The sequence below is a fragment of the Pseudomonas sp. MF4836 genome (assembly GCF_002018875.1).
Taxonomy (GTDB): Bacteria; Pseudomonadota; Gammaproteobacteria; order Pseudomonadales; family Pseudomonadaceae; genus Aquipseudomonas.
The window spans coordinates 230,687-285,987 of the sequence record NZ_MVOL01000007.1 but is presented as its reverse complement, the minus strand read 5'-3'; the positions used below and the strand labels follow the sequence as shown (position 1 = coordinate 285,987).

General features: G+C 64.0%; 54 protein-coding genes (1 of these 54 cut by a window edge). 33 read left to right on the top strand and 21 right to left on the bottom strand.

What is annotated here, in order from left to right:
* Positions 1–43: 43 nt before the first annotated feature.
* On the bottom strand, positions 44–964 hold the full coding sequence (locus MF4836_RS18430) for a MurR/RpiR family transcriptional regulator (RefSeq protein WP_078471475.1): 921 nt from the start codon (positions 962–964) through the stop codon (positions 44–46).
* Between the two features lie 310 nt (positions 965–1,274).
* On the opposite strand from MF4836_RS18430, the gene MF4836_RS18425 reads away from it, so the two are divergent.
* On the top strand, positions 1,275–3,212 hold the full coding sequence (locus MF4836_RS18425) for a bifunctional 5-dehydro-2-deoxygluconokinase/5-dehydro-2-deoxyphosphogluconate aldolase (protein WP_078471474.1): 1,938 nt from the start codon (positions 1,275–1,277) through the stop codon (positions 3,210–3,212).
* Positions 3,213–3,302: 90 nt separating this feature from the next.
* On the opposite strand, the gene MF4836_RS35385 is transcribed toward MF4836_RS18425, so the two are convergent.
* Positions 3,303–3,458 (bottom strand): hypothetical protein, encoded by a 156-nt coding sequence (locus tag MF4836_RS35385; RefSeq protein WP_161955750.1) that lies wholly within the window; start codon positions 3,456–3,458, stop codon positions 3,303–3,305.
* Between MF4836_RS35385 and iolE the strand changes: the two genes are divergently transcribed.
* The 16 genes from iolE to MF4836_RS18345 all read left to right on the top strand — a co-directional run bounded on the left by iolE (position 3,436) and on the right by MF4836_RS18345 (position 21,510).
* The gene (iolE, locus tag MF4836_RS18420; RefSeq protein ID WP_078471473.1) at positions 3,436–4,344 is read left to right on the top strand and encodes a myo-inosose-2 dehydratase; all 909 of its coding nucleotides are present in this window, start codon (positions 3,436–3,438) and stop codon (positions 4,342–4,344) included. The two genes, MF4836_RS35385 and iolE, sit on opposite strands and share 23 nt — an antisense overlap.
* Entirely contained in the window at positions 4,341–5,150 is an 810-nt protein-coding gene (gene iolB / locus MF4836_RS18415; protein WP_078471472.1) for a 5-deoxy-glucuronate isomerase, read from the top strand. The genes iolE and iolB overlap by 4 nt, the downstream gene beginning before the upstream one ends.
* A 36-nt stretch (positions 5,151–5,186) precedes the next feature.
* Positions 5,187–6,686 (top strand): CoA-acylating methylmalonate-semialdehyde dehydrogenase, encoded by a 1,500-nt coding sequence (locus MF4836_RS18410; protein ID WP_078471471.1) that lies wholly within the window; start codon positions 5,187–5,189, stop codon positions 6,684–6,686.
* Between the two features lie 34 nt (positions 6,687–6,720).
* On the top strand, positions 6,721–7,542 hold the full coding sequence (locus MF4836_RS18405; RefSeq protein WP_078471470.1) for a TIM barrel protein: 822 nt from the start codon (positions 6,721–6,723) through the stop codon (positions 7,540–7,542).
* Positions 7,543–7,596: 54 nt separating this feature from the next.
* Positions 7,597–9,534, top strand: a complete 1,938-nt coding sequence (gene iolD, locus MF4836_RS18400; RefSeq protein WP_078471469.1) for a 3D-(3,5/4)-trihydroxycyclohexane-1,2-dione acylhydrolase (decyclizing) — start codon at positions 7,597–7,599, stop codon at positions 9,532–9,534.
* 34 nt (positions 9,535–9,568) lie between these two features.
* Positions 9,569–10,594: a Gfo/Idh/MocA family protein gene (locus tag MF4836_RS18395; RefSeq protein ID WP_078471468.1), complete on the top strand. Its 1,026-nt coding sequence runs from the start codon at positions 9,569–9,571 to the stop codon at positions 10,592–10,594.
* A 186-nt stretch (positions 10,595–10,780) separates the two neighbouring features.
* The gene (locus MF4836_RS18390) at positions 10,781–11,641 is read left to right on the top strand and encodes a sugar phosphate isomerase/epimerase family protein (protein WP_078471467.1); all 861 of its coding nucleotides are present in this window, start codon (positions 10,781–10,783) and stop codon (positions 11,639–11,641) included.
* 83 nt (positions 11,642–11,724) lie between these two features.
* A complete protein-coding gene (locus tag MF4836_RS18385; protein ID WP_078471466.1) occupies positions 11,725–12,771 on the top strand; it encodes a Gfo/Idh/MocA family protein in 1,047 nt (348 codons plus the stop codon).
* A 145-nt stretch (positions 12,772–12,916) separates the two neighbouring features.
* On the top strand, positions 12,917–13,117 hold the full coding sequence (locus MF4836_RS18380) for a hypothetical protein (protein ID WP_078471465.1): 201 nt from the start codon (positions 12,917–12,919) through the stop codon (positions 13,115–13,117).
* Positions 13,118–13,171: 54 nt separating this feature from the next.
* Positions 13,172–14,098 carry a sugar ABC transporter substrate-binding protein gene (locus MF4836_RS18375; RefSeq protein WP_078471464.1) on the top strand — a complete coding sequence of 309 codons (927 nt, stop codon included), beginning with the start codon at positions 13,172–13,174 and terminating at the stop codon, positions 14,096–14,098.
* Between the two features lie 119 nt (positions 14,099–14,217).
* Positions 14,218–15,783 (top strand): sugar ABC transporter ATP-binding protein, encoded by a 1,566-nt coding sequence (locus MF4836_RS18370; protein ID WP_078471556.1) that lies wholly within the window; start codon positions 14,218–14,220, stop codon positions 15,781–15,783.
* Between the two features lie 69 nt (positions 15,784–15,852).
* On the top strand, positions 15,853–16,875 hold the full coding sequence (locus MF4836_RS18365; protein WP_020300609.1) for an ABC transporter permease: 1,023 nt from the start codon (positions 15,853–15,855) through the stop codon (positions 16,873–16,875).
* Positions 16,876–17,091: 216 nt separating this feature from the next.
* Complete coding sequence (locus tag MF4836_RS18360; protein ID WP_078471463.1) at positions 17,092–18,441, top strand: carbohydrate porin; 1,350 nt, start codon at positions 17,092–17,094, stop codon at positions 18,439–18,441.
* Positions 18,442–18,771: 330 nt separating this feature from the next.
* Positions 18,772–19,176 carry a TraR/DksA family transcriptional regulator gene (locus tag MF4836_RS18355; RefSeq protein WP_020300610.1) on the top strand — a complete coding sequence of 135 codons (405 nt, stop codon included), beginning with the start codon at positions 18,772–18,774 and terminating at the stop codon, positions 19,174–19,176.
* Positions 19,177–19,677: 501 nt separating this feature from the next.
* Entirely contained in the window at positions 19,678–21,195 is a 1,518-nt protein-coding gene (locus MF4836_RS18350; RefSeq protein WP_443217355.1) for a methyl-accepting chemotaxis protein, read from the top strand.
* A 111-nt stretch (positions 21,196–21,306) separates the two neighbouring features.
* Positions 21,307–21,510 carry a hypothetical protein gene (locus MF4836_RS18345; protein WP_078471461.1) on the top strand — a complete coding sequence of 68 codons (204 nt, stop codon included), beginning with the start codon at positions 21,307–21,309 and terminating at the stop codon, positions 21,508–21,510.
* Positions 21,511–21,538: 28 nt separating this feature from the next.
* Here MF4836_RS18345 and MF4836_RS18340 read toward each other — a convergent pair whose 3' ends face one another.
* From MF4836_RS18340 to MF4836_RS18310, 7 genes are all read right to left on the bottom strand, one after another.
* Complete coding sequence (locus MF4836_RS18340) at positions 21,539–23,755, bottom strand: TOMM precursor leader peptide-binding protein (RefSeq protein ID WP_078471460.1); 2,217 nt, start codon at positions 23,753–23,755, stop codon at positions 21,539–21,541.
* 12 nt (positions 23,756–23,767) lie between these two features.
* A complete protein-coding gene (locus MF4836_RS18335; RefSeq protein WP_078471459.1) occupies positions 23,768–24,124 on the bottom strand; it encodes a BMA_0021/BMA_0022 family TOMM bacteriocin in 357 nt (118 codons plus the stop codon).
* Positions 24,125–24,136: 12 nt separating this feature from the next.
* On the bottom strand, positions 24,137–24,490 hold the full coding sequence (locus MF4836_RS18330; RefSeq protein WP_078471458.1) for a BMA_0021/BMA_0022 family TOMM bacteriocin: 354 nt from the start codon (positions 24,488–24,490) through the stop codon (positions 24,137–24,139).
* Positions 24,491–24,514: 24 nt separating this feature from the next.
* Positions 24,515–28,393 carry a TOMM system kinase/cyclase fusion protein gene (locus MF4836_RS18325; RefSeq protein WP_078471457.1) on the bottom strand — a complete coding sequence of 1,293 codons (3,879 nt, stop codon included), beginning with the start codon at positions 28,391–28,393 and terminating at the stop codon, positions 24,515–24,517.
* On the bottom strand, positions 28,368–29,375 hold the full coding sequence (locus tag MF4836_RS18320) for an FHA domain-containing protein (protein ID WP_078471456.1): 1,008 nt from the start codon (positions 29,373–29,375) through the stop codon (positions 28,368–28,370). Before MF4836_RS18320 ends, MF4836_RS18325 begins: the two co-directional genes overlap by 26 nt.
* A gap of 123 nt (positions 29,376–29,498) precedes the next feature.
* Entirely contained in the window at positions 29,499–30,206 is a 708-nt protein-coding gene (locus MF4836_RS18315) for a hypothetical protein (protein WP_078471455.1), read from the bottom strand.
* Between the two features lie 141 nt (positions 30,207–30,347).
* Complete coding sequence (locus MF4836_RS18310) at positions 30,348–31,025, bottom strand: hypothetical protein (protein ID WP_078471454.1); 678 nt, start codon at positions 31,023–31,025, stop codon at positions 30,348–30,350.
* 383 nt (positions 31,026–31,408) lie between these two features.
* On the opposite strand from MF4836_RS18310, the gene MF4836_RS18305 reads away from it, so the two are divergent.
* Together MF4836_RS18305 and MF4836_RS18300 are read left to right on the top strand one after the other, a co-directional pair.
* The gene (locus MF4836_RS18305) at positions 31,409–31,717 is read left to right on the top strand and encodes a hypothetical protein (RefSeq protein WP_078471453.1); all 309 of its coding nucleotides are present in this window, start codon (positions 31,409–31,411) and stop codon (positions 31,715–31,717) included.
* A 95-nt stretch (positions 31,718–31,812) separates the two neighbouring features.
* Positions 31,813–32,076: a hypothetical protein gene (locus MF4836_RS18300; protein WP_078471452.1), complete on the top strand. Its 264-nt coding sequence runs from the start codon at positions 31,813–31,815 to the stop codon at positions 32,074–32,076.
* A 56-nt stretch (positions 32,077–32,132) separates the two neighbouring features.
* On the opposite strand, the gene MF4836_RS18295 is transcribed toward MF4836_RS18300, so the two are convergent.
* The 3 genes from MF4836_RS18295 to MF4836_RS18285 form a co-directional block, all read right to left on the bottom strand.
* Positions 32,133–32,372 carry a DUF2789 domain-containing protein gene (locus MF4836_RS18295; RefSeq protein ID WP_078471451.1) on the bottom strand — a complete coding sequence of 80 codons (240 nt, stop codon included), beginning with the start codon at positions 32,370–32,372 and terminating at the stop codon, positions 32,133–32,135.
* 116 nt (positions 32,373–32,488) lie between these two features.
* Positions 32,489–32,890: a hypothetical protein gene (locus tag MF4836_RS18290; protein WP_178102965.1), complete on the bottom strand. Its 402-nt coding sequence runs from the start codon at positions 32,888–32,890 to the stop codon at positions 32,489–32,491.
* Between the two features lie 70 nt (positions 32,891–32,960).
* Positions 32,961–33,191: a hypothetical protein gene (locus MF4836_RS18285; protein WP_078471449.1), complete on the bottom strand. Its 231-nt coding sequence runs from the start codon at positions 33,189–33,191 to the stop codon at positions 32,961–32,963.
* Positions 33,192–33,820: 629 nt separating this feature from the next.
* Between MF4836_RS18285 and MF4836_RS18280 the strand changes: the two genes are divergently transcribed.
* From MF4836_RS18280 to MF4836_RS18270, 3 genes are all read left to right on the top strand, one after another.
* A complete protein-coding gene (locus MF4836_RS18280; RefSeq protein WP_371106562.1) occupies positions 33,821–34,291 on the top strand; it encodes a hypothetical protein in 471 nt (156 codons plus the stop codon).
* Entirely contained in the window at positions 34,288–34,494 is a 207-nt protein-coding gene (locus tag MF4836_RS18275) for a hypothetical protein (RefSeq protein ID WP_078471448.1), read from the top strand. The genes MF4836_RS18280 and MF4836_RS18275 overlap by 4 nt, the downstream gene beginning before the upstream one ends.
* Positions 34,495–34,613: 119 nt before the next feature.
* Positions 34,614–35,624 (top strand): ABC transporter substrate-binding protein, encoded by a 1,011-nt coding sequence (locus MF4836_RS18270; RefSeq protein ID WP_078471447.1) that lies wholly within the window; start codon positions 34,614–34,616, stop codon positions 35,622–35,624.
* 34 nt (positions 35,625–35,658) lie between these two features.
* On the opposite strand, the gene MF4836_RS18265 is transcribed toward MF4836_RS18270, so the two are convergent.
* Positions 35,659–37,791, bottom strand: a complete 2,133-nt coding sequence (locus MF4836_RS18265) for a TonB-dependent receptor (protein WP_078471446.1) — start codon at positions 37,789–37,791, stop codon at positions 35,659–35,661.
* 86 nt (positions 37,792–37,877) lie between these two features.
* Complete coding sequence (locus MF4836_RS18260; protein WP_078471445.1) at positions 37,878–38,264, bottom strand: DUF2946 domain-containing protein; 387 nt, start codon at positions 38,262–38,264, stop codon at positions 37,878–37,880.
* Between the two features lie 96 nt (positions 38,265–38,360).
* On the opposite strand from MF4836_RS18260, the gene MF4836_RS18255 reads away from it, so the two are divergent.
* Entirely contained in the window at positions 38,361–38,798 is a 438-nt protein-coding gene (locus tag MF4836_RS18255) for a DUF3995 domain-containing protein (RefSeq protein WP_078471444.1), read from the top strand.
* Positions 38,799–38,832: 34 nt separating this feature from the next.
* Here MF4836_RS18255 and MF4836_RS18250 read toward each other — a convergent pair whose 3' ends face one another.
* The 6 genes from MF4836_RS18250 to MF4836_RS18225 are packed head-to-tail and all read right to left on the bottom strand — an operon-like array spanning position 38,833 to position 44,899.
* On the bottom strand, positions 38,833–39,201 hold the full coding sequence (locus tag MF4836_RS18250; RefSeq protein ID WP_020300631.1) for a Na+/H+ antiporter subunit G: 369 nt from the start codon (positions 39,199–39,201) through the stop codon (positions 38,833–38,835).
* Positions 39,198–39,476, bottom strand: coding sequence for a K+/H+ antiporter subunit F (locus MF4836_RS18245; RefSeq protein WP_078471443.1), 279 nt, complete (start codon positions 39,474–39,476; stop codon positions 39,198–39,200). The genes MF4836_RS18250 and MF4836_RS18245 overlap by 4 nt, the downstream gene beginning before the upstream one ends.
* Positions 39,473–39,961: a Na+/H+ antiporter subunit E gene (locus MF4836_RS18240; RefSeq protein ID WP_078471442.1), complete on the bottom strand. Its 489-nt coding sequence runs from the start codon at positions 39,959–39,961 to the stop codon at positions 39,473–39,475. Before MF4836_RS18240 ends, MF4836_RS18245 begins: the two co-directional genes overlap by 4 nt.
* Complete coding sequence (locus MF4836_RS18235; protein WP_078471441.1) at positions 39,958–41,643, bottom strand: monovalent cation/H+ antiporter subunit D; 1,686 nt, start codon at positions 41,641–41,643, stop codon at positions 39,958–39,960. Before MF4836_RS18235 ends, MF4836_RS18240 begins: the two co-directional genes overlap by 4 nt.
* A complete protein-coding gene (locus tag MF4836_RS18230; RefSeq protein WP_003202835.1) occupies positions 41,640–41,984 on the bottom strand; it encodes a Na+/H+ antiporter subunit C in 345 nt (114 codons plus the stop codon). The genes MF4836_RS18235 and MF4836_RS18230 overlap by 4 nt, the downstream gene beginning before the upstream one ends.
* On the bottom strand, positions 41,984–44,899 hold the full coding sequence (locus MF4836_RS18225; protein WP_078471440.1) for a monovalent cation/H+ antiporter subunit A: 2,916 nt from the start codon (positions 44,897–44,899) through the stop codon (positions 41,984–41,986). The genes MF4836_RS18230 and MF4836_RS18225 overlap by 1 nt, the downstream gene beginning before the upstream one ends.
* A 244-nt stretch (positions 44,900–45,143) precedes the next feature.
* Here MF4836_RS18225 and MF4836_RS18220 point away from each other — a divergent pair, with 244 nt between their 5' ends.
* Complete coding sequence (locus MF4836_RS18220) at positions 45,144–45,617, top strand: hypothetical protein (protein WP_078471439.1); 474 nt, start codon at positions 45,144–45,146, stop codon at positions 45,615–45,617.
* Positions 45,618–45,625: 8 nt separating this feature from the next.
* On the opposite strand, the gene MF4836_RS18215 is transcribed toward MF4836_RS18220, so the two are convergent.
* Positions 45,626–46,654: a DMT family transporter gene (locus tag MF4836_RS18215; RefSeq protein WP_102047923.1), complete on the bottom strand. Its 1,029-nt coding sequence runs from the start codon at positions 46,652–46,654 to the stop codon at positions 45,626–45,628.
* Between MF4836_RS18215 and MF4836_RS18210 the strand changes: the two genes are divergently transcribed.
* The 9 genes from MF4836_RS18210 to MF4836_RS18170 all read left to right on the top strand — a co-directional run.
* Positions 46,649–47,212 (top strand): helix-turn-helix domain-containing protein, encoded by a 564-nt coding sequence (locus MF4836_RS18210; RefSeq protein WP_020300638.1) that lies wholly within the window; start codon positions 46,649–46,651, stop codon positions 47,210–47,212. The genes MF4836_RS18215 and MF4836_RS18210 overlap by 6 nt on opposite strands.
* A 197-nt stretch (positions 47,213–47,409) precedes the next feature.
* Positions 47,410–48,612, top strand: coding sequence for an SfnB family sulfur acquisition oxidoreductase (locus MF4836_RS18205; protein ID WP_078471437.1), 1,203 nt, complete (start codon positions 47,410–47,412; stop codon positions 48,610–48,612).
* Between the two features lie 13 nt (positions 48,613–48,625).
* Positions 48,626–49,090: an acyl-CoA dehydrogenase gene (locus tag MF4836_RS18200; protein ID WP_020300640.1), complete on the top strand. Its 465-nt coding sequence runs from the start codon at positions 48,626–48,628 to the stop codon at positions 49,088–49,090.
* The gene (locus MF4836_RS18195; protein ID WP_020300641.1) at positions 49,090–50,487 is read left to right on the top strand and encodes an LLM class flavin-dependent oxidoreductase; all 1,398 of its coding nucleotides are present in this window, start codon (positions 49,090–49,092) and stop codon (positions 50,485–50,487) included. The genes MF4836_RS18200 and MF4836_RS18195 overlap by 1 nt, the downstream gene beginning before the upstream one ends.
* 136 nt (positions 50,488–50,623) lie before the next feature.
* Positions 50,624–51,613, top strand: coding sequence for an AMP-binding protein (locus MF4836_RS18190; protein ID WP_078471436.1), 990 nt, complete (start codon positions 50,624–50,626; stop codon positions 51,611–51,613).
* Positions 51,610–52,386, top strand: coding sequence for an ABC transporter ATP-binding protein (locus MF4836_RS18185; protein ID WP_078471435.1), 777 nt, complete (start codon positions 51,610–51,612; stop codon positions 52,384–52,386). The genes MF4836_RS18190 and MF4836_RS18185 overlap by 4 nt, the downstream gene beginning before the upstream one ends.
* Positions 52,386–53,267 (top strand): branched-chain amino acid ABC transporter permease, encoded by an 882-nt coding sequence (locus MF4836_RS18180; protein ID WP_078471434.1) that lies wholly within the window; start codon positions 52,386–52,388, stop codon positions 53,265–53,267. The genes MF4836_RS18185 and MF4836_RS18180 overlap by 1 nt, the downstream gene beginning before the upstream one ends.
* 4 nt (positions 53,268–53,271) lie before the next feature.
* On the top strand, positions 53,272–54,321 hold the full coding sequence (locus tag MF4836_RS18175; protein ID WP_078471433.1) for a branched-chain amino acid ABC transporter permease: 1,050 nt from the start codon (positions 53,272–53,274) through the stop codon (positions 54,319–54,321).
* 39 nt (positions 54,322–54,360) lie between these two features.
* A protein-coding gene (locus MF4836_RS18170; RefSeq protein ID WP_078471432.1) for an ABC transporter substrate-binding protein crosses the window boundary here: on the top strand, positions 54,361–55,301 show its 5' portion. Its footprint extends 415 nt past the window's final position; 941 of the gene's 1,356 nt are visible here — the first part of the coding sequence; the start codon lies at positions 54,361–54,363; its stop codon lies beyond the right edge, outside the window.

The following is a 55,301-nucleotide window of genomic DNA, read 5'->3' as shown; positions in this document are numbered from 1 at the left end:
CCTTGCTGTGTTGCAGGTCCATGTTGGTCCCTAAAAAGCGGTACTAGTCGTCGAAGCCGACCTGTTCGTGAATTTCATCCACCTTCAATTCCAGGCGATAGGCCACGGCGATAAACAGCGCCTGGCACAGGCACAGGGTGGCGCTCAGGGAGCGGAAGGCGAACGAGCTGCCCTCATTCACCAGCAACACCGCGTTAGCGCGCTTGGCCAGGGGCGAGAGGTTGCTGTCGGTGATGATCAGGGTCTTGGCCTGGTGGTGCTGGGCAATGCGCAGGCAATGCTGGGTCTCTTTGCCGTACGGGGTGAAGCTGATGGCGATCACCAGGTCGTTGGGGCGGATGCTGCGCATTTGTTCGCGGTAGCTGCCGCCCAGGCCCGACACCAGGTGGATGCGTTTGTTGGTGTGTTGCAGGTTGTACACCAGGTAGTCGGCCACGGCGAACGAGCGCCGCACCCCGACTACGTAGATGTTGTCGGCATTCACCACCAGGTCCACGGCCTTGTCGAATGCCGCATCGTCGAGCTCCAGCCCCAGGCGCTCGATCCCGGACAGGGTGGCATTCACGCATTCGCGCGCCAGGTCGCCGCCACTGGCCTTCTGCGACTTGTTGGCGATCATGCTGCGGATGCGCTGCTGGTAGTTCTGCACCGGGGTGGTCTTGTGGGTGTAGGCCTCGCGAAACAGTGCCTGCATTTCACTGAAGCCACTGAAGCCGAAGCGCTGGGAGAAACGCACGATGGCCGACGGGTGCACTTCGCACTCGCGGGCAATGTCGCTGATGCGGTCGACCATGATCCTGTCGCTCTGCTGGCTCATGTAGCTGGCGATGCGTTTGAGCTGGCGCGGCAGGCTTTCGTATTCATTGGTGATCAGCTGCAGCAGGCGCTCGGCATTGATCGGTGGGCTGGTGAGGTCGCTCTCTGGCGCGCTCTCGGAAGTCGCCGGCTGATCGGTGCGGGACATAGAAAATCCTTCTGGCTTGTTCTTATAGGGCCGGCATGGGCATCCGTCCCCTGACAATAGGTGGGCTGTGCGCAGTCTACAGGTTAGGCACGCAGAAAATCTTGAGGCTGATGGCGTCGGGCCGATTGCTGAATCGATGCACGGCCTCTGGAGCGGTGCTTGAAAAGTTTATTGGAAAAAATATTCCATGTAAAAAATTTATAGAAAAAATATTGATTGGCGCCGACAGACGTTTTAGTCTGCATCCACCAAGAGTGTTCGGTGCCGGCAAGAGGGCGAACACAGGCTGATAAAAATAACAGGAGCCAGCATGGGCCAGACTCGTTTTGCCAGTGGGCGTCAATTGGATCTGATCTGCCTCGGACGCCTGGGCGTCGACCTCTATGCACAGCAGGTGGGTGCACGGCTGGAGGATGTCAGCAGTTTCGCCAAGTACCTGGGCGGCTCGTCGGCGAACATCGCCTTCGGCACCGCGCGCCTGGGCCTCAAGTCGGCGATGTTGAGCCGGGTGGGGGACGACCACATGGGGCGTTTCCTGGTGGAGTCCCTGGCCCGCGAGGGCTGTGATGTCAGCGCAATCAAGGTCGATCCGCAACGCCTGACCGCCATGGTCCTGCTGGGCCTCAAGGACCGCGAGACCTTCCCCCTGGTGTTCTACCGCGAGAACTGCGCCGACATGGCGTTGCGCGCCGAAGACATCGATGAAGCCTTTATCGCGTCGAGCAAGGCGCTGTTGATCACCGGCACCCACTTCTCCACCGACGGCGTGTACCAGGCCAGCGTCCGGGCCCTGGAATACGCGCACAAACACCAGGTCCAGCGGGTACTGGATATCGACTATCGCCCGGTGCTCTGGGGCCTGGCCGGCAAGGCCGACGGTGAAACCCGGTTTGTCGCCGACCACCAGGTCAGCCAGCACGTGCAGCAGATCCTGCCGCGCTTCGACCTGATCGTCGGCACTGAAGAAGAGTTCCTGATTGCCGGCGGCAGCGAAGACCTGCTGACGGCGCTGCGCACCGTGCGTTCCCTGACCGCCGCGACCCTGGTGCTCAAGCTCGGCCCCCAAGGCTGCACGGTGATTCACGGGGCGATCCCGGCGCGCCTGGAAGACGGCGCGATCTACCCCGGGGTGCGGGTGGAAGTGCTGAACGTTCTCGGCGCCGGCGATGCCTTTATGTCCGGCTTCCTCAGCGGTTGGCTGGCGGATGCCAGCGACGAGCGCTGTTCGCAGTTGGCCAACGCCTGCGGCGGCCTGGTGGTGTCGCGCCATGCCTGCGCCCCGGCGATGCCAACCCCGGCCGAGCTGGAATACCTGTTCAACAGCCCGGTGCCAATTACCCGGCCGGACCGCGACCCGGTGCTGCAACGCCTGCATCAGGTCAGCGTGCCGCGCAAACACTGGAAGCAGCTGTTTATCTTCGCCTTCGATCACCGCTGGCAGTTGCTGGAGCTGGCGCAAAAAGACGGCCGCGACTCGGCCGCCATCAGTCAGTTGAAACTGTTGTTTATCCAGGCCGTGCAACGGGTTGAAAGCGACCTGCGCGAGCAGGGCGTCGAGGCCGATGTCGGGCTACTGGCCGACCAGCGCTTCGGCCAGGATTCACTGAACGCCGCCACCGGTCGCGGCTGGTGGGTGGCGCGCCCGGTGGAGGTCCAGGGGTCGCGGCCACTGGCCTTTGAACACGGGCGTTCGATTGGCAGCAACCTCATTGCCTGGCCCCAGGAGCAGATCATCAAATGCCTGGTGCAATACCACCCGGATGACGAGCCGCTGCTGCGCCTGGAGCAGGAGGCCCAGCTCAAGGGCCTGTACCAGGCGGCGCAAGTCAGCGGGCATGAACTGCTGCTGGAAGTGATCCCGCCCAAGGACCACCCTTCGGCCCACCCGGACGTGCTCTACCGCGCGCTCAAGCGCCTGTACAACCTGGGCATCTTCCCCGCCTGGTGGAAGATCGAAGCCCAGAGCCGAGAACAGTGGCAACAGCTCGACGAACTGATCGAGGAACGCGACCCGTACTGCCGTGGCGTGGTGCTGCTGGGCCTCAATGCCCCGGCGGCCACCCTTGCCGAAGGCTTTCGCCAGGCCAGTCAAAGCCGCACCTGCCGTGGTTTTGCCGTGGGCCGCACGATCTTCCAGGAGCCGAGCCGGGCCTGGCTGGCGCAGGAAATCGACGATGAAACCTTGATCCGGCAAGTCCAGGCCACCTTCGTCGAACTGATCGACGCCTGGCGCCAGGCCCGTGACTGACTGATGAACACCGCCATTGCTTCAGGTGCATCAACGGCGATCATTCGGGCCAGCGCAGCCTCGCTCCTCGGCAGCGCCTGCAACGCCTGATCAGCCCACCCTGTAGCCGCAGCCGAAGGCTGCGCTGGCCAGCATGAACAGCGCTGTTTTCCAGATCCACGGACGACGATTTCCAGCCCAACCGCTCAACGTTTTTTGACGAACAACAATAAAAGGTAGCGCCATGCCCAGTATCAGAATTGGCATCAACCCGATCTCCTGGAGCAACGACGACTTGCCGTCCCTGGGCGGTGAAACGCCGCTGAGCACGGCCTTGAGCGAAGGCCGCGAGATCGGCTACGAAGGCTTCGAGCTCAACGGCAAGTTCCCCAGGGACGCCAAGGGCGTCGCTGATGTGCTGCGGCCCTACGGCCTGGCGCTGGTTTCGGGCTGGTATTCGAGCCAGTTGGCCCGGCGCTCGGCGGCCGAGGAGATCGACGCCATTGCCAGCCATGTCGAGCTGCTGGCGCAGAACGGGGCCAAGGTCCTGGTCTATGGCGAAGTCGCCGACTCGATCCAGGGCCAGCGCATTGCCCTGGTCGAGCGCCCGCGCTTTCACAGCCAGCAGGCCTGGCAGGCCTACGCCGACAAGCTCACCGAGCTGGCGCGCTTCACCCTGTCCCGGGGCGTGCGCCTGGCCTATCACCACCATATGGGGGCCTACGTCGAATCCCCGGCCGACATCGATCAGTTGATGCAACTGACCGGCCGTGAAGTTGGCCTGCTGTTCGATTCGGGCCACTGCTACATGGGCGGCGGCGAACCGCTGGAGGTGCTGCGCAAACACATCGACCGCGTGTGCCACGTGCATTTCAAGGACGTGCGCAAGCCGGTGGTGCAGTTGGCGCGCAATAACCTCTGGAGTTTCCCGGACTGCATCATCAACGGCACCTTTACCGTGCCCGGCGATGGCGACATCGACTTTGCCGCGCTGCTGGAGGTGTTGCTGGACGCCGACTACCAGGGCTGGCTGGTGGTCGAGGCGGAGCAGGACCCGGCGGTGGCCCCCAGCTATGCCTACGCCAAGAAGGGCTACGAAACCCTGCGCCATTTGCTCGGCACGGCGCAGCACAGCCGGGGGGTGGCGCAATGAGCCTGCTGGTCAAGAGTGCTGCCAAGGGCCGGACCATGGTCCAGTTGCAGGAGGGCGAACTGACCTACGTCGGTTTTGCCGCCTATCGCCTGAGCCTCGGCGAAACCCTGCCGGTCAGCGCCGGGGACAAGGAGCTGTGCCTGGTGCTGCTCGGCGGCCGGGTGGATATTCGGGGCGAAGCGCCAGGGCAGGGCGGGTTCGCCTGGGAGAACCTGGGTGATCGGCAGTCGGTATTTGAAGACAAGTCGCCGTTCGCCGCCTACCTGCCGCCCGGCAGCCAGGCCCAGGTCACCGCCCTGAGCGATGTGCAGATCGCCGTCTGCGCCGCCCCCGGTGCCCCGGACAAGCGTTTTGCCCCGCGCCTGATCCGTCCCGAACAGTGCAAGCGCAGTGTGCGTGGCAAGGGTGCCAACACCCGTTATGTGTGCGACATCCTGCCGGACACCGAGCCGGCTCACTCGCTGCTGGTGGTGGAGGTGCGCACGCCGTCCGGGCATTCCTCCAGCTACCCGCCGCACAAGCACGACACCGATGACCTGCCGCACCAGAGCTTTCTCGAGGAAACCTACTACCACCAGGTCAATCCGCCCCAGGGCTTCGTGTTCCAGCGGGTATACACCGACGACCGCAGCATCGACCAGGCCATGGCCGTGGAAAACAGCGACCTGGTGGTGGTGCCCAAGGGGTATCACCCGGTCAGCGTGCCCTACGGCTACGAGTCCTATTACCTCAACGTCATGGCCGGGCCCAAGCGCGTCTGGCAGTTCCATAACGACCCCCGGCACAGCTGGCTGCTGGACCTCTGAGCCCAACCTTTCAACCCTTGAGGGAGCACAAGAACAATGAGCGATACCCCGGTAGTAGGTCATTACATCGACGGCCAGGTTCACACCCAGGGCGAGCGTTCGAGCCCGGTGTTCAACCCGGCCACGGGCGAGGTCCAGGCCCAGGTGGCCCTGGCCAGCCTGCAGACCGTGGAGCAGGCGGTGGCGTCGGCGCGCCGGGCGTTCCCGGCCTGGTCCGAGCAATCGGCACTGCGCCGTTCGCGGGTGATGTTCAAGTTCAAGGAACTGCTGGACCGTCACCATCAGGAGCTGGCGCAGATCATCACCCGCGAGCACGGCAAGGTGCTGTCCGACGCCATGGGCGAAGTCACCCGTGGCATCGAGATCGTCGAATACGCCTGTGGCGCACCGAGCCTGCTCAAGACCGATTTCAGCGACAACATCGGCGGCGGTATCGATAACTGGAACCTGCGCCAGCCCCTGGGCGTATGCGCCGGGGTCACCCCGTTCAACTTCCCGGTGATGGTGCCGCTGTGGATGATCCCCATGGCCCTGGTCACGGGTAACTGCTTCATCCTCAAGCCCTCCGAACGCGACCCGTCCGCCAGCCTGCTGATGGCTCGCCTGCTGACCGAAGCCGGCCTGCCCGATGGCGTATTCAATGTGGTGCAGGGCGACAAGGCCGCGGTGGATGGCCTGCTGCAACACCCGGACATCGAGGCGATCTCCTTTGTCGGTTCGACCCCGATTGCCGAGTACATCCACCAGCAGGCCAGTGCCCGAGGCAAGCGCGTGCAAGCCCTGGGCGGGGCCAAGAACCACATGATCGTGATGCCCGACGCCGACCTTGACCTGGCGGCGGACGCCCTGATCGGTGCGGCGTTCGGCTCGGCCGGCGAGCGCTGCATGGCGATTTCGATCGCGGTGGCGGTGGGCGAGGTAGGCGACGCGCTGATCGCCAAACTGCTGCCGCGCATCGATCGGCTCAAGGTCGGCAACGGCATGCAGGGCGACAGCGACATGGGGCCGCTGGTCACTGCGCAGCACAAGGCCAAGGTTGAAGGTTTTATCGACCAGGGCGTGGCCCAGGGCGCGCAGCTGTTGGTGGACGGGCGCCAGTTCAAGGTGCCGGGGGCGGAGCAGGGCTTTTTCGTCGGCGCCACCCTGTTCGATGGGGTGACCCCGCAGATGAGCATCTACCAGGAGGAAATCTTCGGCCCGGTGCTGGGCATCGTCCGCGTCGCGGATTTCGCCAGCGCGGTGGCCTTGATCAATGCCCACGAGTTCGGCAACGGCGTGTCCTGCTTCACCCGCGACGGCGGTGTGGCCCGGGCCTTTGCACGCACGATCAAGGTCGGCATGGTCGGCATCAACGTGCCGATTCCGGTGCCCATGGCCTGGCACTCCTTTGGCGGCTGGAAGCGTTCGCTGTTCGGCGACCACCATGCCTATGGCGAAGAAGGCATGCGCTTCTACAGCCGCTACAAAAGCGTGATGCAGCGTTGGCCCGACAGCATCGCCAAAGGCCCTGAATTCAGCATGCCGACTGCCCAATAATTCACATCAACCCGTTGCGTTGCGGAGAACAAGAATGAGCCAGCCCCTGCGTTTCGCCTTGAACCGTATGGTTGCACCCCGTTTGTCCCTGCCTGAATTCATCAACCTCGCGGTCAGCCTCAAGGCCGACGCGATCGAAATCCGCAATGACCTCAAGGGGGTCGAGATTGAAGACGGCACGCCGCCGCAGGAGGTGCGCGAGCTGTGCGCGGCCCAGGGCATCAAGGTGCTGTCGATCAACGCCCTGTACCCCTTTGATGTGTGGAATGACCAGCGCCGGGAACAGGTGCTGAAACTGGCGGCCTATGCCCGCGATTGCGGCGCCGAAGGCCTGGTGATGTGCCCGTTGAATGACCCGGCCGACCCACGCAGCGAGGCCGAACGCAGCGCCGGCCTGCGCACCGCCTTGACCCAGCTGGCGCCGATCCTGCGGGAACACCGGCTGCTGGGTTTTATCGAGCCCCTGGGTTTTGAAGAGTGCGCGCTGCGGCGCAAGCGGGTGGCGGTGGACGCGATCCGCGCCATCGGTGGCCTGGATGTGTTCCGCCTGGTGCACGACACCTTCCACCATCACTTGGCCAGCGAGCATGAGTTCTTCCCCGAGCTGACCGGGCTGGTGCATATCTCCGGGGTCGAGGATGCCCAGGCGCCGCTGAACAGCATCCGCGACGGTCATCGGGTGCTGGTGGGCGAGGCGGACATCCTCGGCAATGCGGCGCAGATCGACACCCTGCTCAGCAGCGGTTATCGCGGCTACCTGTCGTTCGAACCGTTCGCCGACAGCGTGCATGGCCTGGCGGATATCCGGCAGGCCATCGGCGCCAGCATCGCCCATTTGCGCCAAGCCCTGGCCTGAGCCGGGCCGAGCACCGTACACAGCAGGTTTTCGGTTTCTTTGGAAGGAACGGACATGAGTACGACACGATTGACCATGGCCCAGGCCCTGGTGAAATTCCTCGACAACCAGTACGTCGAGGTCGATGGGGTGCAGAGCAAGTTCGTCGCCGGGATCTTCACCATTTTTGGCCACGGTAATGTGCTCGGCCTGGGCCAGGCCCTGGAGCAGGACAGCGGCGATCTGCTGGTGCATCAGGGGCGCAACGAGCAGGGCATGGCCCATGCCGCCATCGGTTTTGCCAAGCAGCACCTGCGGCGCAAGATCTATGCCTGCAGTTCGTCGGTGGGCCCGGGCGCGGCCAATATGCTGACCGCCGCCGCCACGGCCACCGCCAACCGCATTCCCTTGCTGCTGCTCCCGGGGGATGTCTACGCCAGCCGCCAGCCGGACCCGGTGTTGCAGCAGATCGAGCAGTTCCATGACCTGAGCATCAGCACCAACGATGCGTTCAAGGCCGTGAGCAAATACTGGGACCGGATCAACCGCCCCGAGCAGTTGATGAGCGCGGCGATCCACGCCATGCGCGTGCTCACCGACCCCGCCGAAACCGGTGCGGTGACCCTGGCCTTGCCCCAGGATGTGCAGGCCGAGGCCTACGATTACCCGGATTACTTCCTGCAAAAACGCGTGCACCGCATCGACCGCCGGCCGCCCACCGAGGCCATGCTGGCCGACGCGGTGGCCTTGTTTCAGGGCAAGCGCAAGCCGCTGATCATCTGTGGCGGCGGGGTCAAGTACGCCGGCGCCAACCAGGCCTTGCAGGCATTTGCCGAGCGCTTCGGGATTCCATTCGCCGAGACCCAGGCCGGCAAGAGCGCGCTGCTTTCCAGCCACCCGCTGAACCTCGGCGGCATCGGCGAGACCGGCTGCCTGGCGGCCAACCTGCTGGCGCCGGAAGCCGACCTGATCATCGGCATCGGCACCCGCTACAGCGACTTCACCACCGCCTCCAAATCCCTGTTCAAGCAGCCTCAGGTGCAGTTTCTCAACCTCAATATCAGCCCCTGCGATGCCCTGAAACTGGACGGCGTGCAGCTGCTGGCCGATGCCCGGATCGGCTTGCAGGCACTGAGCGAGGCCCTGGGGCGCAGCGACTATCAGGCGGCCTGGGGCGGGCAGATCGAGGACGCCAGGGCGCAACTGGAGGCCGAGGTGGATCGGGTCTATCAGGTGCACTACCAAAGTGACGGCTTCGTCCCGGAAATCAACGACCACCTGGACCCGGCGGTGCTGCGGGAATTTATCGAACTGACCGGCTCCTGCCTGACCCAGAGCCGGGTGCTGGGGGTGCTCAACCAGGCCCTGGCCGACGATGCGGTGATTGTCGCCGCCGCCGGCAGTTTGCCCGGCGACCTGCAGCGCAGCTGGCGCAGCAAGGGGGTCAACACCTACCACGTGGAGTACGGCTATTCGTGCATGGGCTACGAGGTCAGCGCGGCGCTGGGGGTCAAGCTGGCCGAGCCCGAACGTGAGGTCTACGCGCTGGTGGGGGATGGCTCGTACCTGATGCTGCACTCGGAGCTGGTCACCTCGATCCAGGAGCGGCGCAAGATCAATGTGGTGCTGCTGGACAACATGACCTTCGGTTGCATCAACAACCTGCAGATGGAACACGGCATGGACAGCTTCGGCACCGAGTTCCGTTTCCGCAACCCGGACACCGGCAAGCTCGACGGCGGCTTCGTGCCGGTGGACTTTGCCATGAGCGCCGCGGCCTATGGCTGCAAGACCTACAAGGTCAGCACCGAGGAGCAATTGCAGGCGGCCCTGGCGGATGCCCGGACCCAGACCGTGTCGACCCTGATCGATATCAAGGTCCTGCCCAAGACCATGATCCACAAGTACCTGTCCTGGTGGCGGGTAGGGGTGGCCCAGGTCTCCACCAGCGCCCGCACCGACGCGGTGGCCAAGACCCTCAACGAACGCCTGGCCAAGGCCCGGCAGTACTGATTGCCCTGAACTGAACAACCGCAGGAGTGTAGCCATGTCTTCGTCGTCTCATTCGTTAAAACTGGGCGTTATCGGCACCGGTGCCATTGGCCAGGATCACATTCGCCGTTGCAGCCAGACCCTGCTCAACAGCCAGGTGGTGGCCGTCACCGACATCAATTTGCAGCAGGCGGCCAAGGTCGTGGCCGACCTGGGCCTGGGCGCCGAGGTCTACCCCGACGGTCACCGGTTGATCAACGCGCCGGAGGTCGAGGCGTTGCTGGTGACCTCCTGGGGCCCCAGCCATGAAGAGTTCGTGCTGGCGGCCATCGCCGCGGGCAAGCCAGTGTTCTGCGAGAAGCCGCTGGCGGTGACCGCGGCAGGCTGCCGCCGCATCGTCGAAGCCGAGGTGGCCCACGGCAAGCGCCTGGTGCAGGTCGGTTTCATGCGCCCTTATGACCAGGGTTACCGTGCACTCAAGGCGGTGATCGACAGCGGCCAGATCGGTGAACCGTTGATGCTGCACTGCGCCCACCGCAACCCGACTGTGGGCGAGAACTACAAGACCGACATGGCCATTACCGACACCCTGATCCACGAGCTGGACGTACTGCGCTGGTTGCTGGCCGACGATTATGTGTCGGTGCAGGTGGTGTTCCCGCGCAAGACCAGCAAGGCCCATGCGCACCTCAAGGACCCGCAGATCGTGTTGTTGGAAACCGCCAAGGGCACGCGCATCGACGTCGAGGTGTTCGTCAACTGCCAGTACGGCTACGACATCCAGTGCGAAGTGGTGGGGGAGAGCGGTATCGCCCGTCTGCCGGAGCCGTCCCAGGTGCAACTGCGCAGCGGCGCCAAACTGTCCAACGCGATTCTGATGGACTGGAAAGACCGGTTTATCGCCGCCTATGACGTCGAGTTGCAGGCCTTTATCGACGGCGTGCGCGCCGGCAAGGTCGGCGGCCCTTCGGCCTGGGACGGCTTTGCCGCGGCGGTGGCCGCCGATGCCTGTGTCGAGGCTCAGGGCAGCGGCGCAATCGTCAACATCACCCTGCCGGACCGCCCGGCGTTTTATGGCTGATACCCGATCTCAAACGAAACCCTGGAGCTCGAATCCCACACCCTGTAGCCGCTGCCGAGCTCCGCGAGGCCCGAGTGGGCGCCGTAGCAGTGTCAGGTGTCAGCAAGGCGCTGCGGATGGCCAGCATCCGCACGCGGCCCGAGGATTCAGGGCCCGTTGAGCCAACTTTTGAGGGAGTAACACCCTATGCGTATTGCACTCGATCCATATATGTATCGCCATCTGCCCTTGAACCAGATGACCGACAAGGCAGCGGAACTGGGCTACGAGTACATCGAACTGTCGCCCCGGGAAGACTTCATGCCGTTCTACAAGGCGCCACGGGTCGACCGGGCGCGGATCAAGGAGTTTCGCAAGGCCTTGAGCGACAGCGGGGTCAAGCTCTCCTCGCTGTTGCCCATGTACCACTGGGCCAGCGCCGATGAAGGCCTGCGGGTGGCGGCGGTGCGCAACTGGAAACGCGCGATCCAGATCGCCGTCGAGATGGACTGCGAGCTGGTCAACAGCGAGTTCACCGGCCAGTCGGACAAGGCCCTGGTGTGCGAGAACCAGTTCATGCGCTCCATGGACGAGCTGATGCCGGAGTTCGAACGCGAGGGCGTCAAACTCAATATCCAGGCGCACCCCTACGATTTCTGCGAGCGCAACAATGAGGCGGTGGACATCATCCGTGGCCTGGACCGGGACTGGATCAACTACGTCTACGCCGCGCCGCACACCTTCTTCTATGACGACGGCAAAGGCGATATCGCGCCGATGCTCAAGTACGCCGGCGACAAGCTGGCGCACCTGATCATTGCTGATACCTATAACCACCGGGCCTCATCGGGCCAGCGCTACATCGTCAACCCACCGGGCGTGCACGCTACCGTGCACCAGCACCTGGACATCGGCCAGGGCGAAGTGGATTGGGAAACCTTCTTCTCCACCCTGCGCGAGATCCGCTTCGATGGCATTGCCACGGTCTCGGTGTTCGCCTGGGAAGACCGCCCCGATCAGTCCAGCCTGATGATGCTTGAGCGCGTCAAAAGTGAGCTGTGCCGCTAAACCGCAACCCCTACCCAACGGCAGGCGCCAGGCCGCATGTGCTCTTGCGGCCCTGGCGCGCCGCCCCATCAGCAGGAGGATGTATGCGTATAGGTCTTGTCGGATACGGCCATGGCGGCCGTCACTTTCATGCGCCGCTGATTGCCAGCTTGCCCGGCGCGCAGTTTGTCGGGGTCGTCACCCGTTCGGCCGAGCGTCGGCAGTTGCTGGCCCAGGATCACCCGGGCCTGGCGGCGTTCGACAGCATCGGCCAACTGGCCGAGGCCGGGGTCGATGTGCTGGTGGTCTCGACGCCGTTGGCAGGGCGCCCGGCGCTGGTGCTGGAGGCGATCGAACGCGGCATCGCGGTGGTCAGTGACAAGCCTTTCGCGACCGATGCACAACAGGCGGCGTTGCTGATCGACAGCGCCGCCGCGCGCCAGGTGCCCCTCAGCGTTTACATGAACCGGCGCTGGGACTCGGACTTTCTCACGGTGCGCAAACTGATCGAGTCCGGAACCCTGGGCCGGATCACTCGCTTCGAATCCAAGGTCGAACGCTACGCGCCGCAGTCGCTGGGCAATGACAGTGGCGGCGGCTTCCTTCGGGACCTGGGCAGCCACCTGGTGGATCAGGCGCTGCAACTGTTCGGGCCGGTGGTGCGGGTGTATGCCGAGCTGCACTACACCCCCGAGGAACCGGAGGTCGACCACGGCTTTTTTGTGTCCCTGAGCCACGTCAACGGGGTGGTCTCCCATCTGGCCGGCAGTTGCCTGCAAAACAGCCAGGGGCCGCGTTTTCGGGTCAATGGCACGGCCGGCTGTTACACGGTCGATGGCCTGGATGGCCAGGAACAGGCGCTGGTGGCCGGTCTTTCGCCGAAAACCGAAGGCGAGCGCTGGGGCGTCGAAGAGCATCGGCGCTGGGGCTGGTTCGAGCAGGGCCAGGAACGCGAGCGCATCACCTCCGAGCGCGGGGCCTGGAATCAGTTCTATCAGCAGCTGTTGCAAGCGCTGGAACAGGGGACTGCACTGCCCGTGGACCCCGCCGATGCGCTGGCCACCACCCAGGTGCTGGACGCCGCGCGGCTAAGCTGGCTGCGGCGCCAGGTGGTGGAATTGGCAACGGTTTCCAGCCCGGAACAAAATTAGAATAAAATTCTAAAATTAGTTGATATAGAAATTATTTTCCAATAAAGTCATTTCCAGGTTGCCGACTATCGAAGGCTCCGATGGGCTTCAAGCACTGCTTGATTCCCTGGAGAGCCTGCCAACAAAAACAAATCAGGTGCCGTCGATGAAAACCTCCAACAGTGCGTCGCACGTTCTGCCTTCCACGTCCCAGCCACGCTCCAGCCATGTTCCGAGCGACCCCGAACTGCCCCGGGCCGTGCACCTTTCTGTGTTCCAGTATTTTTTCGGCCTGTTGTGCATCGAGCACAACGGTGCGCTGGTGTGCTGCATTCCCGGCGCGCCCATCGTGCGCCTGCCGCACTGAGTTGCTTCTGCGCCTTATCCATAAAACCTACAAGAATGTGGAGAAAGACCTTTCATGAAGACCAAGACCCGTTTCGCCACGCTGGCCCTGTCACTGATGCTTAGCAGCGGCGCGGCCTTTGCCGACCTGAAGATCGGCGTGAGCATGTCGCAGTTCGATGACACCTGGCTGACCTACCTGCGCGAGTCCATGGACCACAAGGCCAAGTCCCTGCCCGATGGGGTCAAGTTGCAGTTCGAGGACGCCCGCAGCGACGTGGTCAAGCAACTGAGCCAGGTCGAAAGTTTTATCAGCCAGAAAGTCGATGCCATCGTGGTCAACCCGGTGGATACCGCCGCCACCCGGAAAATCACCGAAGCGGCGGTCAAGGCCGGCATTCCCCTGGTCTACGTCAACCGCCGCCCGGATGACCTGAACCTGCCCAAGGGCGTGGTCACCGTGGCCTCCAACGACCTGGAAGCGGGGCAGATGCAGATGCAGTACCTGGCCGAGAAGATGGGCGGCAAGGGCGACATCGTGATCCTCCTCGGCGACCTGGCGAACAACTCCACCACTAACCGCACCAAGGGCGTCAAGGAAGTGCTGGCCAAGTACCCGGGGATCAAGGTCGACCAGGAACAGACCGGCATCTGGCTGCGGGATAAAGGCATGACCCTGGTCAACGACTGGCTGACCCAGGGCCGCAAGTTCGACGCCATCGTTTCCAACAACGACGAAATGGCCATCGGCGCCTCCATGGCCCTCAAGCAGGCCGGGGTGGAGAAGGGCAGCGTGCTGATCGCCGGGGTCGACGGTACGCCCGACGGCCTGCGTGCGGTGAAGAAGGGCGACCTGACGGTCTCGGTGTTCCAGGATGCCAAGGGCCAGGCCGACGGCTCGATCGATACCGCGGTGAAGATGATCAAGCATGAGCCGGTGGAACAAGCTGTCTGGGTGCCTTATCGCCTGATCACCCCGGACAACGTCGACCAGTTCAAGTAATGCCGCTGACCTCGCCCCGGCGCCAGAGCGGCGGGGCATCGACACCGTCATCGTCCGTTCAATAACAACAATAAGCGGCCAGGCAGCCTCGGGCCGCCTGGCTGATGGAGTACCTGATCATGTTCTCTCGCGCGACTGCTGTGAGCACTGCGCCGCTGGCGATCCCGCCTGGCGCCCTGGCCACGGACGAACCCTACCTGCTGGAAGTGATCAACGTCAGCAAGGGCTTTCCTGGTGTGATTGCCCTGTCCGATGTGCAGCTGCGGGTGCGCCCGGGCACGGTGCTGGCGCTGATGGGCGAGAACGGTGCGGGCAAGTCGACCCTGATGAAAATCATCGCCGGCATTTACCAGCCCGATGCCGGCGAGCTGCGGCTCAAGGGCCGGCCCGTGGTGTTCGGCACGCCGCTTGCGGCGTTGCAGGCGGGGATCGCGATGATCCACCAGGAACTCAACCTGATGCCGCACATGAGCATCGCCGAAAATATCTGGATCGGCCGTGAGCAACTCAACGGCCTGCACATGATCGATCACCGCGAGATGCACCGCTGCACCGCCCGGCTGCTGGAGCGCCTGCGCATCGACCTCGACCCCGAGGAGCAGGTGGGCAACCTGAGCATCGCCGAACGGCAGATGGTCGAGATTGCCAAGGCGGTGTCCTACGACTCCGATGTGCTGATCATGGATGAGCCGACCTCGGCCATCACCGACAAGGAGGTGGCGCACCTGTTCTCGATCATTGCCGACCTCAAGGCCCAGGGTAAGGGCATCATCTATATCACCCACAAAATGAATGAAGTGTTCGCCATCGCCGATGAAGTCGCGGTGTTTCGCGACGGCGCCTACATCGGCCTGCAACGCGCCGACAGCATGGACGGCGACAGCCTGATCTCGATGATGGTCGGGCGCGAGCTGAGCCAGCTGTTCCCAGTGCGGGAAAAGCCCATCGGCGATCTGCTGCTGTCGGTGCGCGACCTGCGCCTGGACGGGATCTTCGCCGGGGTGTCGTTCGACCTGCACGCCGGGGAGATTCTCGGTATCGCCGGGCTGATGGGCTCGGGGCGGACCAACGTCGCCGAAACCCTGTTCGGCATCACCCCCAGCGACGGCGGCGAAATCCGCCTCGACGGCCAGCCATTGCGCATCGGCAACCCGCACCTGGCCATCGAGAAGGGCTTTGCCCTGCTGACCGAGGATCGCAAGCTCAGTGGCCTGTTCCCCTGCCTGTCGGTCCTGGAAAACATGGAGGTGGCGGTGCTGCCCCATTACGCCGGCGGTGGTTTCGTCCAGCAAAAGGCCTTGCGCGCCCTGTGCGAGGACATGTGCCAGAAGCTGCGGGTCAAGACCCCGTCGCTGGAGCAGTGCATCGACACCCTGTCGGGCGGCAATCAGCAAAAGGCCCTGCTGGCGCGCTGGCTGATGACCAACCCGCGGATCCTGATCCTCGACGAGCCGACCCGCGGCATCGACGTCGGGGCCAAGGCCGAGATCTATCGGCTGATCTCGTTCCTCGCCAGCGAGGGCATGGCGGTGATCATGATTTCCTCGGAACTCCCCGAAGTGCTGGGCATGAGTGACCGGGTCATGGTCATGCACGAAGGCGAGCTGATGGGCACCCTCGACCGTGCCGAAGCGACTCAGGAACGTGTCATGCAACTGGCCTCGGGCATGGCCCTGGTCCACTAGTTCTTACAGGCATTGAGGTCGAGGGCGCAGTGGTTCGCCGTCGGCCACGGACATAAAAGGTGAATGGTTATGAACGCGATACTGGAAAACAAACCTGCCACGGCGCCGACCCGAGCGCGTCGTCGGTTGCCGACCGAGCTGAGTATTTTCCTGGTGCTGATCGGCATCGGTCTGGTCTTCGAAGTGTTCGGCTGGATCGTGCGTGATCAAAGCTTCCTGATGAACTCCCAGCGCCTGGTGCTGATGATCTTGCAGGTGTCGATCATCGGCCTGCTGGCCATCGGCGTGACCCAGGTGATCATCACCACCGGCATCGACCTGTCGTCCGGCTCGGTGCTGGCGCTGTCGGCGATGATCGCCGCCAGCCTGGCGCAGACCTCGGACTTTGCCCGGGCGGTGTTCCCCTCATTGACCGACCTGCCGGTGTGGATCCCGGTGATCGCCGGGCTGGGGGTCGGGCTGCTGGCGGGGGCGATCAACGGCAGCATCATCGCCATCACCGGTATCCCTCCCTTTATTGCCACCCTCGGCATGATGGTTTCGGCCCGGGGCCTGGCCCGCTACTACACCGAAGGCCAGCCGGTGAGCATGCTCTCGGACTCCTACACCGCCATCGGCCACGGGGCGATGCCGGTGGTGATTTTCCTGGTGGTGGCGGTGATCTTCCACATCGCCCTGCGCTACACCAAGTACGGCAAGTACACCTACGCCATCGGCGGCAATATGCAGGCGGCGCGGACCTCGGGGATCAACGTCAAGCGTCACCTGGTGATCGTCTACAGCATCGCCGGGCTGCTGGCGGGCCTGGCCGGGGTGGTGGCCTCGGCACGGGCCGCCACCGGGCAGGCGGGGATGGGCATGTCCTATGAACTGGACGCCATCGCCGCGGCAGTGATCGGCGGCACCAGCCTGGCCGGCGGGGTCGGGCGCATCACCGGCACCGTGATCGGCGCGCTGATCCTCGGGGTCATGGCCAGCGGCTTTACCTTTGTCGGGGTCGATGCCTACATCCAGGACATCATCAAGGGCCTGATCATTGTGGTGGCGGTGGTCATCGACCAGTACCGCAACAAGCGCAAGCTCAAGCGCTGATGCTCACATCGCGCCCTTGACCACAGGCACCGCGGCTGGCTTGCCAGCCCCTGTGCAGCAAGGGCCGGGGCCGGTGTCGCGCCTTGTCGCCACCGGCCCCGGTCACGGTCCGGCCACGATCGACCCGGGCTGACCGAAGACCTGCCAATACCCGCAGCACCCCCACAACCCGCATCAAAAAAACCTTAACAACAATAAATAGAGGTGAGCTTTGCCATGGGCGCACGAAAAGACCCGCGTTACCTTTCCCCCTGCCTGTTGCTGGCAGCCATCGGTTTTGCCGACCACGGCCAGGCGGCGGACGCGTTCGCTGCCGACTCGAAATGGCTGACCGGCGACTGGGGCGGCCTGCGAACCGAGTGGCTGAATAAAGGCTACGACATCCAGCTCGAGCACGGTGGCGAGTTCGCCAGCAACCTCAAGGGCGGTTACAACGACGACCGGACCGCGCGCTGGACCGAGCAGTTCGTGTTCGGTCTCAAGGTCGATCTGCAAAAGGCCATGGGCCTGGAGAATGCCCAGTTCAAACTGGCGATCACCGAGCGCGACGGCCGCAGCCTGACCAACGACCGCATCGCCGACCCGCGGATTGGCGGCTACACCTCGTCCCAGGAAGTCTATGGCCGTGGGCAGACCTGGCGCCTGACCCAGCTGTGGTTCAGCAAGGGCTTTTTGCAGGACGGGGCGCTGGACGTGAAGCTCGGTCGCTTCGGCCCCGGAGAAGACTTCAACAGCTTTCCCTGCGACTTCCAGAGCCTGACCTTCTGCGGTTCCCAGGTCGGCAACTGGGCGGGGGGCATCTGGTACAACTGGCCGGTCAGCCAATTGGCCGGGCGGGTCAGGTACAGCATCAACCCGCAGTGGTTCGTGCAGATCGGCGCCTACAACCAGAACCCGTCGAACCTGGAGACCGGCAATGGCTTCAAGCTCGACGGCAGTGGCACCCAGGGCACGCTCCTGCCGGTGGAGGTGGTGTGGTCGCCCAAGGTCAACGGTCTGCCCGGCGAGTACCGCGCCGGTTACTACTACAGCACGGCCAAGGCTAACGACGTGCTCAAGGACCTCAACGGCCAGCCGCAACCTCTGACCGGCAATGACCTGCGCACCCATGGCAGCAAGTCCGGCTACTGGCTGGTGGCCCAGCAGCAGGTGACTCGGCATGCCGGGGACGCCAGCCGTGGCCTGTCGTTGTTCGCCAACCTGACCCTGCATGACAAGGACACCAATCAGGTCGACCACTTCATCCAGGCCGGGCTGGTGTACAACGGGCCGTTCGATGCACGGCCCAAGGACGCCATCGGTTTTGGCGTGGCCCGGGTGCACACCAACAGCGATTATCGCGAGCGCGCCCAGTTGCAGAACCAGGTCAACGGCATCGGCGATTACGACAACCCCGGCTATATCCCATTGCAGCGCAGTGAATACAGTTCGGAGTTGTACTACGGGGTCCACGTCACCCAGTGGCTGACGGTACGGCCGAACCTGCAATACGTGAAAAATCCGGGCGGCGTGCGCGAAGTGGATTCGGCAGTCATCGGCGGGGTCAAGGTCGAGACGGTGTTCTGAAAAAGCGGTTTTTCAGGGGGCAGTGCCCGGTTTTTCTCGAATGGCACTGCCGTTTGTCTTCTAAAAGACCCCTCAAGATGGAATTTTTTGTTATAAACACACTCCGATCTGTACCGACAAAGCCCGCAATAGCGGGCTTTCGGCGCTTTGTCGGACAGATTGACTCTCATTTCAGTTGCTGAGGCCTCAAACCGGCCTTAGACTGCCGCCCCTCGTAAATTGAGTGCCGGGTGGCGCTTGGAATGTATGGCGCCTTTCCAGAGACCCCAGAGGGTCGACCGGAACGCTCCCTAATTCGCCTTAATGCACGTATTTTTTATAGAGAAATCAATGACAAAGGAAAAGTTGCTGGCCATGCCGGCGGATGACTACATGAATGCCGAGCAACTGGCTTTTTTCACTGAGCTGCTGCAAGCCATGAAGGTGGAAACCCACGAGCGCATCGAGCAGAACCGGATCGCCATTGAAAGCCTGGACACCCCGGCTGACCCGGCCGACGCCGCTTCGGTCGAAGAAGAGCGCACCTGGCTGGTCAACTCCATCGACCGCGACCAGCGCATGCTGCCGCAGCTCGAACAGGCCCTGGGTCGGATCGGTGACGACAGCTTCGGCTGGTGCGACGACAGCGGCGAGGCCATCGGCCTCAAGCGCCTGTTGATCAGCCCGACCACCAAGTACTGCATCGAAGCCCAAGAGCGCCACGAGCAGATCGACAAGCACCAGCGCCAAGCCTGATGCCATCAGCGCCGCCGCTACGCCGGCGGCGCCAAGTCCCAGATTTTTGCCTTTGGCCTGTGGCCGCTGCCGCAGGCTGCACGGGCCCGTCCAAACACCGCACATTTACCTGACTCCCCCACGGCGTCCATCCCGGCCAGCGCAGTCCCGTGCCTCGGCAGCGGCTACACAAACCTCCTCATGTATCCGACACGCCACAGCGCACTCAGGGTCAGCGCATCCCGACGGCAGCGGTTATAGGATCATTTTGATATTGCTGCTGACATCGAAAATCCCCGCCAACTGACTGACCCCATCCATTGACCTGCTGCAACCCCCCCGACTAAGGGACCATGGATAATGGCGTTCTAGTATCGTCTAATGCTTGCAAACAATTAGAAACTGCTCGGGGTAATCAATGTGACAAGGGACGGATCTCTATCGGTTGCCGCTGCGCAACCGGCTCAACTACCCGACACCGCCAGCCGCTGGTGGGCGCCGACTCTGCAGAGCATCGCCCTGATGCTGCTGTTAAGTGGCCTGGCCCTGTGGGGCTGGCCGCTGTACCTGTGCCTGCCACTGGGGGTGCTGGTGATCTGGTTGCCGCGCCTGCGCTCGCGCAAGGTGCCCGTGGCCAGTGTGTCTGCCAAGCAGGGCGACATGGCTGCGCTGACCCGCGACCTGTCCTACAGCACCAGCCATAACGCCTTGTCCGCCGCCGGCGTGGCGTTTTCGGTGAAGCAGCTGGCAGGCAAACTGCAATCCCAGCTCGATTCGGCGGCGCGGATTGTCAGCAGTGCCGAGGTCATGATCCAGACCGAGCAGGCCACCTCTCAGCTCAGCCGCGAGGCCCTGGGCGCCGCCAGCCAGGCCCACGAGCGCAGTGCCGAAGGCCGCAGCGTGCTGGCCGAGTCCATCACCCGCATGCACCAGCTGAGCCAGCGCGCCAATGCCAGCCGCGAATTGATTGAAGCCCTGAGCCAGCGCAGTGAAGAGATCCAGCGCGTGACCCTGGTCATCCAGTCGATTGCCAGCCAGACCAACCTGTTGGCGCTCAACGCCGCCATCGAAGCGGCGCGAGCCGGCGAGCATGGCCGCGGCTTTGCGGTGGTGGCCGATGAAGTGCGCGGCCTGGCCGGACGCACGGCCACGGCCACCGACGAGGTCGGGGTGATGGTGGCGGATATCCAGCAGCGCACGGCCCAGGTGGTGGAGCAGATCCGCCAGCTGTCCGCCGACCTCACCATTGGGGTGGAGCAGGTTGAGCACACCGGCCAACACCTGGAAGACATCGCGCGCCTGGCGGCCGGGGTCGAAGGCCAGGTCAGCGAGATTGCCCGGGGTGCGCAAACCAACCGCGAACAGCTGGACAGCCTGTTCCATGCGGTGGAGCAGATGCGCAGCGACCTGGCCATCAGCGACCAGCAGACCCGCAGCCTGGCCGACGCCGCGGTGCAGATGGAAGGCCAGGCCGAAACCATCAGCGAGCGCCTGGCCGAGGTCGGCCTGGACGATTATCACCAGCGGGTCTACGACCTGGCCCGGGAGGGGGCGAACCGCATCGCGCAGCAGTTCGAGACCGATGTGGAGCACAACCGGGTTGCCCTCGACGATTTGTTCGACCGCAGCTACCAACTGATCCCCAACACGGCACCGGCCAAGTACCAGACCCGTTTCGACCGCTACACCGACCAGGTGCTGCCGGCGATCCAGGAGTCATTGCTGACCCGCCACGACGGTCTGGTGTTTGCCATCGCCTGTACGCCTCAGGGTTATGTGCCCACCCACAACCAGGTGTTCTCCCAGCCACTGACCGGCGACCCCCAGGTCGACACCCTGCATAACCGCACCAAGCGCAAGTTCGAGGACCGCACCGGCATCCGCTGTGGCAGCCATCAGCAGGCGCTGCTGCTACAGACCTACACCCGCGACACCGGCGAACTGATGCACGACCTGTCGGTGCCGATCATGGTCAAGGGGCGGCACTGGGGTGGCCTGCGCCTGGGCTACAAACCCGAGCAGGCCGCACCGCGCCGGTAATTGTTGCCGCGGCTGCAACAAAGCTGTGCAGGACGCGGCTGTTTCCCGGGACCGGAAATGATTAGCATGGCCAACATCGTTAGCCTGCTAACTACTTCCGGAGGGAATGCGATGCACAGCAGAGTCGATGTCGCCGTCATGATTGGCAGCGGTGTACCGCCCAGCCTGCGTGCCCTGGGGCGCAGTGTGTGCTGGGTAGTCCTGCTCAACGGTGAGCAGCGCGGTACGGCGTTCGCCAGCCGTGATGAGGCCGAGGAGTGCCGCGCCGCCTGGCAGGCGCAACTTGCAGCGGCCGAGCCTGCCCGCCTGCATTGATCCTGTCGCCGAACCGCCCTTGACGCTGCTATAGAAACAGCGGCACCGGGTTGAGCTCGCTCTCGTCGAGGGGTGCGGTTCGCCAACCCAGGGTGCAGGGCACGTCATACAGGCGCCCGGCTGCGAAGCGCGGCCAGAAATGGCGCAGCCCGGGCACGATGGCCTGCACCACATTCAAGCCGAGATCGGGACGGGTCTTGTCCACCATCAGCCATTCCAGGCCTTGCCGTTCGAACACGCGCTGGCAGTGGTCCAAGGCCTGTTCCAGGGATTCCGGTGCCTGGGTGAAGTCCCGGGCTGAACGGCTGCCGACGGGTTGCAGAAAACTGGCGTCTGCCAGCAGTTGGCGATTCCAGGGATCGGGACCGCGCACCAGCGGATCGAACAGCTGGTTGACCTCGGTCAGCGCGCGCTGCACCGCGAGGTGCGGATCAAGGTGGCAGCCGAAGCCCAGGGCGTGGCGGTCTTCCTCGGGATGCCAGGCCACGGCGGCGCACACCGGTATCTCCAGGTCGTGGGTCAGGTCCAGGACCCAGAGCTGCCAGCCGAGCCCCGCGTAGTCCGCCGCCAGTTGGTTGAAATACGGGTCGTTGAAGCTGGCCAGGTCGAGCCCCGGGCGTTGCAGCCGGTTGTACCACCAGATGGCCGTCGCATCCCGCTCCACCAACTCCAGGGTGCCCTGGAGCAACGCCTCCGCCACACTGGTGCCGGCCGCGGTGCCATTGGGGTTGTGGATGCCGAACGCCAGCCCGGACTCTTCCGGGGCCTGGGCATAGCAGTAGGCCAGGGGCACCTGGCACCAGCGCTGCTGGCTCAGGGACCAGGCCGGGGTCCAGTCGATGGCGGTCCGGGGATCCCAGGGCAGGGGCACCTGTTGCCGGACATCGCGGGTGCCGGCGTTGATCTGCTGGCGCCGGGCGAATTGCCGCTCACTGAACTGCTGCAACGGATTGAAGCCCAGGCTGGGTTCGGCAAGGTCCACCTGGCGCGCCCGGGTACGGGCCTCATCGCCCTGATAGACCCCACTGAATCGTTCCAGGGCCTCGCACAGGGCGCTGGTGCGGGCCTGTTCGGCGGTCGCGCCTTTGCCGGCGCAGACCTTGTCGATGGCCAGCCCCGGGGCCTGTGGGGCGGGGCGCACCATGTAGCCGGACACATAGACCTGGCGCAGGCCGTCATGCCGCCGGGGCATGGTGTGCAGGTAGCAGATCGGCCCGGTCAGGGGGCTGACCAGATGCCGGTAGCGCTCATAGGTCCGCTGCGCGCGCTGATGGCGGTAGCCGCCTTCGAGCCGCTGGCCGGGCGCGGCCTCCAGGCAAGGCTGGCGCCAGGCCTGGAGAGTCATCAGGTCGGGCGTTCCGCAGCCTGGGCACTGGGGGCGTTTGACCAGGGTGTGGGCCTGTGTCTGCAGGGTTCGGGTGTCCAGCGACAGGATGTCCCAGGCCTGCCGGGGGCTGCCGTCCTGTTGGCTGAACCAGTGTTCGATGGCCATGGTCAACAGCCCGTGGCACGCCATTTCACTGGCCGGCCCGCAGGTCAGCGGCGGGCGGGCATAGGTCGGCGACCCTTGCTGTTCCAGCCAGGTCTCCAGGGGCTTCTGGGTGCCGATCCAGAACCGCAGGCAATCGATGCAGGCGCTCTGCGGCAGTTCGATAAAGGGCCCGATGCTTGGCGTCAGGCCATTGGGCCTGGCCAGCAGCACGGGGCGGCCTTGCTGTTGCGCCTGCCGGCACAACCCGTGCAGTTCGGGGCAGCGGTAGTCATCGCACAGCACCAGCTTCAGTGCAGCGTCTGCCTGCACCTCGATCCCGGCCAATTGCAGGGCCTGCCGACACCGCTCGAAGCGTTCCAGGCTGACGCTGGCGGTGCGCACCATATCGACCTGGCTCAGCGGTGGCGCCGCCCCATCCCGCCCTGAAGCCTGGCGCCAGAAGGCCTGTTCGGCGCGGGCCTCGTCGCTCTGTGGCGGTGCGTGCAGCTGGATGTAGGCGGCGCGCGCCAGGGCTTGCAGGATGCTTTCTACTTGCGGGCCGTCGAGACGCCCCGCCAATTGATCAATGATCTGCGAGCCGGTATGCCCCCCATCGATCAGGGGGGCTACCAGCCCCAGACCCTTGAGCCGGATCAGGGCGCGCCTGGACTCACTCACCACCACCAGGCTGTCGTCGTCCAGCCGATGCAAGGCAAAGCCTGGCGCGATTCTGGGGCAGGTTTGTGGCGCCCGCGGGCGTATCTGATCCGGCATGATGCAAGGTCCTCAGCAGCAGGTAAACAGGTAGATCGGCCCGGCGTCGTTGTAGGCCGCCAGCGCAATGGCCTGCTCCTCGAGCGCAGGCGTCTCGGGGATGCTGAAGGTCATGCGGTTGGGCGGCAGCAACCACTCCCGGCCGTTCCAGCCCTGGCTGGGGTCGCAGGGGCTAATCACCAGGTCGATGTTCCACGGCACGATATAGCCGAAGTAGTCGATCAGGGCCTGTTTCGGCGATTCGATAAACAGCTGGCGGAAAGCCACGCTGATGTCGTTGTCACCCCAGGACAGGGCCACGGCGCGCAAATAGACTTCGGAGAATTCAAGCAGCACTGCCTGGCTGGGTACTTCGTTGAGACGTGGCATGGCGTGGCTCCTTCAGCGGATATGGGGTTGCAGGAAGGTCAGGAACTGCAGGTTGTAGGCCGCCAGGGCCTCGGCCTGCTGATTGGCCGGTGGCGCCGGGGGCAGGTTCAGTTGCAGGCGGTCGGTTTTCTTCACCAGCCAGTCGAGCACGGTTTGCGGACAGAACTTGGCGTTATCGAAGATCACGTCGATGTCCAGGGCGAAGGGGATTTCATAGTTCAGGTACTGGCGCACCGCCGCCCGGGGATTTTCCCGGAGTGCGGCCTTGAAGCCCTCGTCCTGCCAGGCCAGGGCCACGGCGCGAATGACTTGGGCGCGGTACAGCAAAAATTCGTCGTATACCGACGTTGAGAACTTGTGCTCCATGACAACTCCTTGTTTGCAGCGCGGTTAGTGAAACAAATTGCTCATGTCCTTTTGTGCATCGCGCCGGGAACGCGGCATCTGCATCTGTTCGGCCAGGGCGCAGGCCTGTTGCAGGGTGTCGGCAATCTCCGTGGCATTGCGCTGGGCCCCCTGGCGCGACAGCACCCGGGCTTTCAGACGCAGCAGTTCGGGCTGGTAGTAGCGTTCGCCCAGTTCGTCGCACAGCGCCAGGCTGCTGTTGCACAGGCTCAGAGCCTCGGCCTGGTGGCCCTGGTGGGACTGGATGTCGGCCATCAAACCGTGGAAGTAGGTATGCCCCAGCAGGCAGCCCAGTTGCCGCAACTGGTCGATGGTGCGGCTGGCCCTGGCGAAGGAGGCCTGGGTCCAGCTTTGAATCAATTCGCCGTAGGCCCCGTATGCCGGCAAGCCATAGGTCGTGGCCAGCTCCACCAGTTGTCCGCAGACCTGTGCGGTCTGCGGCAGGTCGCCGGCGTACTGGTGGATATAGGCCTGGTACATCAGGGCCAGGCCCAGGGAAGGCACATGATCGAACTCGCGGGCCTGGCGCACGGCATCGGCGGCCAGACCGTGGGCCAGGCTGTCGTCGGAGTGGGTAAACCAGGTGACGCACGCCAGCACCGATTGCGCCCAGATGCCGCAATCCAGGCCATACAACAGGGTCTGTTCCACGCGCTGGGAGGACCGGGGCAGCGCCACGGCCTGTTGCAGGTGCGCGCGCGCCAGCCCGTAGTGGCCGTCGATCCAGGCCGAGCTGCCGGCCAGCACCAGGGCGGCGATGCGCTCCTCATTGGAGGCGCTTTGGCGGTTGTACAGCTGGGCGACAATCTGCCGGACTTCGCGGCGGTGGCTGGCCACGTGGTGGTAGGTCGCCAGCGACCAGAGCAGGGCGGGGGTGTGCTCGGCGTTGGTCGAGCGCAGGGCCAACTGGTGGGCGCGGTTCGCGGTGTTGCGCACCCGTTCGTTGGCCCAGCCATGGCGGGCCATCAAGGCGCTGATCTTGAGGCGATAAAGGCGCAGTTCCGGGCCCTGGCGCCGGGAGCGTGGCAGCTGTTCGAGCCAGGGTTCGGCTTCGGCGATCAGGTCCATGGCCGCGTCATACAGGGCCCGTTGCAGGGCTTGCTCGGTGGCTTGTCCGCTCCAGTGCAGGGCCTGCTCATATTGGGCGGCGGCAGCGTGATGGTGCGCCAGCACGCCCTGTTCGCCCTGGCCGCTGCTGCACAAGCGAGCTTCGAGAGCGGCGGCGATCCGTCCGTGGGCCTGTTCCCGGGCCACGCGCGGCATGCTGTCGTAGGCCGCGGTGCGCAGCAGCGCGTGCTTGAAAATGTAGTGCGCATCGCCCACCTGGCGGCAGCGCGAGACCAGGCCCACGCTGAGCAGAGTCTGCAGGTGGGCGTGCAGGGTCACGTCGTCGTACGGGGCAATCTGCGCCAGAAACTCAGGGTCGAACTCGCGCCCCAGCGCGGCGGCCAGTTGCGCGGTGTGCTTGGCCGCACCGACCCGGTGCAGGCTGTGGCCGAGGGTCTCGCGCAGGCTCACCGGCAACAGCCCGCTCAGGTGCGCAGTGGCCAACTGGTAAGTGTCACCGTTCAGCACCAGGTCGCCGCGACTGCGCAGGAAGGCCACCAGTTCCTGCACGTAGAGCGGAATACCTGCCGTGTGTTCATGGATGCTGCGCAGGGCCTGGGCGTCGATCTGTTTGCCACCCAGCAGGGGGCTCAGCAACTGCTCCAGGGTGGCGCGGTCCAGGCCGCTCAGGGGCAGGCTCGGGACCCTGGGGATCCACGGCGATTCCTCGGTTCGCGCGGTCATCACCAGGCAGATGGCGGTGCCTTGCAGCTTGGGCAGCAACTGGTCGAGGAAGGCCGCGCTGCTGGGGTCGATCCAGTGCGTATCTTCCAGCAGCAGACGCAGGGGCTGGCGCTCGCCGATGGACAGCAGCAGGCGTTCGAGGGCATCGAGCAGCATCTGCTTTTGCAGTTCGGGCGAATGTTTTTCCCAGAAACCCGGCCGCTGGGGCGCGCCGCCGATGCCCAGCCAGGAGCACAGCAGCACACTCAGGTGATCGGCATCCAGGCCCAGTTCCTCCAGATGGCGGTGCAGGCGCTGGACGCTGTCTTGGGGCTGGGCGCTGGTGCCGCGTTCGAGATACTGGCGCACCCAGCGCAGCACCGGATACAGCGCCGCATGTTGCTGTTCCGGCTCGCACAGGCTCGACAGAATCAGGCCGTCATCGAGGGCGGCCCATTCGAACAGCAGCCTGGATTTACCGACGCCGGCTTCTCCACACAGCAGCATGGCCCGCCCGCCGTCAGCCAGGGTGTTGCGCCACAAGGCCTGCAGCGCCTGCAGTTCAACCTGGCGCCCGGCCATGGCCTCGATGCCGTGATCGAGGAAGGAAAAACCATCGCTGGCGTGCTCCCTGACCAGCAGGTAGGTCGGCGCGTCGCTTGCCATCTGAGGCATCACTTGGCTGCACTCGACAAACCTGGCCAGGGCCAGCCGGGCATCCTGGCTGAGGCGGATCTGCCCGGGAGCGGCCCGGCGTTGCAGCTCCTGGGCCCGGGCGGCGGTCTGGCTGGGCTGCATGTCGGCGCACAGCAGCACGTCGCCGACATGGATGGCGATCGACATCTCCAGCACCACACCGTGTTGCGCACGCAGCGCCTGGGCCCGACGCCGGGTCTGGCCGATCAGTTCGAGGGCGGCGCGGGCGGCTTGCTGGCCACTACGGTCGCTGACCCTGGGGTAGCCGAAGTAAAACAGCATGGCCGCGGCCAGCGCGCCCATGGCGTGGCCACCCAGGCGCTGGACGATGTCCAGCGAGGTGGTCAGGTGCTCACGCTGCAGGGCTTCGAGCGTCTCCAGGTCAATCGTGGTCGAGCCGGTGCGGCCCAGGCTGACGCTGCAATAGAGGGCGGTGACCTGGCGTTTTTCGAAGGGCGCGCGCGAGGGGCTGCTGGGGTTGATCCAGGTCCGTTCGTGATCGGGAGCAGCGAGCTGATCATGTTCGGCCAGGGTCATCGGGCGCAGCAGATTATCGACGTTGACCGACGCCAGGCGCTGGTAAAGCCCGATGGCATCCCCGGCACGAATTCGGGGTTGCTTGGCCAGCGCCGCACGCAGCACCTCCTGCAAGGGATGGCCCGCCAGCCCGGGCGGCAGGGGCAGGTCCTGGGGCGTGAGCTGGGCATGGTAGATCTCGGCCAGCGTCGCGCCGTGAAAGGCCGAGCGCCCGGTCAGGCATTCGATAAACAGCAGGCCCCAGGCATAGAGGTCGGTCTTTGCCGTGGCCGGCTCGCCCCGCAGTTGTTCCGGGGCGCTATAGGAGGGGGTGCCCGTGATGTCCGTGGCGTCGAGCGGCGCGGGTACGTCATCCAGGGCCAGGCCGATGCCGAAGTCGAACAGCGTGGCGCTGGGCCTGGCGTTGGCGGCATCGATCATGATGTTCTGCGGTTTCAGGTCACGGTGCACGATGCCCTGGGCGTGGGCGCAGGCCAGGGCGTCGAGGACCTGCAGCATGATTTGGGTCGCCTCGGCGGCCGACAGCGCACCCTGTCGCAGGATGTACTCGCGCAGGGTTTCACCGGGCAGGTATTCATAGACCGCGTAATACAGGTGTCGATTCAGCGTGCCCTTGTCCAGCAGGCGCACGATGTGGGGGTGATGCAGGCGTGCGCAAAGTGCGGTTTCGCGATCAAAGCGGGTCAGCCGAGGGGCGCTCAGGCTGTCGGCGGCGTCGGGGTCCAGTTGCAGCAGCTTGATCGCGACCCACTGCCCGGTGCTGTTCTGCCGCGCCCGGAAAACCGAGGCCATGCCTCCGCTGCCGAGCAGGCCGGTGAGTTCATAGCCGGGTAGATCAAAGGACCGGGATATCGAGTTCATGGGCGGACATGCTCATCGAGGTCGGGGGGAGGTGCATGCTCGTCGCCGGCTGCCAGCGACCTTCGAGCGATGAGCCCCGCCAGACCTCGATCGCCACGCTGCCCAGGCGCACGCCGCCGCGCCTCCTTTCGATAAAGTCCTGGCCGATCAGCCCCTGGGACACCGCTTGCTGGAACTGCTTGCGCAGGCGGAACACCTGGATGTTCAGGTGCGCCTTGTCCAGGCCCAGCATGCCCACCAGGTCATCGAGCTCCAGCCAGCCCTGGGTATGGAGGTCGAAGCCCCGGGCGGCGTCGGCCAGGCGCTGGCGGGCAAGTAACAGCAGCAGGTAATGATGGGTCCTTTCCCCCAGCTCCAGGCTCTGCGCGCCGCGAAACAGGGTCAGTTGCACATGCTCTTCGTCGAGGCTGGTCTTGAGGCGCATGCAACTGCTGAGGGACGACGGCGCCCTGACCAGGGTGTTCTGCTCTTCGCTGGAGTACGACAGGCGCCAGTCCTGATGATCGAAATGCAGCAGCTCGCCATCGCGCAACGGGACCGCGCCGTCGCTGGTTTCCTGCATCCAGCAACCGTCGGGGGTGCGGTAAATGCAGCTGTAGGGCGGCCCCTCGTCGGACAGCACCAGGAAGTTGTGCAGGGTGAGCGGTTCCACGTGGGGCGCGAGGGGGATCAGCAGGTCGGCGGGCGGAGCCAGGTCGACCACACGCCAGGGCGTGGCATCGAGCATGCCGAAACGGATTTCGTCGCCGAGCTTGATGGCTACCGGTTGGTGTCGGGTCAGGGGCTGTTCGTTGAGCAGGCAGCCGTTGCGGCTCTGGTCGGTCAGCAACCACTGCTGGGAGCTCCAGCGAACGGTGGCGTGCAGCAGGGAAATATCGATGGCGGTCAGTGGGCTGTCACAGCGCTGGGCGAGTCGGCCGAATACATGACAAGACTTGAGCGCGTGCAATGCGCCCGTCGACGAATTCAACAAAATGGCCATGGCTCAGCTCCCTGCTTAGACAAGTTCCCGAGCGGAGTATCCATGGAAGTTCAGCCGCTGCAAATCTGTTTCAGAAAATTCTGTGCGTTGTAAGGATTTATCTGAAATGGCGGAAATATGGCATTAGGCCTGCATGGTATTGGGGCGCGCCTGTTCGGCCGGGTTGTAAATGATCGGGCCGGTCTGCTGACCCTTGGCCATGCTGGCGGGCTGGCTCGGGCTGCCGCTTTTCAAGGTCCAGGTGCCGTCGATGTTATAGAACGCGGTCATGTTGTAGATGCCGGCGGGGAAGGTGATCTGTTGGGACAGGTTCAGGGCTTCAGGGACGATGACGTCGTTGGTTGCACCGTTGTAACCGAAGCTGATCCAGTACGTCAGCGGGCCGGTGCAGGGGGTGAAGGTGCCCGCCTGATTGGGTTGGGGTTTTACGCCAAAGGTCCCGGCGCCATCCAGACCGATGCCGCAGATCACATTGTTGACCGGTGCGACCGTCGCATCGGCCTTGATCACCAGGGACCCGGCGGTTCCCGAGCTGGGTTTGGAGAACGTATAGCCGTACTGGTTCTGGCTGAGGGTGACCTGGTTGCCGGGAGGCGCGGCAATGATTTGCTGGGTCAGGGGGCTGTCATAGTCGAACCAGACCAAGTCGTAGCTCAGGCTCCAGACGAACTTGATCTGCGTTCCCGGGTTGGCCCCCATCACCATCCAGGCCAGGGTCTGAAACCCATCACCGTTATTGAGCGTGACGTTGGCCGAGTCCTGATACACACACGCGTTGCCGCTGGATGACGAGTTGTTGATGAACCAGATTGCGTATTGCACAGCGCTCATTGATCGTTCCTTGGCGTTTGACCCTGACAGCGGGTCGGGCGATCGGTGGATAACCCAGGGTTGTTCCTCGGTGTTGGCGGGCAGTCCAGCAGCTTGAGCGCGCCAGGGCTGCTGGACGCCGCCAACGGAAGGCGCGTGGTTTTACTGAGGATTGATGGTCCAGGTGCCGTCGATGTTATAGGTCACGTTGAAGGTGGTATGCCCGGTGGTGGTGTCGCAGGCGGCCGAGAGAGTGGAGGCGCTGGAGAAGTTGATCACTGTCCCGGCCTGGTAGCTGCCGGTCTGCACGTAGAACACCAGGATTGGCTGGCAATCGACGAACTGGTTGGGCTGGGCCACCACAAAGTTCGACACGGTAGCGGGGCCGCCCGCGGCGTTCTGGATGGCCGAGCCGATGTTGAAGTTGCCGGTGGTATTGGGGTTGTAGGTCGGTGCGACGATGCGAAATGCACCTGGCTGCACGCCTGTCTGGGTGAAGGCAGGAGTCAGGCCCAGCGGTGAAACGCTCAGGTTGGTGGCGTTACCGACTGGGGGAGTGTTTGCAGGTGTGAGGTTGATCGGTTGGCTGGAGGTGGTCCCGCCGGAAACATGACCGATGGTGGGGGGAGTGGTCTGGGTCTGGGCGCCGGCAAAGTATTGCTGGTTCATTTGAAACGTCAGGACCGAGCCGGAGGTGCTGTAGGGCTGCAGTTGTGACTGGAACAGGCTGTTGGAATAGACAAGTCCACCGCCGGTATAGACCGCGGGTGATTGGAAGAAGAAAAAGTTCTGCGCAGTTTGCGAGTTGTTGGTCACGTTGATGGTGTAGATAGTGCTCATTTCAATGCCCTTTGAGTTTGAGTTTTAACTGCCAGTGTTGTGAATGGATCCTGCAATGAGCAGGCCAGTCTTATAGGTGTGCAGAACGTGAAGTTTGTCTCGAAGTCATGGGTTTGTTATTCGAGATGGAACTGTTGTTCGCCAAAGGAAAGTATCTTTCGGGCATTGTTATCGGCAATTACAAACGATTACATCAATTGCAGTTTCCCGCCGTGGATGAGCAGGGCGATGTGAAGTAACAGAGACGTAATGTCGTGTAATGGTGGCGGAACAACATTATGGCTAGCGTGGGTCACGGCCATGACTAGCGCTGCGGCTCCCGAGCGGCAGCCTTTGTCTGGCGGGACAAGCCGTGCTCATGGACTATTTGCAAGGAAAATCAAATGGTTATTGTGATAGAGGCAAGAAATTCGACTGCCGCCGCGCAGCGGGTTGATATCAAGCTCCACAACCAGGCAGCTATTCTGGCTACCGTGAATATCGCTGCTCAAACCAATGTGGTTCTTTATACGGTACCTGTGGCTGGCAATGTGGTGCTGGATTTGATCTGCAACGGAGTTGTTGCGCAAACGACCGTGCTGAATGTGGTCTATCCGGGTAATAGTTATGTCACCCAGAACAGTGACTGGCCGCTGAAGTGGGAAGTTCAGGCGAGTGACGACGGCTTGCAGTTGGAACTGAGCAATTCGTAGAGCTTGAATGTTTTTAGCGAGTGATCGATCAAGCTCCAAACAGTGTTGTGCAGAATTAACTGAGTGGCTTTTTAACTATCAATGGAGAACTGAAGATGGTTGCTAATGTGACAGTCAATATTGTCGGCGGTGCACAAGCGCAAAACACCACGGCGGTAACACTCGGTCTGGCCCGCTGGGGGCTCAATGGTGCGGCGAACTTCGGTGCGCCGCTGCCAGTGGCCAGTGGTCTGCAGACGTTGACGGTGTACAAGACCACCGCGCCGACGCAGATCAGCATCACCGTGGAGGTGCGCGATTGGGACTCCACGCTGAACATCACGGTGCAGAACGACAGCATCGCCGTCACCGTGATTTAGCCCCGCAGTCGCCCCGGCGGCATGAGCTGCCGGGGCCTGCGCTGATCGACCGCGCCTCAGCTGTGCTGGTGCAGGCGCAGATTCAGCTCATCCACCACCCGGGCCCAGTCGGCGTCTTCACGCAGTTGTTCCTTGAGAAATGCCGCCTGTTGCGGGGTCCAGAAGGGCGCGTCGATCAGCTTCTGATCCTCGGCCAGGGGCGAGTGCTGGGCGATGAAGCCGTCGATGGCGGCGGGTGCGGAGTCCAGCCCGAGTTGATCGAACAATCCTGTGAGGTCGTGGGTTGGCGTATCCATAGATGATCTCCTTGCGCTGAAAGTGCCCTAGGTCGGGCGAGAGGCATTCAGTGCATCTGAGGCGGGTGGGCGCCAGGAGTTCGATCGGTGAGGGGCGCAGGTTTGGATGCGCCGATTCAGGCGCTGGTGTCGACCGAGCCGATCATCGCGCTTTCAGCTTGAAACAGGGCGGTCTGGGCCATGGACAGCGCGCTGGTCAAGGCCAGGACCTGAGCGCGGGCGGCGGACACCAGCATCGCCCGCCCGGCTTCGGAACCGGATCGGGCAGCCTTGACCATCGCCAGCCGGGCAGTGGCCCGCCGCAGTTTCTGTTGCAGTTGCTCGATCTGTTTTTTCAGGCGCAGCAGGTGCTTTTTATTCGCCAGCAGCAGGTTGTCCAGCTCATTGCCGGCGCTGGCCCGGGTGCCGAACAGGTTGCCTGAGCGCTCATCGTCTTCGGCTTGGGCGGCGGCGGTGCTGGCGGCGGGTGCCGGCGCCAGGGCGGGCAGGCGAGCCTGTGGATTCAAGTTGATCATCATGATGCTCTTAAATGGATGCTCGCCGGGGTATCGGTGGTTCAGCCAGATCCTTGATGGCTGTGTGCTGCACTCAGGACTTCAGCGCCCCCTGGTCGACTGCCAGCTTCAATGCCCTGGCGGCCTCGATGGCGGCAACGGCGGCGGTTTCCGAGGTCTTGAACCAGCGGTCCTTCTCGACCTGATGGAAGGTCACGGTGGTCAATGGGGGTTTGGCACGCATCACGATAACCGCTTGAAACTCGCCTTCGACTTCCCGGGATTCCCCACGGATGAAGAACTCGCCTATATCTAATTCCGTCACTGATGAGCCTTCCTTTGGAGATTATTGTGCGGGTGGAGCTTTGCCGTGCTGGCTGGTTTTTCGTTAACGGCGCAGTATGGCAGTTGTTGTCGCAGGAGTGCTGAGTTAACTCAGTGTCGTTTCGCGTTGAATCCTCCTACTTTGATTTGGGAATGTTCCAAGTACCTTTCCAGGACAAGGGATGTATGCAGAGGCCGTGGTCAATGGTTAGAATCCCGCCACTGATTGTTTTGGCACTTTGTACTGCGGCCTGAATAATCGTACCCGGTGATCGTTTTAATACCTTGATCAGGCCTTTGCCGCCGCTTTGAATGGTCGCAAGGCATAAAGTTGCTCTAGAATTGCCCCTGTGGTCAGTGATCAGTGCTTGATCCGGGCCTTCCCATCGGCGTGGCACCAGGCGATATCGCCTTATTTACCGTCTTTGTGAGCCTGTGCTGTTTACCGGTCTTCAGTGTCACCTCCTTCAGTGTTTCAGGCGTGTCTGTATTCAGACAGGTGCTGAAGGCGTGTCCGGCCTACCTCGGGTTTTTGTGTGAACCATTGCGGCGAGAGCGCCGCTCTGGCCTTTTTTTGTGCTGCCCGTTTTTCCTGCGGGGCACTTTATCTTTTGCGTTGGGGAGCTTTCCTTGGCAGTAAGTAATCTTGAGATGCATGCTTTGTTCGTGTTGGGTGATTTGCGCGCAAAGCTGGTGAAGCAGTTTCAGTCCCGTTTTGTGTACATCACCGAGCAAACCGCCGAAGGCATTTACATTGCCGAAATCGACACCGAATCCGCCCTGGTGGTTGACGATAAACAGCGACTGGAACTCAAGGTCGGCGATCATTTTCGCGCGGCGGTGTTGCCCAGCCGCGAAGGCGGCAAGTTCGAGATCAAGTTTCGTGAAATCAAGATCACCGTCTACGGGCTGGGCGAATACGCCTTTGTGACCAGCGCCGACGGGCACGGGATCCTGTTCAAGGAAGGTCACACCGTGGTCATGGTGTTCGCCGCCCACGAACAACTGCAAGAAGGCCTGACCAAGACCCTGAAGGCCGTTACCGGCAAGGCCGCCAAATGGCGCAAGGGTGAACTGGTGACCTTCAAGGCCAGCGAGTGACGAGCGCCAGTCGCGCCGAGTTTCATCAGCAGCACCAGGAACTCGCCCGCGCCGAAGCCCAGCGCCTGTTCGCGCAAAAGGCCGTGCTGCAAGGCGCCTGGCTGAACTGGGTGGCGGCACAACTGTACAACCTGCGTCCGGCGCCCTACGCCAGCATGGTGCGTCGGGAACTCCAGCAGTTGCAGGCCCCCGCCGAAAAATAGCCGCCAGGCTTCGAAAACCGGAACCTCTACTACAGTCTGTTGACTGAATATTCAGAGGCTTCCGGCTCTGTGCTGGAAGACCATTCTGCTAACGCTGTGAAAGCACGGGGTGCACAGGCATGAAGGGACTTCGAGCGCTGGTGGTCGGTACGTTGTTCACATTCGGCTCGACGCTGGGGCTGCCAGCCACGGCCGCGCAGGCGCCGATCCATTTCGCCGACCTGAACTGGGAAAGCGGCAGCCTGATCACCGAGATCCTGCGCACCCTGGTCGAGACCGGGTACGGCCTGCCCACCGACACCTTGCCGGGCACCACCATTACCCTGGAAACCGCCCTGGCCAATAACGATATCCAGGTCATCGGCGAAGAGTGGGCCGGACGCAGCCCGGTATGGGTCAAGGCCGAGGCTGAGGGCAAGGTCCTGGCCCTGGGCGACACGGTCAAGGGGGCCACCGAAGGCTGGTGGGTGCCGGAGTACGTGATCAAGGGCGACCCGGCCCGCGGCATCAAGCCTCTGGCGCCGGACCTGCGCAGCGTCAGTGACCTGCCGCGCTACAAGGACGTGTTCAAGGACCCGGAGAGCCCGGACAAGGGGCGCTTTCTCAATAGCCCCATCGGCTGGACCTCGGAAGTGGTCAACCAGCAGAAGCTCAAGGCTTACGGCCTGGCCGACAGCTATGTGAATTTTCGCAGCGGCTCCGGCGCGGCCCTGGATGCGGAAATCAGCTCGTCGATCCGCCGTGGCAAACCGGTGCTGTTCTACTACTGGTCGCCGACCCCTCTGATCGGTCGCTTCAAGCTGGTGCAGCTGGAAGAGCCGGCCTTCGACGCCGAGGCCTGGAGGACCCTGACCGACGCCGACAACCCCCATCCCGAGCCCACCCGTTCCCTGGCCTCGAAACTGTCGATTGGGGTGTCTGCGCCCTTCAAACAGCAGTACCCGCAGATTGCCGAGACCTTCAGCAAGGTCACCCTGCCCATCGAGCCCCTGAACAAGGCCCTGGCCGAAATGAGTGAAAAGCACGGCGATCCGCGCCAGGCAGCCCAGGCGTTCCTCAAGCAACACCCGGACCTGTGGCGCGCCTGGCTGCCCAAGGACATTGCCGACAAGGTTGCCGCCGCGCTGTAGGCCGGCGGCGGGTCGGTGAGAGGGCGGTGGTGGCTCAGAAGCGGGTCTGCACCGCCAGCTCAAAGGTGCGTGGGGTGCCCAGGTAGTAGGCCGGTGAGACGTGGGCGTATTCGGCGTAGACCTGGTTGGTGAGGTTGCGTATGCGGCCGGTGACGCTGGTCTGTGAGTCGACCTTGTAGGTCAGGAAGCTCCCATACAGCGTGTATGACGGCACGGTAAGGGTGTTGGCGTTGTCGGCGAACACCGAGGCCACGTAACGCGCATCGACCCCGGTTTGCCAGCGCGCTGTCAGGTCATAGGTCAGCCACAGGTTTCCCACCCGGTCCGGCACGTTGACCGGGGTATTGCCCTTGCGCGAGACCACGTTGCCGGCGGCATCTTTCTCGTTGAACTCGTCATACCGGGCATCGACCCAGGCGAAGTTGCCCTCCAGCAGCAGGTTGGGGCTCAAGTGCAGCGAACTGGCCAGTTCCACGCCCCGCGAACGCTGCTGGCCCACTGCAATGCTGTTGCTTGGATCCTGTGGGTCGGTCACCGAAAAGTCCTGGCGTTCGATGCGGTAGGCCGCCAGCGTGGCCGAGCCCCGGCCGTCCAGGTAGTCGAATTTGCTGCCGATCTCCCATTGCTTGCCGGTCGATACGTCGAAGTTCTGGGTGCCATTGGGCTGTTCGGCGGCCGTGCTGTACAGCACGTAGACGTTGGCGCTGGGGATGAACTGGTAGGTCAGGCCGAGGCGCCCGGTGACCGGCTCCCAGCGTCGCGTGAGATGACGCGGGTTGCTGGGCGTGACTTCACGGTGGTTGGTCAGGTCCAGTTCGATCGCGTCGTAGCGCAGGCCGCTCACCAGCGCCAGGCGTTCGGTCAGCGCCAGGCGGTTCTCGGCGAACAGCGCCCGGGTCGTGACCTCATTGGTCTTGTCGGCGACAAAGCCCTGGCGGGTCTGTGGCAGGTCATAGAAGTGCCCGGGCAAGTAGTTATCGGGATCGACACTGTTGGCGGCCTTGACGTTGAGCGGCGAACTGGTGATGCGGTTGACCTTGTACTCGAAGCCGCCGGACCAGGTGCTGTCGAGGCCGAACAGCTGGCCCTCGTGGCGCAATTGGAACTGGTTGCCGTTCTGCTCGCCCTGGTGCCGCACCTGATAGGCGGTGGAGCGATTCACCCGGCTGTTGTCGGCGTTGTACTGGTAGGTCTCGAGGTTGCGGTAATCGCGCTGGCTGTCCAGGTGGTAGAGGGTGTTGCTCAGGCTGGTGCTGTCGTTGATCCGGTAGTCGATGATCGACCGCACCCAGATCGTGCGCTGCTCGTAGCGGCCGTCCGCGACGTTGTAGTTGTTGAAGCGGTTGTGCTTGTCGATCTTCAGTTCGCCGGCCTTGGGGTTGAGCACCGGGGTGCCCCAGTAGGGGCTGTCCTGGTGCTCGTCCTGGTACTCCAGGGCCAGGGTGTGGGACAGGTCCGGGGTCAGGTCGCTGAGCAGGGAAAATGCCAGGCTCCAGGCATCGCCCTGCTGGCGGTCGATATAGCCATTGCTGGTGTTGTGGCTGAGGTCCAGGCGCGCGTAGTGCTGGACCTCGGCGCCCGCGTCGCTGAGGGCGTGGTTGAGGCCGAAGGCGGTCTGGGTCGTGTCGTAGGTGGCGTAGCTGATCCGGCCCTCGGCCGCCTGTTCCTGGCGGTTGGCCAGTTTGCTCACGTAGTTCAGCGAACCGCCCACCGAGCCTGCGCCATTGACCAGGGATGCCGGGCCACCGAGCAACTCGACCCGGTCGTAGATCCAGGCATCCACCGGCCGCGCCAGGCCGCTGGAGACGTTGATGCCGTTGAACATCTGGGTGATCTGGCTGTTGCTGAAACCCCGGTAGGAAACAAATCCGCCAAAGCCCGGCGGCGCGCTGGCATTGACCCCGGGCAGGCTGTTGGCTGCGTCCTGGAAGGTCCGCGCGCCGTGGCGCTGCATATCGCTGCGATTGGCCACGGCCACCGAGGCCGGGGTCTGCCGCAGGCTCAGGCCCAGGCGCGAAGCGATGCCTCCGGCTTGGTCGAGGGCCAGGCCCGGTTCGGCCTCCTGTTCGCCGTCGATGGTGATCGGGGCCAGGTCGAGGCTGGCTTGCGCCCAGGCGTTGGCGGACAGGCAGCCGAACAGGCCGGCCAGCAAAGGAAGGTGTTTCATCGATGTATCCTGAATTCTTGGCTAGGAATCAGCCCACGGCCGAACGCCACGCGTTGGCGCGGTGGGCAGGTGGTCGAGCGAAAGAGTCAGGCGACAGGTGGGGCGCGCGGGTGGGCCGTGGGCCAGAGGAAACGGGTGGGGATTTCAGCGCTGGCGATCGGCGCCGGGGGCGGGCTGTGCTGCTCCGGCAGGATCGCCAGGCTCAGGCTGGAGTTGAGTGCCGGGCCCATGCCGCCACTGGAGCACAGCGGACAACCGAAGGCCTTGGACAGGGTCGGCAGCGACTCATCGCCGGGGCCCACGGGGCTCGGTGCCTGGGTCTGCGGGTCGACCGAACAGAACTGGCCGCCGATGCCGTTGAGCTGCATGCCGACCATTTGCCCGTGACCGATGCTGCAGGCGAACACGTTGAACAGGACGCAGCAATAGAGCATCCAGGCCAGCAGTGAGCGGTCGGTTCGGGCAAGTTTCATGGGGCGGCACTTTACCATCGGTGCGACTGAAAGCACTTACAAAAACGTCCGGGGCGGTCCATTCTTCAGCGACATTTTTGTCAGGGATGTCTGAGCATGAGCCTTTTGGTCGCGCAAGGAACAGCCACGGTTTTGATCCTGATTGCCTTGGTTCATCTGTACTGGGCTTTGGGCGGGCGGCTTGGCAGCGAGGCGGTGGTGCCCCAGGTGGCGGGTGCGGCACCGGGCCAGTGGCAGCCGGCGTTCCGGCCGACGGCATGGATCACCGCGCTGGTGGCCCTGGGGCTGTTGTTGATTGCGCTGCTGGTGTGCCTGCGGGTCGGGCTGTTTCTGCCGCTGCTGGGCCAGCCGTGGTTGCAGTGGTTGATCAGTGCAATTGCGCTGTTGATGTTCGCCCGGGCCATTGGCGATTCGAGCCTGGTGGGCTTCTTCAAGGAGCCCAGCCGGTCGCGCTTCGCACGGCTCGACAGCCTGGTCTATTCGCCGCTGTGTGTGGCGCTGGGGGCCGGCCTGCTGGTGGTGGCGTGGAACTGAGGCAGCGGGGTCGCCGTTGCGCCACCACCGCTCTTCAGTTACCGCTCTCGCTGCGCTTGCTGCTGACTTCGGCCGGTACATCGTGCCCGGCCATGCGCTTGCGAAACAGCGCGGCGCGGGCCAGCAGCAGGGTGGTCACCGGCACGGTGATCGCCAGCAGGATCGGGATCAGCCAGGCATGCAATACCGGGCCGGACTTGAGCGCCGAAAAGTAGATGATCGACGCCAGCGCCACGGCCCAGGAGCCCAGGGTGGTGGCCAGCGCCGGCGGGTGCATGCGCTGGAAATAGTCCTTCATGCGCAGCATGCCCACCGCGCCGATCAGGGCGAACAGACTGCTGAGCACCAGCAGGATCGCCACGGGGATCTCGACCCAGGGCGACAATTCAACCAGGCCATTCATTCGATCACCTCGCCACGCAGAAGGAATTTCGCCAGGGCGAAGGAGCCGACAAACCCGAGCAGCGCAATCAGCAGCGCCGCCTCGAAGTAGGTATCACTGGCGTAGCGAATGCCCAGCACCAGCATCATCAGCATCGCCAGGATGTACAGGTAGTCCAGGGCCAGGACCCGGTCCTGGGCCGAAGGGCCCTTGAACAGACGGACCAGGGTCAGGACCATGGCCACCGAAAACAGGAACAGGCTGAGCAGGATTGCATTGGAGAGGAGGGCGCTCATTCGAAGATCTCCATCAGTGGCCGCTCATAGGCGGTCTTGAAGTGCTCGATGAATTGCTCTTCGTCGTCCAGATCGAACACGTGCAGCAGCAGGATGCTGCGGTCCAGGGACAATTCCGACCAGACCGTGCCCGGCACCACCGTGGTGATGGTCGACAGCGCCGCCAGGCCGTTGGCATCGCGCAGGTCCAGGGGGATCTTGACGAACTTCGAGCGTGGCGGCCGGCGTCCGGCATTCAGCACGCTCCAGGCCACCGCCAGGTTGGACAGCACCACATCGCGGCCCACCAGCAGGAACAGGCGCAGGATGGTCATGGGCCGGCGAATGCGGATTGGCAATGGCCGCAACGGGCGCATCAGCAGGGGGGCGGCGAAACCCAGGATCGCCCCCAGCAACAGGTTGCCCGGACTCAGGGACAGGTTGAGCAGCAGCCACAGCAGCCACAGCGCCAGGGACAGCCAGGGGGCGGGGAAGATGCGCTTCATGGCTGCACCTCCAGCGCTGCGGCTCGGGCTTCAGGGCTGGGCACGGCGCGGGTGCCCAGCACCGCCATCACGTATTGCTGCGGGTTGTTGAGGCTGTCGGCGGTGGCCTGGGTGAAGCGCAGCAACGGCTCGGCCTTGAACGTCAGCAGCACGCTCAGCCCCAGCAGGGCGATGATCGGCACGCATTCAAAACGACGCAGCAGGGGCGAAGGCCGCTCCTCGGGAGTCCAGAAGCGCTGGATGCCAACCCGCGAAAAGGCGATCAGCGAGGCCAGCCCCGAGAGAATCAGCAACGCCAGCAAGCCCCAGGCCGCGAGGCTGATCGGCTGCTCGCTGGCAACGCCCAGGCCTTGCGGGTTGAGCAGGGCGCTGATCAGGCTCAGCTTGCCGATAAACCCCGACAGTGGCGGCATGCCGATAATCAGCAGGGCGCAGGCGATAAAGCTCAGGCCGAGGAAGGCCATGGTCCAGGGGATGACCTGGCCGACCACGGCTTTTTGCTCGTCATCGAGGTTGGTGCCCCGGGGCGGTTGCAGGGATTCCAGCGGTCGTGGCAGGACTTCGACTTCATCCTCCAGGGGGATTTCATTGGCCGAACGCGAGCGTTCGATCAACTCCGCCAGCAGGAACAGCGCACTCAGGGCCAGGGTGGAGCTGACCAGGTACACCAGCGCCCCGGCGATCAATTGTGGCTGGGCGAACCCTACGGCCGACAGCAGGATCCCGGCCGAGACCAGGATGCTCAGGCTGGCCATGCGCTCCAGGCGCTGGGCGGCGAGAATCGCCAGGGCCGCGCAGGCAATTGTCGCCATGCCGCCGTAGATCAGCCACTCGCCGCCAAAGTAGGCCGACGCGCCGGCCTGCCCGGAAAACAGCAGGGTCCACAGGCGCAGCAGGGTGTAGACGCCGACCTTGGTCATGATCGCGAACATCGCCGCCACCGGCGCGCTGGCCGAGGAGTAGGCCGGCACCAGCCAGAAGTTCAGCGGCCACATCCCGGCCTTGGCCAGGAACGCGGTGGCGAGGATTGCCGCGCCGGCATGCAGCAGGCCACGGTCGGCCTCCGGCACCAGCGGGATCTTCAGCGCCAGGTCGGCCATGTTCAGGGTTCCGGTGACGCCGTAGATCAACGCCGCGCCGATCAGGAACAGCGACGACGCCAGGAGGTTGATCGCGATGTAGTGCAAGCCCGACGAGACCCGGGCGCGCCCCGAACCGTGCAGCATCAAGCCGTAGGAGGCCGCCAGCAGCACTTCGAAAAACACGAACAGGTTGAACAGGTCGGCGGTCAGGAAGGCCCCGTAGAGGCCCATCAGCTGGATCTGAAACAGTGCGTGGAAGCTGGCCCCGGCGCGGTCCCAGCGAGCCATGGCGAACAGCAGGGCGCTGACGCCGATGATTCCGGTCAGCACCAGCATCAGTGCTGACAGGCGATCGACCACCAGCACGATGCCGAACGGCACCTGCCAGTTGCCCGGCAGGTACACGCCGATCGAGCCGGGCACGCCTTGTTGCTGGGTCCAGTACAGCAGGAGCACGGAAACACCTAGGCCGACCATGCTTGAAAACAGGTTGATCCGGGCCTTGAGCGGGCGATGTTTCTCGCCAAGCATCAGCATGATCGCGGCCGTCAGCAACGGCAGCAGGATGGGGGCGGCTATCAGGTGCGGCATCAGGTTCATTCTTTAGGCTCCCGGCCATCCACGTGGTCGGTGCCGGTCAGGCCTCGCGACGCCAGGAGCACCACCAGGAACAGCGCGGTCATGGCGAAACTGATGACGATAGCGGTGAGGACCAGCGCCTGGGGCAGCGGGTCGGTGTAGTGCAGCAGGTCCTGGGGCACGCCGTCCTTGATGATCGGCTCCTTGCCGATGAACAGGCTGCCCATGCTGAAGATAAACAGGTTGACCCCGTAGGACAGCAGGCACAGGCCCATCACCACCTGGAAGGTCCGCGGGCGCAGTACCAGCCAGACTCCGGAGGCGGCCAGGACGCCGATGGCGATTGCGATGACTTCTTCCATCAGGCGGCTCCAGGCTTGGGCAGGGCTTTGATCTGGTTCGGCTTGTGGGCCCGCACCGATTGGTGCGCCAGGGCAGTGAGGATCAGCAGGGTCGAACCGACCACCACCGCGTAGACCCCGATGTCGAAGAACAGCGCGCTGGCGATATGGATATCACCCAGTACCGGCACGCTCAGGTGCAGGGTATGGGTGGTCAGGAACGGATAACCGAAGGCCATGGCCCCGAGGCCGGTAACCGTGGCGAACAGCAGCCCGGTGCCCATCCAGCGCAACGGTCGCAGGCTCATCTGTGCCTCGACCCATTGGGTGCCGGCGACCATGTATTGCAGGATGAACGCCACCGACATCACCAGGCCGGCGACGAAACCGCCGCCCGGCTGATTGTGCCCGCGCATGAACAGGTAGAACGACACCACCAGGGCCACCGGCAGCAGCAGGCGCACCAGCACCGCCGGCACCATCATGAAGCCCAGGGCGGTATCGCTGGCCTGGCGCGGGTTGACCAGATCGGTGACCACGTCCGGTGCCAGCAGGCGCTGCTGGGCCGGCAGTTGCATGCTTTCCTTGGGCGGGCGGAAGCGTCGCAGCAGGGCGAACACGGTCAGGGCCACGGCTACCAGCACGGTGATTTCACCCAGGGTGTCGAAGCCCCGGAAGTCCACCAGCATCACGTTCACCACATTGCTGCCACCGCCCTCGGGCAAGGCGCGGCTGAGGTAGAACGAGGAAATGTCATTCGGTGTCTGGCGCGTCAGCATGGCGTAGGAGAGCACCGCCATGCCGAGGCCGACGGCGGTCGACAGCGCCAGGTCGCGCAGGCGACGGATGCGCGCCTTGGGCACGCTGCTGGGCAGTGGCGAGACGTCTTCGATCCGCCGCGGCAGCCAGCGCAGGCCGAGCAGGATCAGGACCGTGGTCACCACTTCGACCACCAGTTGAGTCAGGGCCAGGTCCGGCGCCGAGAACCAGACGAAGGTCACGCAGGTCATCAGACCGCAGACGCTGACCATGGTCAGGGCCGCCAGCCGGTGATACTTGGCTTGCCAGGCGGCGCCCAGGGCGCAGGCAATTGCCAGCAGCCACAGGGTGACGAACACGATCGAGCCCGGGATCTTCGGCCGGTCGCCCCAGGTCAGGCTGCTGTTGAGCATCGGGATCAGGCCCAGCAGCACGGCGGTCAAAACCAGCAGGAACAATTGGGTCTGCAGGCGCCGGGTGCTGATCCACCGCTCCAGGCGTCGGGCCAGGCGCATCATGCTCACCAGGCTGCGTTCGAACAGGCGCTTGCCGTTGAGCGCGCCGGTCAGCGGCGGGTAGGCGAAGCGTCCCAGGTGCAGCTGCTTGCGCAGCAGCAGGTAAAGCACGATGCCGCCGGACATGGCGATCAGGCTCATGATCATCGGCGCATTCAGGCCGTGCCAGATTGCCAGGCTGTACTCGGGCAGGACCCCGCCCACCACCGGCAAGGCCGCAGCGGCCAGCAGCGGACCGACGATCTGCGCCGGGAAAATCCCCACCAGCAGGCAGGTGAACACCAGCAGCTCCACCGGCGCGCGCATCCAGCGCGGCGGCTCGTGCGGGGTGTGGGGCAGGTCGGTGGCCGGCTCGCCGAAGAACACGTCGACGGTAAAGCGCAGGGCATAGGCGACGCTGAAGGTCCCGGCGATGGTGGCGATCACCGGCAGGGCGGCTTCGACCCAGGCGGTGGAGTTGATGAACACGGTTTCGGCGAAGAACATTTCCTTGGACAGGAAACCGTTGAGCAGCGGTACACCGGCCATGGAGGCGCTGGCCACCATGGCCAGGGTCGCGGTGAACGGCATCAGCTTGACCAGGCCGTTGAGCTTGCGGATATCCCGCGTGCCGCTCTCGTGGTCGATGATCCCGGCGGCCATGAACAGCGAGGCCTTGAAGGTGGCGTGGTTAAGGATGTGGAACACCGCCGCCACGGCGGCCAGCGGGCTGTTCAGGCCCAGCAGCAGGGTGATCAGGCCCAGGTGGCTGATGGTGGAGTAGGCCAGCAGGCCCTTGAGATCGTTCTGGAACATCGCGCAATACGCGCCCAGCACCAGGGTGCAGGCACCGGCGCCGCCGACGATCCAGAACCATTCTTCACTGCCGGAAAGCGCGGGCCAGAGCCGAGCCAGCAGGAACACCCCGGCCTTGACCATGGTCGCGGAGTGCAAGTAGGCCGAGACCGGGGTCGGTGCGGCCATGGCGTGGGGCAGCCAGAAGTGGAAGGGGAATTGCGCGCTTTTGCTCAGAGCGCCGATCAGGATAAGCGGCAATAGGATGGGGTACAGGGCATGGGCCCGAATCAGGTCGCCGGCGGCCAGTACCTGATCCAGGTCGTAGCTGCCGACGACATGGCCGAGCAGCATGACCCCCGCCAGCAGGCACAAGCCGCCCGCTCCGGTCACCATCAGCGCCATGTAGGCGCCACGGCGGGCGTCGGAGCGGTGGTGCCAATAGCCGATCAGCAGGAACGAGAAGAGGCTGGTCAGTTCCCAGAAGAACACGATCTGGATCAGGTTGCCGGAAATCACCAGGCCCAGCATGGCGCCCATGAACGCCAGGAAAAACGCAAAGAAGCGCGGCACCGGGTCTTCCGGCGACATGTAGTAACGGGCGTACAGCGACACCAGGGTGCCGATGCCCAATACCAGAATGGAGAACAGCCAGGCAAAGCCGTCCATGCGCAGGACGAAGTTCAGGCCCAGGCTGGGCAGCCACATGAACTCCTCGCGGATCACGCCGCCATGGGCGATCTGGGGATATAAAAGGGCTACTTGAATGGTCCCGGCCAAGGCAACAAGGCCGGCCAACAGGGATTCGGTGTTACGTGCGTTGTGCGGCAACAAGGCCGCTACACAGCTTCCAATAAAAGGTAGAAGCAATAGAACTATCAGGGACATAGGCTTCTAATCTGCGGAGAATTCTGACGAATGATACGTGCCGGACCCCGGATCACCAAACGTCAAGCTGTGCCAGGATCCTACAAAACTAGTTACATCAGGTTTCAAAGTAGGGGACAAACCCGACACCTGCCCAAAAACCGTGGCCATTTACCCGACACCGCCAGTGACCTGCGGCCATCGCCAAATGTTATTGTGGCGCCCGCGCCGACCCCTGGCTTGCAAAGGACCCTGCAGACTCCCCATGACTTCCACTACCTTGCGCCACAAGACCCTGATCATCGTGCTGCTGGTCATCATCCTGGGGTTGCTCGTCAACCTGTGGTTCGGCTTTATCGCCAGTTCGCCGAGCATGGGGATGCGGAAGATCAAGACCCTTGAACCCTTGCTGATCGAAGGGCCCCTGGAGGATGACAACGTGTATGCGCTGCCGCCGGGCACGCTGCTGTTTCTGGACACCGGCTTTGCCGAAGGGCACGTCCGCTACCTGGCGTACTTCTATCACAAGGGCGCGTTTGCCCATGAAGAGGTGCCGGCGGACCTGGAACACGGCCCCACTCTGGGGGCGCCCACCTGGCTGTACAACGTTGATCTGGACAACCCGGACGCACCCATCCCGCGCCCCCCGATGACCCGCGACGATATCGTCCAGGCCGTGCGCGCCGGCCAGGTCACGCGCCAGGACCTGACCGCCATCCTGCGCTCCCTGCCCAAGTAGCCTGGTGCTTACTGGCGGGATTCCAGCGTCTGCTCTTGCTCATCCGCCTCAGGCACCGGTTCGGCACGGCCCCTGGTTTTCAGCTCGCTGATGATCACCGCCGCCACGATCAGCGCACCACCGACCAGGGCCAGGGCCGGCAGCCGTTCGCCGGCGATGCGTCCGACCAGCCCGGCCCAGACCGGTTCGCCGGCGTAGATCAGGGTGGCGCGGGTCGGCGAGACGCTTTTCTGCGCCCAGTTCATCGCCACCTGGATCGCCGCACTGGCGGCGCCCAGGCCCAGGGCGCTGGCCAGCAGCAGCCAGGAAAACGACGGCAGGCTTTCCTGGGTCGGCACCACCATCAGGAACGCCAGCAATGAGGTCGCCGCCAGTTGCACCACGGTGACCCGGCGCACATCGACCTGGCCGGCGTAGCTGCTGATCAGGATGATTTCTGCGGCAATGGCCACGGTGCTGATCAGGGTGGCGATTTCCCCGGGGCTGAAATCCAGCGAAGCGCCGTTGGGCCCCGACAGCAGCATCAGCCCGGTAAAGGCCAGCATGATGCCGATGCTCGGCATCAGCCCCGGGCGCTTGCCCATGAACAGCCATTGCAGCAGCGGTACAAAGGGCACGTAGAGCGCGGTGATAAAGGCCGACTGGCTGCTGGGAATGGTCTGCAGGCCGATGGTTTGCAGGCCGTAGCCGAGCATGATCGCGGTGCCGATGAAAGTCCCGGCCTTGAGTTCGAACCAGGTCAGGCCCCGCAGGCTGCGGGCCGAAAACAGCGCGACGATGATTGCGCCGGCGGCAAAGCGCAGGCCGACGAAAAACATTGGCCCGCTCACGGTCATGGCGTGCTGCACCATCAGGAAGGTGCCGCCCCAGATCATGGTGATCAGCACCAGCACGCATTCGGCTTTGCTCAGCTTGAGGAAGGTTTTGCGGGAGTTCACCGGAGTCATGACCTTGCGTACAGGGGGAGTGGAACGCACAATGCGCCGAAATGCGGGCAGTATACTGCGCAATCCTTCTAAGTGAGCAATATAGTGCACAAAGAATCCGGCCAGCGGGCTTCGGTCCTGCAACATGTCAGCCTCAATGTGCGCCGCCTGCGCCACGCCGCCGGGCTGAGCCAGAGCGTCCTCGCGGAACAGTCCGATGTCAGCCGGCGGATGCTGGTGGCCATAGAGGCTGGCGAGAAAAACGTCAGCCTGGGCACCCTCGACCGGGTGGCCGCGGCCCTGGGGGTCGCGTTCAGCGACCTGATCCAGGCCCCGGAAGTGCGCGACCCCAGCCGTATCAATGAGCTGGCCTGGGCCGGGACCATCCCCGGCAGCACGGCGATGTTGCTGGCCAAGGCCGTGGCCACCCGCGAGGTGGAACTCTGGGAGTGGCGTCTGGAGCCGGGCGAGCTCTATCAGTCGCAATGCGATGCCGAAGGCTGGAGCGAACAGATCTATGTGTTCGAAGGCTGCCTGACCCTGGTGCTGGGTGATACGGAGCGGCGGATCGAGACCGGCGAGTTCTTCATGTTCGCCAGCCACGTGCCCCATGCCTATCGCAATGACGGCCCGCTGGCCACGCGCTTCGTGCGCAATGTGGTGGTCTGAACTGACGCCAGGGCAACTGTTGGCCAGCCAACAGTGCTTGAACACTTTGCCTGTTTTGAATTGATGCCAGTTCTCTGATTGTTGATTAAGAGGCTGATAAACAAGGCTTTTAAACTTCGGCACGACTTCTGCAATAAGTCCTGAAACACAGGTCCGCCACGGGCCTGGCGCATTCATCCAGGACTTGGAGTCGGCCCATGACAGCCTCTGCCCAACCCACTCGAACCGCCCATATCATTCGCACCGACGCCGAGGCGATCAGCATCGCCCGGGAGCTGGCCGAGCGCTTTGCGGTCGATGCCAGCGTGCGTGATCGCGAGCGGCGCCTGCCGGTCGCCGAACTCGACGAGTTTTCCGCGAGCGGCTTGTGGGGCATCACCATACCCAGGGAGTACGGCGGCGCGGGGGTGTCCTACGTCACGGTGGCCGAAGTGATCAAGATCATTTCCGCGGTCGACTCGTCCCTGGGGCAGATCCCGCAGAACCACCTGGGCGTGCTCGACATCCTGCTGCAAACCGCCAGCGAAGAGCAGAAGCGCTACTACTTCGGCAAGGTGCTGCAGGGCGTTCGCTTCGGCAATGCCTTCTCCGAAGCCAAGAGCAAAAACGCCGGGGCCTTTGAAACCACGATCCGCTTCGACGGTGACAGCGCGCAGATCGACGGCGAGAAGTTCTACTGCACCGGCGCGCTGTTCGCCCATATCGTGCCGGCGGTGGCGGTGAATGAGCAGAACCAGGCGTTTATCGCCTTTATCGAGCGCGACAACCCCGGGCTGACAGTGATCGACAGCTGGGACGGCTTCGGCCAGCGCACCACCGCCAGCGGCGGCGTGACCCTGAACGCGGTACGGGTGCCGCTGAGCGCGGTGATCCCGGCCCATCGCGCCTTCGATGAGCCCACGGCCGACGGGCCGATTTCGCAGATTATCCAGGCCGCCGTGGACACCGGCATCGCCGTCGGCGCCCTTGAAGAAACCAAACACTACGCCCGCCAGTCACGGCCCTGGATCGACAGCGGCCTGGACCATGGCTGGCAGGACCCGTTCACCATCGCCGCCATCGGCGACCTGGAATGGCGCGTCCACGGCACCGAGGCGATCCTCGAAAAAGCCGGGCGCGCCATCGACCAGGCCTTGCTCAACCCCAATGAAGACAGCGTGGCTCACGCGTCGGTGGTGGTGGCCCAGGCCAAGGTGCTGTCGGCCGAAAGTGCCTTGCTCGCCAGCAGCAAGTTGTTCGAACTGGCCGGGACCCGCTCGGTGCTCGGCAAATACAACCTCGACCGTTACTGGCGCAACGCGCGCACCCACACCCTGCATGACCCAGCGCGCTGGAAATACCACCTGATCGGCAACTTCCTGCTCAACGGCGTCAAGCCAGCCCGTCACGCCTGGAATTAAAAGGACTTCGCTCATGAATGCACTGACCCAAACCGCTGCCGCCCAGCCGTCCCTGGCCCGCAGCGGCAATGACCTGGAACGCGCCCGGCAACTGTTGCAGCAGACCCTGCTGTTCGTCCGCGAGCAGGCCCAGCCCTGGGCTGGCAGCGGCCTGGCCAAGGCCAGCGACGACCCCTATGTGATCAGCCGTTTCGGCGACTTGCAGATCCGCATCGAAGTCGCGGCGGCCTTGCACGAACGGGCCGAAGCCCTGCGCAACGCCGCCCAGGACCCGGCCGAGGTCAGCGTGGCCCAGGCCGAGGCGGCGATTGCCAGTGCCGAAGCGCTGCTGGCCGCAAGCAACGCCGAATTCGAATTGACCGGGCAACGCAGCCCGCAGTTGGCGGCTCTGAATGATCCGCTGCGCTGGAAATATCAGTTGATCGGCAACTACCGCCTCAATGGCGTGCTGCCACCGAGCCTCAGGAGTGCTGTTTGATGTCCCGTGAAATTCGCCTCAACGCCTTCGACATGAACTGCGTCGGCCATCAATCCCCGGGCCTGTGGGCGCATCCGCGCGACCGCTCGTGGCAATACAAGGACCTTGAATACTGGACCGACCTGGCGAGGATTCTTGAACGCGGCAAGTTCGACGGTCTGTTTATCGCCGACGTGCTGGGCATCTATGACGTCTACAACGGCAACGGTGACGCGGCGATCCGCCAGGCGACCCAGGTTCCGGTGAACGACCCGTTGCAACTGATCCCGCCGATGGCGCTGGTGACCGAGCACCTGGGTTTTGGCCTGACCGCGTCCCTGTCGTTCGAGCACCCGTATCCCTTCGCCCGGCGCCTGTCGACCCTGGACCACCTGACCAAGGGCCGCGCCGGCTGGAACATCGTCACCTCCTACCTGGAAAGCGGGGCCAAGAACCTGGGGCAGAAGACCCAGACCGAGCACGACGCGCGTTATGACTTTGCCGAGGAATACCTGGAGGTCTGCTACAAGCTCTGGGAGGGCAGTTGGGAAGACGGGGCGATCCTGCGTGACCGCGAGCGGCGGATTTTCAGCGACCCGAGCAAGATCCACGAGATCCAGCATTTTGGGAAACACTTCCAGGTTCCCGGTATCCACCTGTGCGAGCCCTCGCCGCAGCGCACCCCGGTGCTGTACCAGGCCGGGGCGTCGAGCCGGGGCAAGCAGTTTGCCGCCGAGCACGCCGAATGCGTATTTGTTGCCGCACCGTCCAAGGTGCTGCTGAAAAAGACCGTGGCCGATATTCGCCGCCGCGCCGCCGAGGCCGGGCGTGATCCGTCGAAGATCCTGATTTTCAACCTGCAGACGGTGATCCTCGGCGAGACCGATGCCAAGGCCAAGGCCAAGTTCGAAGAGTACAAATCCTGGGTCAGCTATGAGGGGGCGATGGCCCTGATCTCGGGCTGGACCGGTATCGATTTCAGCCAGTTCAAGCCCGATGAACCGCTTAAACATGTGCACACCAACGCCATCCAGTCGGCGGTCGAGGCGTTTTCCACGGCGGACCCGAACAAGGTCTGGACCCCCCATGAGTTGGCGGACTGGGTGGGGATTGGTGGTTTTGGCCCGTTGTTCGTCGGCAGCCCGGAGACGGTCGCCGACCTGTTGCAGGAATGGGTTGAAGACACCGATGTCGATGGCTTCAACCTGGCGTATGCCTTGACCCACGAGACCTTTGTCGACGCCGTGGAATTGCTGGTGCCGGAGTTGCAGAAGCGCGGCGTGTACAAGACCGAATACGCCCCCGGCACCCTGCGCGAAAAACTCTTCGGCGCCGGCCCACGCCTGCCCGAGATCCACCCCGGCAGCGCCTGGCGTGACCTGGGTGGCCAACGCGCCGCCGCGCAAAAAACTGCCTGAGGAGCCTCGGCAGAAAACACATACGGCTGCAGCAGGCGGATGGTCGTTGCTCATGAGGGGCAGCGGCCACAGATTTTGATTCACCCAACCCCCAGCCAGCGGACCACCGCACGCTTTAGCCATACGAGGTAAGCCCATGAGCGTGCATGAACTGAAACGTCCGCCCGTTGCCGAGCCGTTGGCCGCTGACGGGCGGCTGAGCCTGCCCCAGGCCCTGGAGCAACTAAGGCACTGGGCCCAGGTCAGCCCGTTGCAAACCGCGCTGCGCCACAAGCGTCACGGCCAGTGGTATGCCTGGCGCTGGATCGACGCCTTGCGCGATGTCGAGCGCCTGGCCGACGGCCTGCGCCAGCAGGGCTTCAGCGAGCAGTCGCGGCTGGCCCTGAGCGGTGCATTCGAACCCAACCTGTTGCTGCTGGCCCTGGCGGCCCAGAGCATCGGCGCCCAGGTCTTGAGCCTGGGCGACGAGCTCGGCCCCGAGGCCCTGCGCCAGGCCTTGTGGCGCTTGCAACCGAGCCATGCCTTTGTGCATTCGCGCCAGCAATTGCGGCAATGGCTGGCCGCGGTGCAGCACGCCCCAACGCCACTGGTGCTGATCAGCAACCAGCAGGTGCCGCGCCTGCCGGCAGATGCACCGCAACCGCTGGTGGAGTTCGCTGCATTGCTCGGCGCCAGCGAAGCCCCGCAACGCCAGGTCTACTGGCGTCAGCCAGTGGCCGCCGCGCAGTTGTGGAGCGAGGAGGGCACCCAGTGGCAGGACGGGCTCAAGGTGGTGCTCGAACAATGGTTGAGCAGCGGCCACAGCCTGGCGTTCCCCGAAAGCCGTGGCAGTGCCGGTCGCGACCGCCGCGACGTGGCCCCCAGCGGCTTGCTGCTGTCCGCCGAACGCCTGCAACGCCTGGCCGACGACATCGAAAACCGCCTGGCGCCGCCCCACAGTTGGCGCCGGCAACTCTGCGAATGGGCGCTGGCCCACCCCGAGCACCGCCTGGCCCGGCTGTTGAAAAACCGCGTGCGGCGCCTGCTCGGCTTCCAGCGCCTGGACTTTATCTGGCAAGCCCCGAGTCACGCCGCGCGAGCCTCGGCGCCGACCTGGCTGGCCGAATTCAAACGGAACATCGCATGAGCTCAACCGATTGCATCTTGCAGGTCAGCGCCATTTCCCTGTCGTTCAAGGGGGTCAAGGCGATCAATGAACTGTCCTTCGACGTCCGGCGTGGAGAGATCTGCGCCCTGATCGGCCCCAACGGCGCCGGCAAAAGCTCCCTGCTCAATGTGTTGAACGGCGTGTACCGCTTCGACGCCGGGGCCATCGTCTTCAACCAGCAGGCGTTCAAGCGCATCGACCCGCTGAGCGCCGCGCGCCGTGGCATTGGCCGCACCTTTCAAAACAACGCGCTGTTCAAGAAGATGAGCGTGATCGACAACATCCTCACCGGGCTTTCGCGACACATGCGCGTCAGCTTTATCGAACAGGCCCTGGGTCTGCCCCGGGGGCGGCGCGAGGCCGAGGCGTTCCGCCAGCGGGCCCAGGGCATCCTCGAATTTCTTGAACTGCAGGCCCAGCGCGATGTGCTGGTGGGCAACCTGTCCTACGGCCTGCAAAAGCGCGTGGAGCTGGGGCGGGCGCTGATCGCCGAGCCCAGCCTGTTGCTGCTGGATGAGCCCATGGCCGGGATGAACGCCGAGGAGAAGCAGGAAATGGCGCGCTTTATCGCCGATATCAACCGCGACCTGGGCACCACCGTGGTCCTGATCGAGCACGACATGAGCGTGGTCATGGGTCTGTCCGACCATGTGGTGGTGCTCGATTACGGACGCAAGGTCGGCGACGGCACCCCGGCCCAGGTGCAGGCCAATCCGGAGGTGATCGCGGCCTACCTGGGAGTGGTGCACTGATGAATTTCTTTCTCGAAACCCTGCTCGGCGGCCTGCTGGCCGGCACCATGTATTCCCTGGTGGCCATCGGCTTCGTGCTGATCTACAAGGCCAGCGGAGTGTTCAATTTCGCCCAGGGCGCCATGCTGCTGTTCGCCGCGCTGACCTTTGTCAGCCTGCACGAACAGGGCGTGCCCTTTGCCGTGGCCTTGCTGCTGACGGTGCTGGTGATGGTTGTCGGCGCCCTGCTAATCGAGCGCCTGGTGCTGCGGCCGCTGGTCAACCGTTCGCAGATCACCCTGTTCATGGCGACCCTCGGCCTGTCGTTCATCATCGAGGGCCTGGCCCAGGGGCTGATGGGCTCACAGGTCCGGGCCCTGGACCTGGGCATCGACGACGTGCCGCTGTTTCTCGGGCCGTTGATGGTCAGCCAGTTCGACCTGATCGCGGCGGCGACCGCCCTCGTGCTGGTGACCGTGCTGGCGCTGTTGTTCAACAAGACCCGCATCGGCGTGTCGCTGCGGGCGGTGGCCGACGACACCACCGCAGCCTTGTCCATCGGCATCAACCTCAACCGCATCTGGCAGATCGTCTGGGCGGTGGCCGGGGTGGTCGGGCTGGTGGCCGGCTTGCTCTGGGGCGCGCGCCAGGGGGTGCAATTCTCGCTGTCGCTGGTGGTGCTCAAGGCCTTGCCGGTGCTGATCATCGGCGGCTTCACCTCCATCGGCGGGGCGATTGTCGGCGGGCTGATCGTCGGCGCCGCCGAGAACCTGGCCGAAGTCTATATCGGCCCGCTGATCGGCGGCGGCATCACCCCCTGGTTCGCTTACGCGCTGGCCCTGGCCTTCCTTTATATCCGTCCCGCCGGCCTGTTCGGCGAACGCGCCATCGAGCGAGTGTGAACTCATGTCCCTGACTCTGTTGCATTCGTCGGCGCCGGTGCTGCTGGTCCGGCGCCGCCTACCCTGGGGCTTGATCGGCCTGTTGCTGCTGGCCTTTGGCGCGGTGCCGCTGCTGGGCAACGACTATTGGCTGAACGCGATCCTGATTCCGTTCCTGGTGCTGTCCCTGGCTGGCCTGGGGCTCAACCTGCTCACCGGCTACACCGGCCAGACGTCGGTCGGGGCCGCGGGTTTCATGGCGGTCGGGGCCTTCGCCACCTACGGCTTCCTGCTGCGCCTGCCGGAGCTGGGACTGCCGCTGGCGCTGCTGGGCGGTGGCCTGATCAGCGCCATGGTGGGGGTGTTGTTCGGCCTGCCGAGTTCGCGGATCAAGGGTTTTTACCTGATGGTCACCACCCTGGCGGCGCAGTTTTTCCTGGAGTGGCTGTTCGTCAAATTCCCCTGGTTCTACAACTACGGTTCATCGGGGACCATCTCGGCGCCAAGCCTGAGCCTGTTCGGCCATGACCTCAACACTCCGCTCGGGCGCTACCTGCTGACCCTGGTCACGGTGCTGCTGCTGACCTGGGTGGCGCGCAACCTGGTGAACAGCCAGATCGGCCGCAACTGGATGGCGATCCGCGACATGGACACCGCCGCCGCGGTCATCGGCATCGGCGTGGTGCGCTACAAGCGCCTGGCGTTTGCCGTCAGCTCGTTCTACCTGGGGATCGCCGGCGCGCTCTGGGCCTTTGCCTACCTGGGCACGGCCAGCGCCGGCAGCTTCGATATCAATCGCTCATTCCAGATCCTGTTCATCATCATTATCGGCGGCATGGGCAGCCTCGCCGGCAACTTCGTCGGCGCGGCCTTTATCAGCCTGCTGCCGATCTTTCTCAGCCACGCCGGGCAGGCGCTGTTTGGCGGCGCGGTGGATGCCGGGCAGTTGCAGAACCTGCAGAAAATCATCTTCGGCGTGCTGATCATCGTGTTCCTGATCAAGGAGCCCGAGGGCCTGATCCGCCTGCTCGGCAACTTCAGGCAACGGCTGGCGCACTGGCCGCTGCGTTTCTGACCCCATCCCGTTCAACCCCTATTTCGTTAGAGAACCACTATGCGTGCATCCTTGAGAGCGACTTTCCTGAAACTCAGCCTGGCCCGCGCCGCCCTGGCGCTCGCGGCGTTTGCCAGTGTGGTGCCTGCGGCCCAGGCCGGTCCGGACCAGCAGTTTTTTCCCCTGGCCACCTACCGGGTCGGGGCGTATGCCTCCAGCGGCGTGCAGGTCTGGGCGGGGATGATCGACTACCTGAACTACATCAATCAGGTCGAAGGCGGGATCAACGGGGTCAAGCTGGTCTGGCAGGAATGCGAGACCGAATGGACGGCAGAGAAGGGCATCGAATGTTATGAGCGCTTCAAGAAAGGCCTGGATGGGGCGCCGGTCGCGGTCTACCAGCCCAACGGCGCACCGGCGGCCTATGCCTTGAGTGAGCGCGCGGAGGTCGACAAGATCCCGCTGATCACCCTCGGTTACGGGCGCACCGAGGCCACCGACGGCACGGTGTTCCCCTATAACTTCCCGGTGATGCTGACCTTCTACAGCGAAGCCTCGACCCTGGTGAACTACATCGCCCAGCGCGAAGGGGGCTTCGACAAGCTCAAGGGCAAGAAGATCGCCACCGTCTACCACGACTCGGCCTATGGCCGCGAAACCCTCGGCCCGCTGAAATTGCTGGCGCAGAAATACGGCTTCGAGAATATCCAGATCCCGGTTGCCGATCCGGGCAACGAGCAGTCGGCGCAGTGGCGGCAGGTCCGTCAGTTGAACCCGGACTGGGTGTTCCTGCGTACCTGGGGCGTGTCGACCCCGGTGGCGGTGAAGACCGCGGCGCGCTTCGGCTTTCCGGTGGACCATATCGTCGGCGATATCTGGGCCAGTTCCAGCGAAGACGTACTGCCGGCCGGCGCGGCGGCCAAGGGCTACCTGGCCTTGACCCCGTACCCGGCGGGCAGCGATTTCGAGATCCACAAGCGCCTCAAGCAGTCCATCCTCGA

Bases quoted from the DNA above. Each gene is read 5' to 3' on its own strand.
- MF4836_RS18300 (WP_078471452.1), top strand. From the start codon at position 31,813: ATGGTTGCTAATGTGACAGTCAATATTGTCGGCGGTGCACAAGCGCAA.
- MF4836_RS18180 (WP_078471434.1), top strand. From the start codon at position 52,386: ATGAATTTCTTTCTCGAAACCCTGCTCGGCGGCCTGCTGGCCGGCACC.
- MF4836_RS18225 (WP_078471440.1), bottom strand. From the start codon at position 44,899: ATGTCCCTGATAGTTCTATTGCTTCTACCTTTTATTGGAAGCTGTGTA.
- MF4836_RS18395 (WP_078471468.1), top strand. From the start codon at position 9,569: ATGTCTTCGTCGTCTCATTCGTTAAAACTGGGCGTTATCGGCACCGGT.
- MF4836_RS18305 (WP_078471453.1), top strand. From the start codon at position 31,409: ATGGTTATTGTGATAGAGGCAAGAAATTCGACTGCCGCCGCGCAGCGG.
- MF4836_RS35385 (WP_161955750.1), bottom strand. From the start codon at position 3,458: ATGCCAATTCTGATACTGGGCATGGCGCTACCTTTTATTGTTGTTCGT.
- MF4836_RS18295 (WP_078471451.1), bottom strand. From the start codon at position 32,372: ATGGATACGCCAACCCACGACCTCACAGGATTGTTCGATCAACTCGGG.
- MF4836_RS18250 (WP_020300631.1), bottom strand. From the start codon at position 39,201: ATGAATGGCCTGGTTGAATTGTCGCCCTGGGTCGAGATCCCCGTGGCG.
- MF4836_RS18195 (WP_020300641.1), top strand. From the start codon at position 49,090: ATGTCCCGTGAAATTCGCCTCAACGCCTTCGACATGAACTGCGTCGGC.
- MF4836_RS18425 (WP_078471474.1), top strand. From the start codon at position 1,275: ATGGGCCAGACTCGTTTTGCCAGTGGGCGTCAATTGGATCTGATCTGC.
- MF4836_RS18345 (WP_078471461.1), top strand. From the start codon at position 21,307: ATGCACAGCAGAGTCGATGTCGCCGTCATGATTGGCAGCGGTGTACCG.
- MF4836_RS18335 (WP_078471459.1), bottom strand. From the start codon at position 24,124: ATGCCACGTCTCAACGAAGTACCCAGCCAGGCAGTGCTGCTTGAATTC.
- MF4836_RS18390 (WP_078471467.1), top strand. From the start codon at position 10,781: ATGCGTATTGCACTCGATCCATATATGTATCGCCATCTGCCCTTGAAC.
- MF4836_RS18205 (WP_078471437.1), top strand. From the start codon at position 47,410: ATGACAGCCTCTGCCCAACCCACTCGAACCGCCCATATCATTCGCACC.
- MF4836_RS18360 (WP_078471463.1), top strand. From the start codon at position 17,092: ATGGGCGCACGAAAAGACCCGCGTTACCTTTCCCCCTGCCTGTTGCTG.
- MF4836_RS18370 (WP_078471556.1), top strand. From the start codon at position 14,218: ATGTTCTCTCGCGCGACTGCTGTGAGCACTGCGCCGCTGGCGATCCCG.
- MF4836_RS18350 (WP_443217355.1), top strand. From the start codon at position 19,678: ATGCTGCTGTTAAGTGGCCTGGCCCTGTGGGGCTGGCCGCTGTACCTG.
- MF4836_RS18240 (WP_078471442.1), bottom strand. From the start codon at position 39,961: ATGAAGCGCATCTTCCCCGCCCCCTGGCTGTCCCTGGCGCTGTGGCTG.
- MF4836_RS18430 (WP_078471475.1), bottom strand. From the start codon at position 964: ATGTCCCGCACCGATCAGCCGGCGACTTCCGAGAGCGCGCCAGAGAGC.
- MF4836_RS18385 (WP_078471466.1), top strand. From the start codon at position 11,725: ATGCGTATAGGTCTTGTCGGATACGGCCATGGCGGCCGTCACTTTCAT.
- MF4836_RS18290 (WP_178102965.1), bottom strand. From the start codon at position 32,890: ATGATGATCAACTTGAATCCACAGGCTCGCCTGCCCGCCCTGGCGCCG.
- iolD (WP_078471469.1), top strand. From the start codon at position 7,597: ATGAGTACGACACGATTGACCATGGCCCAGGCCCTGGTGAAATTCCTC.
- MF4836_RS18355 (WP_020300610.1), top strand. From the start codon at position 18,772: ATGACAAAGGAAAAGTTGCTGGCCATGCCGGCGGATGACTACATGAAT.
- MF4836_RS18230 (WP_003202835.1), bottom strand. From the start codon at position 41,984: ATGGAAGAAGTCATCGCAATCGCCATCGGCGTCCTGGCCGCCTCCGGA.
- MF4836_RS18235 (WP_078471441.1), bottom strand. From the start codon at position 41,643: ATGAACCTGATGCCGCACCTGATAGCCGCCCCCATCCTGCTGCCGTTG.
- MF4836_RS18200 (WP_020300640.1), top strand. From the start codon at position 48,626: ATGAATGCACTGACCCAAACCGCTGCCGCCCAGCCGTCCCTGGCCCGC.
- MF4836_RS18325 (WP_078471457.1), bottom strand. From the start codon at position 28,393: ATGAACTCGATATCCCGGTCCTTTGATCTACCCGGCTATGAACTCACC.
- MF4836_RS18410 (WP_078471471.1), top strand. From the start codon at position 5,187: ATGAGCGATACCCCGGTAGTAGGTCATTACATCGACGGCCAGGTTCAC.
- MF4836_RS18310 (WP_078471454.1), bottom strand. From the start codon at position 31,025: ATGAGCACTATCTACACCATCAACGTGACCAACAACTCGCAAACTGCG.
- MF4836_RS18320 (WP_078471456.1), bottom strand. From the start codon at position 29,375: ATGGCCATTTTGTTGAATTCGTCGACGGGCGCATTGCACGCGCTCAAG.
- MF4836_RS18315 (WP_078471455.1), bottom strand. From the start codon at position 30,206: ATGAGCGCTGTGCAATACGCAATCTGGTTCATCAACAACTCGTCATCC.
- MF4836_RS18245 (WP_078471443.1), bottom strand. From the start codon at position 39,476: ATGAGCGCCCTCCTCTCCAATGCAATCCTGCTCAGCCTGTTCCTGTTT.
- MF4836_RS18330 (WP_078471458.1), bottom strand. From the start codon at position 24,490: ATGGAGCACAAGTTCTCAACGTCGGTATACGACGAATTTTTGCTGTAC.
- MF4836_RS18220 (WP_078471439.1), top strand. From the start codon at position 45,144: ATGACTTCCACTACCTTGCGCCACAAGACCCTGATCATCGTGCTGCTG.
- MF4836_RS18380 (WP_078471465.1), top strand. From the start codon at position 12,917: ATGAAAACCTCCAACAGTGCGTCGCACGTTCTGCCTTCCACGTCCCAG.
- MF4836_RS18270 (WP_078471447.1), top strand. From the start codon at position 34,614: ATGAAGGGACTTCGAGCGCTGGTGGTCGGTACGTTGTTCACATTCGGC.
- MF4836_RS18175 (WP_078471433.1), top strand. From the start codon at position 53,272: ATGTCCCTGACTCTGTTGCATTCGTCGGCGCCGGTGCTGCTGGTCCGG.
- MF4836_RS18190 (WP_078471436.1), top strand. From the start codon at position 50,624: ATGAGCGTGCATGAACTGAAACGTCCGCCCGTTGCCGAGCCGTTGGCC.
- MF4836_RS18405 (WP_078471470.1), top strand. From the start codon at position 6,721: ATGAGCCAGCCCCTGCGTTTCGCCTTGAACCGTATGGTTGCACCCCGT.
- iolE (WP_078471473.1), top strand. From the start codon at position 3,436: ATGCCCAGTATCAGAATTGGCATCAACCCGATCTCCTGGAGCAACGAC.
- MF4836_RS18255 (WP_078471444.1), top strand. From the start codon at position 38,361: ATGAGCCTTTTGGTCGCGCAAGGAACAGCCACGGTTTTGATCCTGATT.
- MF4836_RS18340 (WP_078471460.1), bottom strand. From the start codon at position 23,755: ATGCCGGATCAGATACGCCCGCGGGCGCCACAAACCTGCCCCAGAATC.
- MF4836_RS18265 (WP_078471446.1), bottom strand. From the start codon at position 37,791: ATGAAACACCTTCCTTTGCTGGCCGGCCTGTTCGGCTGCCTGTCCGCC.
- iolB (WP_078471472.1), top strand. From the start codon at position 4,341: ATGAGCCTGCTGGTCAAGAGTGCTGCCAAGGGCCGGACCATGGTCCAG.
- MF4836_RS18185 (WP_078471435.1), top strand. From the start codon at position 51,610: ATGAGCTCAACCGATTGCATCTTGCAGGTCAGCGCCATTTCCCTGTCG.
- MF4836_RS18365 (WP_020300609.1), top strand. From the start codon at position 15,853: ATGAACGCGATACTGGAAAACAAACCTGCCACGGCGCCGACCCGAGCG.
- MF4836_RS18260 (WP_078471445.1), bottom strand. From the start codon at position 38,264: ATGAAACTTGCCCGAACCGACCGCTCACTGCTGGCCTGGATGCTCTAT.
- MF4836_RS18375 (WP_078471464.1), top strand. From the start codon at position 13,172: ATGAAGACCAAGACCCGTTTCGCCACGCTGGCCCTGTCACTGATGCTT.